Annotated in this window: 43 protein-coding genes, 2 pseudogenes and 2 CRISPR repeat arrays (1 of these 47 running past the window's edge); of the genes and pseudogenes, 10 read left to right on the top strand and 35 right to left on the bottom strand. The window is 68.1% G+C overall.

Translation table 11 applies throughout. From position 1 onward, the window contains the following. Positions 1-1348 precede the first annotated feature (1348 nt). Complete coding sequence (locus P7L68_RS01185) at positions 1349-2500, bottom strand: C45 family autoproteolytic acyltransferase/hydolase (RefSeq protein ID WP_371999163.1); 1152 nt, start codon at positions 2498-2500, stop codon at positions 1349-1351. A 203-nt stretch (positions 2501-2703) separates the two neighbouring features. Between P7L68_RS01185 and P7L68_RS01180 the strand changes: the two genes are divergently transcribed. Next, positions 2704-3654 (top strand): GntR family transcriptional regulator, encoded by a 951-nt coding sequence (locus tag P7L68_RS01180; RefSeq protein ID WP_371999162.1) that lies wholly within the window; start codon positions 2704-2706, stop codon positions 3652-3654. A gap of 253 nt (positions 3655-3907) precedes the next feature. Here P7L68_RS01180 and P7L68_RS01175 read toward each other — a convergent pair whose 3' ends face one another. The 5 genes from P7L68_RS01175 to P7L68_RS01155 all read right to left on the bottom strand — a co-directional run bounded on the left by P7L68_RS01175 (position 3908) and on the right by P7L68_RS01155 (position 9373). Then, complete coding sequence (locus tag P7L68_RS01175) at positions 3908-4543, bottom strand: FMN-binding negative transcriptional regulator (protein ID WP_371999161.1); 636 nt, start codon at positions 4541-4543, stop codon at positions 3908-3910. Between the two features lie 14 nt (positions 4544-4557). Then, on the bottom strand, positions 4558-6012 hold the full coding sequence (locus P7L68_RS01170) for an amidase (RefSeq protein ID WP_371999160.1): 1455 nt from the start codon (positions 6010-6012) through the stop codon (positions 4558-4560). 84 nt (positions 6013-6096) lie between these two features. Further along, a complete protein-coding gene (locus P7L68_RS01165) occupies positions 6097-6993 on the bottom strand; it encodes an efflux RND transporter periplasmic adaptor subunit (protein ID WP_371999159.1) in 897 nt (298 codons plus the stop codon). Continuing rightward, positions 6990-7205 (bottom strand): DUF1656 domain-containing protein, encoded by a 216-nt coding sequence (locus P7L68_RS01160; protein WP_371999158.1) that lies wholly within the window; start codon positions 7203-7205, stop codon positions 6990-6992. The genes P7L68_RS01165 and P7L68_RS01160 overlap by 4 nt, the downstream gene beginning before the upstream one ends. Next, positions 7202-9373 carry an FUSC family protein gene (locus P7L68_RS01155; RefSeq protein WP_371999157.1) on the bottom strand — a complete coding sequence of 724 codons (2172 nt, stop codon included), beginning with the start codon at positions 9371-9373 and terminating at the stop codon, positions 7202-7204. Before P7L68_RS01155 ends, P7L68_RS01160 begins: the two co-directional genes overlap by 4 nt. Before the next feature lie 77 nt (positions 9374-9450). Here P7L68_RS01155 and P7L68_RS01150 point away from each other — a divergent pair, with 77 nt between their 5' ends. Then, the gene (locus tag P7L68_RS01150; RefSeq protein ID WP_371999156.1) at positions 9451-10242 is read left to right on the top strand and encodes a helix-turn-helix transcriptional regulator; all 792 of its coding nucleotides are present in this window, start codon (positions 9451-9453) and stop codon (positions 10240-10242) included. Between the two features lie 39 nt (positions 10243-10281). Here P7L68_RS01150 and P7L68_RS01145 read toward each other — a convergent pair whose 3' ends face one another. The 6 genes from P7L68_RS01145 to P7L68_RS01120 all read right to left on the bottom strand — a co-directional run bounded on the left by P7L68_RS01145 (position 10282) and on the right by P7L68_RS01120 (position 15415). Beyond that, complete coding sequence (locus P7L68_RS01145) at positions 10282-11268, bottom strand: putative 2OG-Fe(II) oxygenase (RefSeq protein WP_371999155.1); 987 nt, start codon at positions 11266-11268, stop codon at positions 10282-10284. Beyond that, complete coding sequence (locus P7L68_RS01140; protein WP_371999154.1) at positions 11265-11549, bottom strand: PqqD family protein; 285 nt, start codon at positions 11547-11549, stop codon at positions 11265-11267. The genes P7L68_RS01145 and P7L68_RS01140 overlap by 4 nt, the downstream gene beginning before the upstream one ends. Next, positions 11546-12580, bottom strand: a complete 1035-nt coding sequence (locus P7L68_RS01135; RefSeq protein WP_371999153.1) for an aspartyl/asparaginyl beta-hydroxylase — start codon at positions 12578-12580, stop codon at positions 11546-11548. The genes P7L68_RS01140 and P7L68_RS01135 overlap by 4 nt, the downstream gene beginning before the upstream one ends. Continuing rightward, positions 12573-14513 (bottom strand): asparagine synthase-related protein, encoded by a 1941-nt coding sequence (locus P7L68_RS01130; RefSeq protein ID WP_371999152.1) that lies wholly within the window; start codon positions 14511-14513, stop codon positions 12573-12575. Before P7L68_RS01130 ends, P7L68_RS01135 begins: the two co-directional genes overlap by 8 nt. Before the next feature lie 12 nt (positions 14514-14525). Continuing rightward, a complete protein-coding gene (locus P7L68_RS01125; RefSeq protein WP_197465060.1) occupies positions 14526-14681 on the bottom strand; it encodes a hypothetical protein in 156 nt (51 codons plus the stop codon). A 254-nt stretch (positions 14682-14935) separates the two neighbouring features. Next, a complete protein-coding gene (locus tag P7L68_RS01120; protein ID WP_014747129.1) occupies positions 14936-15415 on the bottom strand; it encodes an Lrp/AsnC family transcriptional regulator in 480 nt (159 codons plus the stop codon). A 151-nt stretch (positions 15416-15566) separates the two neighbouring features. Between P7L68_RS01120 and P7L68_RS01115 the strand changes: the two genes are divergently transcribed. Next, on the top strand, positions 15567-16352 hold the full coding sequence (locus tag P7L68_RS01115; protein ID WP_371999151.1) for an acetoacetate decarboxylase family protein: 786 nt from the start codon (positions 15567-15569) through the stop codon (positions 16350-16352). 34 nt (positions 16353-16386) lie between these two features. Here the strand turns inward: P7L68_RS01115 and P7L68_RS01110 are convergent, their stop codons facing one another. Together P7L68_RS01110 and P7L68_RS01105 are read right to left on the bottom strand one after the other, a co-directional pair. Next, positions 16387-17523, bottom strand: coding sequence for a CaiB/BaiF CoA transferase family protein (locus P7L68_RS01110; RefSeq protein WP_371999236.1), 1137 nt, complete (start codon positions 17521-17523; stop codon positions 16387-16389). A gap of 156 nt (positions 17524-17679) precedes the next feature. Then, positions 17680-19209: a diguanylate cyclase gene (locus P7L68_RS01105; protein ID WP_371999150.1), complete on the bottom strand. Its 1530-nt coding sequence runs from the start codon at positions 19207-19209 to the stop codon at positions 17680-17682. Positions 19210-19499: 290 nt separating this feature from the next. Here P7L68_RS01105 and P7L68_RS01100 point away from each other — a divergent pair, with 290 nt between their 5' ends. The 4 genes from P7L68_RS01100 to P7L68_RS01085 all read left to right on the top strand — a co-directional run bounded on the left by P7L68_RS01100 (position 19500) and on the right by P7L68_RS01085 (position 26712). Next, entirely contained in the window at positions 19500-21167 is a 1668-nt protein-coding gene (locus tag P7L68_RS01100) for an AMP-binding protein (RefSeq protein WP_371999149.1), read from the top strand. Positions 21168-21170: 3 nt separating this feature from the next. Beyond that, positions 21171-24512, top strand: a complete 3342-nt coding sequence (locus P7L68_RS01095) for a carboxyl transferase domain-containing protein (protein ID WP_371999148.1) — start codon at positions 21171-21173, stop codon at positions 24510-24512. 106 nt (positions 24513-24618) lie between these two features. Beyond that, positions 24619-25833: an ABC transporter substrate-binding protein gene (locus P7L68_RS01090; protein WP_371999147.1), complete on the top strand. Its 1215-nt coding sequence runs from the start codon at positions 24619-24621 to the stop codon at positions 25831-25833. 105 nt (positions 25834-25938) lie between these two features. Continuing rightward, a complete protein-coding gene (locus tag P7L68_RS01085; protein WP_371999146.1) occupies positions 25939-26712 on the top strand; it encodes a TetR/AcrR family transcriptional regulator in 774 nt (257 codons plus the stop codon). A 55-nt stretch (positions 26713-26767) separates the two neighbouring features. Here the strand turns inward: P7L68_RS01085 and P7L68_RS01080 are convergent. From P7L68_RS01080 to cas1, 3 genes and pseudogenes are all read right to left on the bottom strand, one after another. Further along, positions 26768-27007: pseudogene (locus P7L68_RS01080) on the bottom strand (transposase); the annotation flags it as partial. 257 nt (positions 27008-27264) lie between these two features. Next, positions 27265-27552: a CRISPR-associated endonuclease Cas2 gene (gene cas2, locus P7L68_RS01075; RefSeq protein ID WP_371999145.1), complete on the bottom strand. Its 288-nt coding sequence runs from the start codon at positions 27550-27552 to the stop codon at positions 27265-27267. A gap of 30 nt (positions 27553-27582) precedes the next feature. Beyond that, positions 27583-29574: a CRISPR-associated endonuclease Cas1 gene (gene cas1, locus P7L68_RS01070; RefSeq protein ID WP_371999144.1), complete on the bottom strand. Its 1992-nt coding sequence runs from the start codon at positions 29572-29574 to the stop codon at positions 27583-27585. Positions 29575-29725: 151 nt separating this feature from the next. Next, positions 29726-30036: direct repeats of the CRISPR family, unit length 38 nt; unit sequence AGTTTGAAGCCATGACCAATCGCTCCGGTCATGGAAAC. 121 nt (positions 30037-30157) lie between these two features. Between cas1 and P7L68_RS01065 the strand changes: the two genes are divergently transcribed. After that, positions 30158-33790: a hypothetical protein gene (locus tag P7L68_RS01065; protein WP_371999143.1), complete on the top strand. Its 3633-nt coding sequence runs from the start codon at positions 30158-30160 to the stop codon at positions 33788-33790. On the opposite strand, the gene P7L68_RS01060 is transcribed toward P7L68_RS01065, so the two are convergent. Genes P7L68_RS01060 through P7L68_RS01040 form a run of 5 tightly spaced genes read right to left on the bottom strand, consistent with a single transcriptional unit; the run spans position 33771 to position 42299 of the window. Next, positions 33771-34682: a hypothetical protein gene (locus P7L68_RS01060; protein ID WP_371999142.1), complete on the bottom strand. Its 912-nt coding sequence runs from the start codon at positions 34680-34682 to the stop codon at positions 33771-33773. The two genes, P7L68_RS01065 and P7L68_RS01060, sit on opposite strands and share 20 nt — an antisense overlap. A 10-nt stretch (positions 34683-34692) precedes the next feature. Continuing rightward, complete coding sequence (locus P7L68_RS01055) at positions 34693-37092, bottom strand: TIGR03986 family CRISPR-associated RAMP protein (protein ID WP_371999141.1); 2400 nt, start codon at positions 37090-37092, stop codon at positions 34693-34695. 1 nt (position 37093) lies between these two features. Further along, positions 37094-38728 (bottom strand): RAMP superfamily CRISPR-associated protein, encoded by a 1635-nt coding sequence (locus P7L68_RS01050; RefSeq protein ID WP_371999140.1) that lies wholly within the window; start codon positions 38726-38728, stop codon positions 37094-37096. Further along, positions 38725-40659, bottom strand: a complete 1935-nt coding sequence (locus tag P7L68_RS01045; protein ID WP_371999139.1) for an RAMP superfamily CRISPR-associated protein — start codon at positions 40657-40659, stop codon at positions 38725-38727. The genes P7L68_RS01050 and P7L68_RS01045 overlap by 4 nt, the downstream gene beginning before the upstream one ends. Positions 40660-40664: 5 nt before the next feature. Beyond that, a complete protein-coding gene (locus P7L68_RS01040; protein WP_371999235.1) occupies positions 40665-42299 on the bottom strand; it encodes a hypothetical protein in 1635 nt (544 codons plus the stop codon). Positions 42300-42414: 115 nt separating this feature from the next. Here P7L68_RS01040 and P7L68_RS01035 point away from each other — a divergent pair, with 115 nt between their 5' ends. Beyond that, positions 42415-43002: a hypothetical protein gene (locus P7L68_RS01035; RefSeq protein WP_371999138.1), complete on the top strand. Its 588-nt coding sequence runs from the start codon at positions 42415-42417 to the stop codon at positions 43000-43002. On the opposite strand, the gene P7L68_RS01030 is transcribed toward P7L68_RS01035, so the two are convergent. The 3 genes from P7L68_RS01030 to P7L68_RS01020 all read right to left on the bottom strand — a co-directional run bounded on the left by P7L68_RS01030 (position 42992) and on the right by P7L68_RS01020 (position 45357). Then, on the bottom strand, positions 42992-43954 hold the full coding sequence (locus P7L68_RS01030) for a tyrosine-type recombinase/integrase (RefSeq protein ID WP_371999234.1): 963 nt from the start codon (positions 43952-43954) through the stop codon (positions 42992-42994). The two genes, P7L68_RS01035 and P7L68_RS01030, sit on opposite strands and share 11 nt — an antisense overlap. A gap of 71 nt (positions 43955-44025) precedes the next feature. Further along, positions 44026-44643 (bottom strand): RES family NAD+ phosphorylase, encoded by a 618-nt coding sequence (locus tag P7L68_RS01025; protein ID WP_371999137.1) that lies wholly within the window; start codon positions 44641-44643, stop codon positions 44026-44028. After that, entirely contained in the window at positions 44644-45357 is a 714-nt protein-coding gene (locus tag P7L68_RS01020) for an XRE family transcriptional regulator (protein ID WP_371999136.1), read from the bottom strand. Between the two features lie 110 nt (positions 45358-45467). Here P7L68_RS01020 and P7L68_RS01015 point away from each other — a divergent pair, with 110 nt between their 5' ends. Continuing rightward, a complete protein-coding gene (locus P7L68_RS01015; protein WP_371999135.1) occupies positions 45468-45881 on the top strand; it encodes a DUF2442 domain-containing protein in 414 nt (137 codons plus the stop codon). A 253-nt stretch (positions 45882-46134) separates the two neighbouring features. Here the strand turns inward: P7L68_RS01015 and P7L68_RS01010 are convergent. The 10 genes and pseudogenes from P7L68_RS01010 to P7L68_RS00965 all read right to left on the bottom strand — a co-directional run. Beyond that, positions 46135-46898, bottom strand: a pseudogene (locus tag P7L68_RS01010) (IS5 family transposase). 106 nt (positions 46899-47004) lie between these two features. After that, positions 47005-48551: a CRISPR direct-repeat array (repeat unit 29 nt; unit sequence GGGTCTATCCCCGCCCGTGCGGGGGAACC). 50 nt (positions 48552-48601) lie between these two features. Next, the gene (cas2e, locus tag P7L68_RS01005; RefSeq protein WP_062766044.1) at positions 48602-48907 is read right to left on the bottom strand and encodes a type I-E CRISPR-associated endoribonuclease Cas2e; all 306 of its coding nucleotides are present in this window, start codon (positions 48905-48907) and stop codon (positions 48602-48604) included. Further along, positions 48907-49869, bottom strand: coding sequence for a type I-E CRISPR-associated endonuclease Cas1e (gene cas1e / locus P7L68_RS01000; protein ID WP_371999134.1), 963 nt, complete (start codon positions 49867-49869; stop codon positions 48907-48909). The genes cas2e and cas1e overlap by 1 nt, the downstream gene beginning before the upstream one ends. Positions 49870-49873: 4 nt before the next feature. Continuing rightward, positions 49874-50659: a type I-E CRISPR-associated protein Cas6/Cse3/CasE gene (locus tag P7L68_RS00995; protein WP_371999133.1), complete on the bottom strand. Its 786-nt coding sequence runs from the start codon at positions 50657-50659 to the stop codon at positions 49874-49876. After that, positions 50656-51435, bottom strand: a complete 780-nt coding sequence (cas5e, locus tag P7L68_RS00990) for a type I-E CRISPR-associated protein Cas5/CasD (RefSeq protein ID WP_371999132.1) — start codon at positions 51433-51435, stop codon at positions 50656-50658. The genes P7L68_RS00995 and cas5e overlap by 4 nt, the downstream gene beginning before the upstream one ends. Further along, the gene (cas7e, locus tag P7L68_RS00985; RefSeq protein ID WP_371999131.1) at positions 51432-52580 is read right to left on the bottom strand and encodes a type I-E CRISPR-associated protein Cas7/Cse4/CasC; all 1149 of its coding nucleotides are present in this window, start codon (positions 52578-52580) and stop codon (positions 51432-51434) included. The genes cas5e and cas7e overlap by 4 nt, the downstream gene beginning before the upstream one ends. Beyond that, positions 52580-53158, bottom strand: a complete 579-nt coding sequence (locus P7L68_RS00980; protein ID WP_371999130.1) for a hypothetical protein — start codon at positions 53156-53158, stop codon at positions 52580-52582. Before P7L68_RS00980 ends, cas7e begins: the two co-directional genes overlap by 1 nt. Beyond that, on the bottom strand, positions 53145-54752 hold the full coding sequence (locus P7L68_RS00975) for a CRISPR-associated protein Cse1 (RefSeq protein ID WP_371999129.1): 1608 nt from the start codon (positions 54750-54752) through the stop codon (positions 53145-53147). The genes P7L68_RS00980 and P7L68_RS00975 overlap by 14 nt, the downstream gene beginning before the upstream one ends. 155 nt (positions 54753-54907) lie before the next feature. Further along, a complete protein-coding gene (gene cas3, locus P7L68_RS00970; protein ID WP_371999128.1) occupies positions 54908-57544 on the bottom strand; it encodes a CRISPR-associated helicase Cas3' in 2637 nt (878 codons plus the stop codon). An 83-nt stretch (positions 57545-57627) separates the two neighbouring features. Continuing rightward, positions 57628-57671, bottom strand: partial view of a type II toxin-antitoxin system HicB family antitoxin gene (locus tag P7L68_RS00965; protein ID WP_371999127.1) — the 3' portion only. Its footprint extends 388 nt past the window's final position; the window shows 44 of its 432 coding nt (coding positions 389-432); the start codon falls outside the window, past its right edge; it ends in the stop codon at positions 57628-57630.

Below are 57671 nucleotides of genomic sequence, written 5' to 3'. Positions count from 1 at the left end.
GCACAGCCCCTCCACCGTCATCCCCGCGGAGGCGGGGATCCAGGTTTGTCGCCGTGCGAAGAACACCGACAAACCGGGCACCGGCCGGGAGGACGGGAGCGGCAGGGGGCTGACAGGGAGGTGGTCGCGAGCGGTCATCGATCATTCCTGTGGAGGCCTACCTGGATCCCCGCCTTCGCGGGGATGACGGTGTTTCTTTTGTGCGAAGACGGTCGACGACGGTGTCGGACAGGGGCTGCGGTGGTCGGGCGGTGCGGGGATGGTCGACGGCGGTGGCAGACAGCGGCGGTGGTGGTTGCACGGTGCGGACGCGATCGACGGCGGTGTCGGACAGTGGCGGGGTGGCGGGCACGTTCGATCGTTCCCGCAGGGCCCGGCAGTCATGTCCGGCGCCCCCCTGCCCGCCCCGGCACAGCCCCTCCACCGTCATCCCCGCGGAGGCGGGGATCCAGGTTTGTCGCCGTGCGAAGAACACCGACAAACCGGGCACCGGCCGGGAGGACGGGAGCGGCAGGGGGCTGACAGGGAGGTGGTCGCGAGCGGTCATCGATCATTCCTGTGGAGGCCTACCTGGATCCCCGCCTTCGCGGGGATGACGGTGTTTCTTTTGTGCGAAGACGGTCGACGACGGTGTCGGACAGGGGCTGCGGTGGTCGGGCGGTGCGGGGATGGTCGACGGCGGTGGCAGACAGCGGCGGTGGTGGTTGCACGGTGCGGACGCGATCGACGGCGGTGTCGGACAGTGGCGGGGTGGCGGGCACGTTCGATCGTTCCCGCAGGGCCCGGCAGTCATGTCCGGCGCCCCCCTGCCCGCCCCGGCACAGCCCCTCCACCGTCATCCCCGCGAAGGCGGGGATCCAGGTTTGTCGCCGTGCGAAGAACACCGACAAACCGGGCACCGGCCGGGAGGACGGGAGCGGCAGGGGGCTGACAGGGAGGTGGTCGCGAGCGGTCATCGATCATTCCTGTGGAGGCCTACCTGGATCCCCGCCTTCGCGGGGATGACGGTGTTTCTTTTGTGCGAAGACGGTCGACGACGGTGTCGGACAGGGGCTGCGGTGGTCGGGCGGTGCGGGGATGGTCGACGGCGGTGGCAGACAGCGGCGGTGGTGGTTGCACGGTGCGGACGCGATCGACGGCGGTGTCGGACAGTGGCGGGGTGGCGGGCACGTTCGATCGTTCCCGCAGGGCCCGGCAGTCATGTCCGGCGCCCCCCTGCCCGCCCCGGCACAGCCCCTCCACCGTCATCCCCGCAAAGGCGGGGATCCAGGTTTGCCGCCATGTGGAGGACAGCGACATGGCGGGCGCCGGCCGGGAGGACGGCGTGAAGGTCGTACAGAAACGGCGCTCAGCCGCCCGCGCCGTCCATTTCCAGCGTGTAGGTGGTGAAGCGGGTCGACAGGGCCGGCATCGGGCAGACTTCCATCAGCCCCAGTGCCGGCTCCATCACCACCATGGCGACGGTGGAGGAGATGGAGCCACCGGCCCCCGGGCGTGGCGGGCGGCAGACCGAGTAGGGGATGCCGAAATCGTCGAAGAAGGCGGCTTTCAGCACGTCGCGGTCGATCTGCCCGGCCTTCGCCGCCAGCGCCCGGCGGACCCGCCAGTCGCGATAGAAGCTTTCGGGCACGAAGGGAATGCCGGTGTCGCGGATCCTGGTGCGGGCGATGTCGCCGATCCAGTGATTGGCATGCACGATCATGCCGTTCTCGTCCGGCCAGATCGGGAAGGCCTCGTCGGGGGCGCATTCGAAATCAATCGCGAAGCCTTCCGACCAGCTCAGCATCATGTTGTTCGACGCCGATTTGGGCGTGCAGGACACCGTCTTCATCGCCAGCGCCATATGCTGCTGTTCCAGCGCCTTGCGCCGGATCAGCGCCAGCGGCACGCCGACCTGGGCATAGTCGCGATCGCATTCCAGGTAATTGGCGGTGATGGCGATGCCGGCCGAATTCAGGCCGCAGCGCGCCAGCCCGCCGGCCTCGGTCATGGTCAGCAGGTCGGGGCCGTCGTCGCGGCGGATCTTCAGCACCACGGTGGTATGCGCGCATTCCGGCCGCCAGTCCCAGTTCTGGCCGTGGATCAGCCGGCCATGGGCGGTGTGGCTGCCCAGAATCACCGCACCGGTGCAGCCGTCCGGCTCCTCGTCCGGGATGCCGGCGCGCTGGCGGCCGATCTGCAGGATCTCGGTGCGGGCATTGATCAGCAGGATGTGTTCAAGATCGCAGCCCGCCCCCTCGGCGATGCCGCGCATCTCGTCCACATAGGCCGGATCATAGCCTTCCACCAGCGGCAGGAATTCCCGCGCAATGGCGGCGATCGACGACCAGTCGTGGTTCATCGCCCGCAGCTGGGCGGTATAAAGGGCGACACTGCCCAGCACCTGGGATTTGAGCGCCGCGCCATAGGTCCGGCCCCGCTCGACAGGCGTGCCGCGCAGCTCGACCATGGGGAAATCGACGACATCGGCGGCGGATATCGGGGCCACGGGTGGGATCATCGGGGGAGGTTCCTCGGGATAGGGCTGACCCATGTTGCACTGAAGGTGCGAAGAAGACAATTTTTCCGGGCCGACCGGCCGCACGGCGCCACGGATGCAACCCGCGCTTGATCGGCGGCCAAAGCCGTGGTTAACAAGGGATGCACGCGCGCGGGCCGCAGCCGGGGCCGGTCGCGCACCCCACAGATCAGGCTGTCTTTTCGATGGTGACGATGCCCGAGGCCGAGGACGACGACGCACCGCAGGCCGGGCTGTCCGCCCTGCAGATCGAGGTGGCGCGCCGGATTCTGGAGCGCATCCGCGACGGCCGCTGGGCACCGGGAGAGCGTTTTCCGGAGCTGGCCCTGGCCAAGGCGCTGGACGTGTCGCGCACGCCGGTGCGCCGGGCGCTGGAGCTGCTGGAAAGCGAAGGGCTGATCGCCCAGTCGCCCGGCCGCAGCTTCCGGCTGATCGACGATCCGCTGGCCATCGCCGCGGCCGCAGCCCGCGTCGAGGCCCGCCTGCCCGCCTCGGATACCGAGCGGGTCTATCAGATGATCATCGCCGACAAGGCGCAGGGCCGGATCGGCCAGGATGTCTCCGAGGCGGAGCTGCTGCCCCGCTATGGCGTCTCTCACGGCACGCTCCGCCGGGTGCTGATCCGTCTGTCGACCGAAGGGCTGGTGACCCGCCAGCCCGGCCATGGCTGGCGCTTCGTCGACAGCCTGGACGACGACGACGCGGTGACGGAAAGCTACGCCTTCCGCATCGCCATCGAATGCCAGGCCCTGGCCCAGCCCCGCTACCGGGTCGATACCACCCGTTTCGCCGAGCTGCGGGCCGCCCATCTGAAGGTGCTGGCCGCCGATCGCGACACGCTGGACGAGCGCGAATGGTTCCGGGTCAACGCCGCCTTCCACGAGGCGATCGTGGCCGGCGCCGGCAACCGTTTCTTCGATCAGGCGATCGCCCAGCAGAACAATCTGCGCCGCATCCAGGAACGCGACGAGTTCCGCCGGTTGACGCCCGACCGGGTGGTGCAGTCCTGCTGCGAACATCTGGCGATCCTCCAGGCGATCGAGGCGGGCAACCGCCGGCTGGCGGCGGCCCTGCTTCGCCATCATCTGGCCCAGGCGGCCGAATTCCCCGAGGACGAGGGGGAGAGTCTTTTTTAGCCCCTCGCCGGGAGTCTGTATGGCCCTCGCCGGGCGGCCACTGTCGTGGCCTTGGCCGCCGCCTCAATGGCGGCTGGGAAGAGTCTTTTTTAGTCCCTCGCCGGGCGGCCACTGTCGTGGCCTTGGCCGCCGCCTCAATGGCGGCTGGGGAGAGTCTTTTTTAGTCCCTCGCCGGGCGGCCACTGTCGTGGCCTTGGCCGCCGCCTCAATGGCGGCTGGGAGGGTCGTTCAGCCCCTCGTCCGGCGGGGCGGTTCACTGGCGGTAGTGCGCGGCCATTTCGGTGGCGAGGGCACGGTCTTCGTCGCGGGGGCTTTCCGCCAGCGCGCGGATCACCGCGGTGCGGTCGGCTTCGGGGCGTTCCTGGCTGAACTTGGCCAAAGCCTCCACCGTCTGGATGACGATCTCGAAGGCCTGGATGCGCGGCAGCATGGCCTGGATATCGGCCTCGTCCAGCACCTCCAGCGGCCAGGGCTGCGGCTGCTGCGCCTCGAAATGCGCAACCGTGCGGGCCAGCGCCGCGCGGTTGGCCTCCGCACCCGTCAGCAGGCGGATATGGCCGGTGACGTGCAGCGCCGAATAGTTCCAGGTCGGCGCATCCGCCCCCGTCACATACCAGGCCGGCGACACATAGCCGTCGGGGCCGGTGAAGACCGCCAGCACCGGCACGCCGTCGCGAAGCCGCAGCGCCTGCGGGTTGACGCAGGCGATGTGGCCGAGCAGCCGGTCGCCCGGCGCCAGGCCGTCATCCAGCCGGATCAGCGGCAGATGGCTTGCAAGCGGCGCCCCGCCCTGGGGCGGCACATCCACCAGCATGGCGAAGCCGTGGGCATCGACGAAGGCCGCGCGCCGCGCGGCCTCCTCGATCCGATAGCGTGCAGGTGCATACATGGCGACGGGCGCCCTCAGCCGCGCGACGCGTGAACCGGCGGCAGGTGCTGCGCCCAGGGCGCCGCCTCCTCGATCCGGGCCGCCAGGCGGAACAGCGTCGCCTCGTCGCCCGGCCGGGCGATGAACTGCACGCCCACCGGCAGACCGCCTTCGCTGAAACCACCCGGCACCGACATCGCCGGCTGGCCGGTGACATTGGCGATATGGGTGAAGCCCAGATGGCCCATCACCCGGTCCAGATAGAGGTCGAGGTCCAGCCCGTCGCTGTCCAGATAGCCATGGGCCATCGGCGCCTGCGGCAGGGTCGGGGTCATCAGCAGGTCGTAATCGCCGAAGAAGCGGCAGAAGCGCCGCGCCTCCGCCCCCATCCGGCCGCGCGCATCCAGCAGCGCCGGCGCCGGCGTGGCCCGACCGCGGGCCGCCGCGGCCAGAAGCCCGCCCTCGACCGTGCTGCGATCGACCGGCCGGCCCATGACCTTCGAAAGGTCGTCGATCTGCGCCGCATCATAGGCGCAGAGCATCAGTTTCAGCGCCTCGGCCACCGCCTCGCCGTCATAGACCGGCACGGCCTCGACCACCTCGTGGCCCATCTCTTCCAGCAGCTTCGCCATGCGCAGCGTGGCGGCGCGGGCATCCTCGGTCACCTCCACCCGCACCGGCGGGGTCAGGCTGAGGGCGATCTTCAGCCGGCCGGGGGCGGCGGCCAGTTCCTCGATCCACGGCCGGGCCTTGGGCGGTGCGAAATAGGGCGCGCCGACATCGGGACCGTCGGTCAGATCCAGCATCAGCGCGCTGTCGCGGACGCTGCGGGTGACGACATGCTCCGACACCAGGCCGCCCCACAGATCCCACGACACCGGGCCGGCCGGGGTGCGGGCGCGCGAGGGCTTCAGCCCGAACGTGCCGGTCGACGAAGCCGGGCAGCGGATCGAGCCGGCACCGTCATTGGCATAGGCGATCGGCACCATGCCCGCCGCCACCGCCGCCGCCGACCCGCCGCTGGAGCCGCCGACACTGAAGCCATGCTTCCAAGGGTTGTGCGTCGGACCATTCGCGACCGGTTCGGTTGTGGCGTTCGAGCCGTATTCCGGCAGATTGGTCTTGCCGACCACGATCACGCCGGCCTTGCGGTAGCGCGCCATGATCTCGGTGTCGTAATCGCGGGTGAAGCCGGCGGCAAGGCGGCTGGCATTGGCGCTCGGCACCCCGGCATAGGACTGGCAGTCATCCTTGAGCAGCACCGGCACGCCATAGAGCGGCGTGGCTGCGGGATCGAGCCGGTCGAGCGCCGCCAGCTGCTCTTCGGCCTGCGCCTCCATGCGCATGATCACGGCGTTCAGGGCAGGATCGACCCGGTCGATCGCGGCAAAGGCGGCCGCAACGGCCTCGCGCGGGCTCACTTCCTTCGCACGGATACGCGCGGCCAGCGCAACGGCATCATCCGTCGCATAGGTTTCGACGAAGCTCATCAATCTGCCCTCTGTCAGAGCGGGGTGCATGTGTCTGATGAGGTGGACCGTAACAAACTGCGTTCTGAACGTAAATAAGACAGTTTAAAAAAGACTCGGCCGGCCGGGCGCCTCCCCGGCGGGGATGATCTCGACCGCGGCCGTCATGCCGGCGACCAGTTCGACCCCGGGCGGCACTGCGTCGATCCGGATGCGGACGGGGATGCGCCGGGCCAGGCGCACCCAGGCAAAGGTTGCCGCCACATCGGGCAGCCCCAGCTGGCCTGGGGCATCGTTGTCGTTCTCGATGCCGCGGCCGATGCTGTCGACATGGCCCGACAACGGCTGGCCCACCCCCATCAGGCGGATCTGCGCCGGCCGCCCCGGGTGGATGTGCCGGAGCTTCGTCTCTTCGAAATAGCCGGTGACCCGGAAACTGGCCGCATCGACGATCGAGATGCGGCTTTCCCCCGCAATGGCGTAATCGCCGGGCCGGAGCCGGAGGTTGCTGACATAGCCGTCGACCGGAGAACGCACGGTCGTGCGCGCCAGATCGAGCCGCGCAATGTCGAGCCGCGCCCGGGCGGCCCGCCAGTCGGCATCGGCCACCGCGGCCGCCGCCTCCACCTGCTGGAGATCTTCACGCGAGATCGCCTCGCGGAGCTGCCGGCGGCGCGCGGCTGCCGCCCGGCGGACGAGCATGTCCTGACGCCGGGCCTCGACATCGGCTTCGGCCGACATCACCGCCAGCCGATAGCGTTCGGGATCGACGACATAGAGCACGTCGCCCCGATGAACATAGGCATTGTCGCCGACCGATACGGTGGCGATGGTGCCGGATACCTCCGGGGCGAGCCGGACGACATCGGCGCTGACCCGGCCGTCGCGGGTCCAGGGCACCTGCTGGTATCGGTCCCAGACATGCAGGGCGACAAGGCCGGCCGGCACCACCAGGCAGAGGGTGAGCGCATAGCGGCCGAGACGGGAAAAGATCTGGGTCATTGAAGCAATCCGGTCGATGGCAGGTACTGCACGAGCAGACCGTAGATGATGGCGAAGACCGCCAGCTCGACGAACGGCCGGCCGGCGAAACGGCGGCTGAGCCCCGTCGAGACCAGGATCCGGATCACCAGCAGGGTGGCGGCCAGCGCGAGCAGCGCCAGCACCAGCAGGCCGGGGACGAACACGCCCCCCAGATCGGCATCGACGATCATGCGCCGGGCTCCCCGCCGGTCGCGCCCTTGAGCCCGAGCGCGAAGCCGAGATCGATGACGAGGTCGAGCAGACGGGCGCGGTTGTGAAGCGAACTGCCGGCGATCAGCCCGGTCAACGCCCCGATGCGCGCCTCCAGGCCCTCCACCCGGGCGGGATCCGGCCGCCGGGCCCCGACATCCAGGGCGATCGCGGAGAGCAGCCCGCGGACATCGCGGCCGATATGCCCCTCCACCCGGCAGATTTCGTGGCGCAGCAGCCCGGCGGCATGACCGATGCGCAGATGATGCAGCGTGTCGTCGAGAATATCGGGGCGCGGTGCGCCCGACAGCCTGAGCCTTGGCAGCAGAAGCGCCGTCCGGTCGATCATGAGGTTGGTCCAGTACGCCTCGTCGGGGGCGGCCCCCAGGATACGCCGCGTCACGTCCCGGCGGCTGAGCCTGAGCAGCCGGTCGATCGCCGCATGGACCGGTACGGTCTGAAAGATCGTCATGCTCACCACTGCAAAGCCGGTTGCCGCAAAAAGCGCGACCACATTGTTGAGAGCCGCGGCGAAGTCGCCGCCATAGCCGGTATCCAGCCCGCCCAGAATCGGGACCGTGAGCGTGATCCCCAGCGCCAGGAAGGTGGTCGGCGGGCGCGCCTGAAGGGAGCCCGCGAACAGGAAGACCGGGGCGAGGACCACGACCAGAAGGGTGAAATCGGGCACCCGGGGCAGGATGACGAAGCCATAGACCAGGCTGATCACGACCCCGTAGACCGAGCCGCGCATATATGTCCGCAGCGGCGGCGCCGGCGCATCGAGATTGCCGAACAGGGCGCAGCAGACGCCCAGGATCGAGACCGCCATCCCGCCATCCGGCCAGCCCGACCAGATCCAGAACAGGCAGCCGATCGTGACGCCGATGGCGGCGCCGGCCCCCGCCCGCACGGCCATCCATGGGTCGCGGTGATAGACATAGCCCCTGGCGGGCCGTGGCGACGCCGCGCCGGCGCGCGGCCCTGCGCCCCCCGAAACCTCCCGCCAGAGCCGGTCGCAATCGTGGAGCAGGCCGATCATGTCCGCCAGATGACCGGCGAGATTGGCGGCAAGCCGGTCATGCGGCGTTACAGCCCCGGCGGCCAGCCTTGCCCCGAGCGACCGCGCCCGATCGATCAGCCCGGCGGCCGCCTCTTCCCGTGCCGCCACATCACCGGTGGCGATCCAGCTGCGGAGATCGGCCACCAGCCGCGTGATCCCGTCTTCCGGACGATCATTCCCGAGGGCCTCGATCTTCTCAACGAGGCCGAGGGCCTCGATCTTCTCAACGAGGCCGAGGGCCTCGATCTTCTCAACGAGGCCGAGGGCCTCGATCCGATCCTCCACCTCCATCGTCAGCGGCAGCAGGCGGGCAAGCCGGTCGTGGATCATCCGGCGCAGCGCGGCATGCGGCGGCCGGGGGGCCGGATCATAGGGCAGCTGCGTCCCCAGGCCCTGCAGGCCGAGAAGATCGGCCGCGAGCTGCCGGCGATCGTCCTGCATCCGCCGGTCCCCGGCACCGCCCAGGGCATCGCCCGCCAGGCGCCGGGCATCCTGAAGGGTGACCGCAAGCCGGCCGATGAATTGATCGGTCACATGCTTCGGCAGAACAAGGCGATGGACCAGAACGGCGCAGAGGATCCCGATGGAAATCTCCTGAACCCGCACCAGGGCGGTGGTGAAGATCTGGCCCGGATCGAGCACGCCCGGAAAGCCGATCAGGCTGGCGGTATAGCCGGCCAGAACGAAGGCATAGGCGCGGGGCGTGCGATCGAGCGCCGAGAGGGCGAGGCACAGGCCGATCCAGCCGGCGAGCACGATGCTGCACAGGATCGGATCGTTCACGAAGGCCGGAATGATCACCACGGTCGCCGCCGCACCGACCAGCGTTCCGACGAAGCGATAGACGCCCCGCCCTGCCGATGCGCCCGCAGAGGTCTGCGAAACGATATAGACGGTCAGAACCGCCCAATAAGGCCGCGGAAGCCCGATGGACGCCGCGATGTACCAGGCCAGCATCGCCGCGGCGAAGCTTTTCGCCGAAAACAGCAGCGCCTCTGCATCCGCCCTCGTCCCGGGCGCATGGCAGAAGCGCCGGAGGCGACGGCCGGCTGCGGCGAAGACGGGCTGGGGGCGATGATCGGTGCTCATGCGGCGGAGTATCACCGCATCGCCATATCGGTTAAATTCGATATCCGGTCATAAAATCACTGAAAACTGCCAATCCCGTGCCCCCTGCCCGATCCGCCGTATCCGCCTTCGACCCCGATCTCACCGATCGGCCGGCCGTCGCAAGCCAGCTCGATTTCGCAGACCATGCGGAAGAGGTTCCCGTCCATCTTCATCGCAAGGGGCAGCTGATCCTTGCCCGGCGCGGGGCCGTGACCTGCACGGCGGATCATGACATCTGGATCGTCCCGCCCGATTGCGGGGTGTGGATTCCGGGCGGGATGCCCCACAGCGCCCGGGCGACCGCGAATGCCCGCCTCAGCTATCTGTTCGTGGAACCGGGGGCCGCCCTGCTGCCCGACAGCTGCTGCACCCTGTCGCTCTCGCCGCTGGTGCGGGAAATGGTCGACCGGCTGGCGCGGGAACCGGCCGATTATCCGGCCGACAGCCATGCCGCCCGGCTGGCGCGCGTCACGCTCGACGAGCTGGCCGTGATGCCGCGGGAGCGTTTCAACCTGCCGATCTCGGGCCACCCCAAGATCCGCGCGATCGCAGACGCCCTGACCGTCGATCCCACCGACCGCAGCACGCTCCGCGACTGGGCAAAGCGCGTGGCCATGAGCGAACGCTCGCTCGCCCGGCTGATGATCCGGGAAACCGGCCTGACCTTCGGCCGCTGGCGGCAGCAGCTGCACCTGATCGTCGCCCTGCGCGGGCTGGCCGGGGGCATGGCGGTGCAGAACGTGGCCGCAGAACTTGGCTATGAGTCGGTCAATGCCTTCATCGCCATGTTCAAAAAGGCCATGGGCAGCACGCCGGCGCAGTATTTCGCGGCGCGGCAGCGGGGATGAGGGGGGATCGGGATCCGGCGCCGGGCCACCGCGGCGGTCTCAGGGCCGGTGGCCGGCCTGATCGGCCGCAGCCGGATGAAGTTCGAACGCGACGCAGATCCGCCGCTGATCGCAGCCGAGCGGCACGGTTTCATGGGTGAAATGGCTGGGCATCAGCACCACGAGGCCGGGCTCGGGGCGGATCCAGCGCTCAGCCCAGCCGACCCGGTCGGCCCCACCCTCCGGCCCGTCCCCGTCACCGGCGGCCGCAAAGCCGCGGCCGGCCGCCGGGCCGACGCGCAGCCAGCCGGGCCGGCCTGCCACGTCCGCCACAACCGGCGCATCCGCCACCACCGGCGGCACCTCGGCGTAATAGACGCCGTTCACCCAGCTGGTTGCATGCAGATGGGGCAGATGATGGGTCTTCGCCCCCGACACCACACTCCAGGCCTTGAGAACAAGCCCGGCCGGCCGGGCGCGCAGGAAAGGATTGTCCGGATCCGCCGGCAGACGGTCGACGTAAGCGCAGGCCACCCGCCATAGCCGGTCGAGCAGGCGGCGCAGCACCGGGCTGTCCGACCGTTCCAGATGGTTGCGGCGCGATCCCATGCGGATGGAGCGGTCGCCGGGCCGATCGTAATGCTCCAGCCCGCTCGCCAGCTCGGCCACCAGCGGCGCCAGATCGGGATCGTCGGGGCCGTGCAGGCGGGTGATCGACAGGAACCGCTCGGGGCTGGTCAGCTCTCGGGCGGCTGGGATATTGCCGGCCCAGATCGCCGTGGCGGCCAGCAGGTCGAAGCTGCGCGGATTGGCAAAGCCCGCATCGACCAGCGCCCGGACCAGGGGATAGAGCCGCTCGCGCGGGCGGGCCCAGGTCAGCAGATCGGTGAAGGCCCCGAAGGTTTCGAGATTGGGGTCGATCGCCTGGATGCGGCCGCAGAGCGCCGCGGCCGCATCGGCCCGGCCCTGCAGAAGCAGAAAAGCCGCCTGGCGCGCCATGGAGGCCAGATCCGGATCGGCGGCCTGAAGAGCGGAAGCCTCTCTCACGGCACCTCCTTCCGCACCAGCCCGTGGGTCAGCATGTCAGAGAGCAGCGCCGCGACATCGCGCCGGATGATGTCGAGCGGCGCGTCATAGCGGGCATGCAGCGCACCGCACAGATCCTGGAACCGCGTCGGGGTCTCCAGCTGCCCCCAGATGGCGGTGCCGATGCTGTCCAGGTTGAAATAGGCGCTGCTCGACAGATCCATCATCACCACCTCGCCATCGATCTCGGTGGTGAGCGGCTCGGGAGAACGGATAAAGACGGTCTCAGGGGGGAAGATCATGACGGGGACTGCCTTGCTGCCTGATCGAGGTTGCACATTCCGGAACCGCCATGGGCGACGGCCGCCAGCCGCTGCCAGGGCGCGCGCAGGAAACGGTCGCAGAGGTCGTGCATCTCCGGGGTGGCGGCCGCCTGCTTCTGCGCCCGATCGTCGCTGAAGGGCCGGCGGCCCCGGCGGCCCCAGGCCTGAAGCCGGGTCGCATCGGCCATCGCCGCCGCCTCGGCCGGTGTGGGCGTGATGCCCAGGCGCGGCAGCAGGCGGGTGATCACCGCATCCGGCAGTTCCGCATAATCCAGGATCAGCCAGCCCGCCGGGTCCGCCTCCACCATCGCCGCCATGGCGGCGAAGGCGCGGCCCAGGCAGCGGGCGATGAATTCGGCATCGCTCAACTCCCGCTGCCGGGCGAGCGCCACCCCCGAGAGCAGCGGCGACCAAACCGCATCGCGCAACTTCAACCAGCCCGGCGGCCCTGTCAGGTTCGACACCAGGATTTCCAGCGGATCGCGGATGATCAGCACCCGATGCATATCGGGGTGGAGCTGCGCGAACAGATCCTGATCCCGCCAGCTGCGCAGCGACTGCTTCACAACCAGGTGCCGTGCCCCGGGCCTGACCCGCTGGCCCAGCGCCCGCAGCGCCGCATCCAGCGCCGCCAGCCGGTCGGCGATGGGCACCAGCCCCCAGAAGGCGCCGCAGATATCGACCACGGCCCCCGGCTCGTCCATCACCTGCAGGGCATCGATGCAGGACAGCATGCGGGCGGTGAGCGTCGAGCCGCAGCGCGTCAGATGCCAGATCGCAAGCAGCGGCGGCAACACCGGCGCCGTCGGCGCATGGTCGCGGATCAGCGCAGAGCGCAGCCCCGCCGCGGCCGGATGATCGGCGGCCGGACTGCCATGCAGGCCGAACAGCACCTCCTCGACCGGGGCATCGGCCGCAATCGGCCGCAGCAGGAAGCTGCCGCCGCCGGCCGAAGGCACGGCGCGGACGGGCATCCAGATCGGGCCGGTTTCAGCGAGACCTTCAGCCATTGCGGCCTTCCTGCATCAGGATGAACTGCCCCACCCGCAGCGCCTCGCCCAGCCCCTTGCGCAGACGGTGAGAGGTGGGGAAGCGCCCGGCCTCTTCAGGGGTGGCCGGCCAGGCGTCCAGAATGGCCCGCATGTGCTGCGTATCCAGAAGGGAGCAGGCCAGGGGCGATTGTTCGATCCGGTCGATCTCTGCCGCCATCCAGTCGCGCCGCCGCCCCATCCAGCCGAACCAGTCGGCATGCTGCAGGCCGATCCGACGTTCATCCAGAATGGGTTGCGGCACGCGATCGGCCAGGGTCCGGCGGGCCAGCAGGCGCGGCACCCCGTTGCGGCGGAACTGGTCGCGCGGCAGCGACAGGCAGAACTCAACCAGGCCCAGATCGCAATACGGATCGCGCCAGGACCAGGCCGTCCCTTGAAAGAGATGGGCGTATTGGGCGTTTTTCTGGCGGAAATGTTCCAGCAGCCGGATATGGTTGTCGAGATCGGGCGAGCCCGTGCGCATGGATGGCTGGTCGTGTTCCGTCAGCTGCAACCGTTCCGCGACCTCGGGCCGGATGCTGCTCCATTCCTGCCACCAATAGTCCTGGCCGCCGCGCAACCGCCGCGTCAGGCGGCGAAGGCCGGGGCCGGCCAGGGGCGCCACCGCCTGGCCCCAAAGCGCCCGGGGGCCCCAGAACAGCCGTGGCCGGCCCCGCAATTCCGGGCGATAGGGAACGAGGTTGCGCCAGGCCGCCAGCGCCCGTCCGCGCAGCAACTGATCGGCGGCCACCCGGCCGCCGGTATAGCTGAGCGTGACATTGCCCGCATCGCCGCTCAGGACCACGCCGATGCCCTGTTCGCGCACAATGCGCGCCATGGGCATCAGCATCCAGGACAGTTGATCAGGCCTCTTCACCGGCCAGTCGCGGCTCTGCAGCGGCCCGCCGGCATATTCCATCGACAGGTCGGGTTGCCAGGCATCGACCAGATGTGGCCTCAACCCGGGATAGCGGGCCAGGAAAGGCTGCAAACGCTCCCACTCGTCGGCGAAATGACCGGCATCCGGGGGCAGCTGGGGAACATCGGGATCGGCGCGGATGGTGAGGGTATGGACGGGCGCGTCATGGCGGCGGGACGCGGTCGCGGCGATGCCGGGCGAATCCAGCCCCGCCGACAGCAGGCACAGAACAGGCGTGCCACCGGGGCAGCGCGCGGCGACCGCGCGGTCCAGATGTTCGCGCGCGGCCTCCACATATTCCGCATCCCGGCGCAGGCGCAATCTGCGCCGCGGCACCGGCGACCAGAAGGGCGCCGTCCGCATGGATCCGTCCTGCCATTCCAGATACCAGCCCGGTTGCAGGCGCCGGATATGACGCCAGGGGGTCCGGTCGCCGATCCGGCTTTCCATTTTGACCAGCGGGTAGACAAGCACATCGGGATCCGGTTCCGGATCGACCTCCGGCACGGCCAGCAGCCAGCTGGGCCGGCTGGCCGCAACGATGCCGTCGGGCATGGCGGCATGGCACAGGCTGTCCCGCCCCATCGGGCAGGCGGCGAGCAGCAGCGCGTGATTGGCGGGCGACCAGCGCACCAGGGTGTAGTCGCCATCCAGCCGGGCAAGCCCGTCGACGCCCCACCGGTCCAGAAGGGCGTCGACCAGCCGCACCGGCGTCAGCGGCATCGTCCGGTCCAGCGCCAGCTCTCGGGCCAGATCGGCGAGATTGTAGATCTCTCCGTTGACCAGCGTCACGGCGCCGGACAGGCCCGGCGCGATCGGCCGGGGTGCGGGGCGCCGCAGCCGGCCCGCCGGGTTATCGCGGCCCAGCCCGACGACGATACCGCCGTCGCTCTGATGCACCCGATCGACGCGGAATTCCGACGGGCAGCGGCGGGCCAGATCGCGCACCGCCCCGCCGGTGCCGGCCAGAAACCCGGCGCCGCCCTGCAACATCCTGGTGGCAGGTCAGGAATGGGTGTTGATAAAGCCGTCTGACGACTGATCGCCGCCCCCCTGGGTCAGAGGCGCGGCGTTGTAGACGCCCAGCACCGGCGCAGCCCAGGGCAGCAGGTTCACATTCCGCGCCGGGGCGGGAGAGGCAGTCGTTTCAGGCTCGTTCATATCCACACCAGCACATAACGGGTTCAGTGGCACAAGGCGGCTCAATTTGCACAGGGCGGTTCCGGCACCCGGCCGATCTTGTCTTCGAAGCACTCTGCAGGAAAACGTGGGGATTTTCAAACATATTTTCTGAACGAACTCTTGGGGCCATGGCTTCAGGCGTCGCCTGGCAAAGTCGTTCCAACGTTGTTTACTTTCGCGTAAAGATGATACGTGTCCCCGGCACGGAACCGGCGCCAACGGTCCGGGGCCGGTCACCCCGCCCGCGGCAGCGGCAGGGTGCCGGGCGTCTTGATTTCGCGCAGGACCAGGCTGGAATGCATTTCGCGGATGCCGGGCAGGCGGCGGACCACGGTCATGGCGAAGCTGCCGAAGGCATCCAGATCGGCGGCGACGACCTGGAGCAGGAAATCGGCTTCGCCCGTGATCGCCCAGCAGGCCGTCACCTCGTCCAGGCGCATCACTTCGGCCTCGAACAGCCGGGCCTCGGCTTCGGAATGCACGCCGATGCGGGCGCGGACGAAGGCCTGCACGCCGAGGCCCAGCCTCCGGCGATCGAGCTGCACGCCATAGCCGCGGATCACGCCCAGCTCCTCCAGCCGCCGCACACGTCGCCAGCAGGGCGAGGGGGACAGGCCCACCGCCTGGGCCAGATCCTGATTGCTCATCCGGCCATCGCCCTGAAGGGTGCGCATGATCCGGATGTCGGCGGCATCGAAGCTGATCTCGGGCATGATCCGTCCACAGGATAAGGAGATGGCGGCAGGATCTTGCGGGATCGATGACTTCAGGGGCAAGCCTGGCACACAGCTTTCCGGCAAAACGCGTTACACTGTGCGCATCCGGTGATTGTTGCCGGGGATCATTGCCTGAAAGTTGCCCGCCATGCTCCGTGGCTTCACGCCCCCGTATACTCCCGACGGCCGTTCCTCGCTGGTGCCGGCCCCGCCCTGGCATTATGCCGGTACGGTGCTCTCCATGGCCTGCCCTGCCGACCCGGCCATGACGGCGCGCTTCCTGCCCGACGGTTTCGGCCGCGCGACCGGGCGGATCATCGCCCATGTCTGCGAATGGCAGGCGACCACCGACGGCTGGGAACTGCTCGACCCGGTCAATGCCCAGTACCGGGAATTCATCCTGCTGGTCGAGGCGGAGCGCGACGGCGCCCTGGTCAATTTCTGCCCGATGATCTGGGTGGATCAGGACATCTCGCTGATCCGCGGCTGGCTTCAGGGCTGGCCCAAGAAACTGGGCCAGGTGTGGATGACGCGCTCTTACGGGCTGGACCATCCGGCCGCCGCCCCGCTGCGCGCCGGCACGCGGCTGGGGGCGAGCCTGGCGGTCAAGGACCGGCGGCTGGCCGAAGCCGCGGTGACGCTGGATGGCGGCGAAGGCCAGGCGCTGGGCTTTCTGGCCGGCCCGACCTATGGGCTGGTGGGGGCGCCGTCGATCATCGGCGAACCGACGGCCGGCGCGCTCCGCCTGGTGTTGCCGGGCATCACCGGCCGCGTCGCCGGGCCGATGGCATCGGGCACGGCGGAGCTGCGCTTTTTCGACGCGCCCCGCGACGAACTGGCCGCCCTCCGCCCCACCGGGCCGGCGGTGGCGGCGATCGGCAATGTCGCGATCACCGTGACCGGGGCGACAGAGGTGGGCGTGGTGGCGGGCTGAACCGCCACATGCCCCCCCGCCACCAGCTCATCCTTCAGGCGGCCGCGCCGGATGCCTTCAGCGCCGCGATCTCGTCGGCTGAAAACCCCCAATCGGCCAGGCCCTGATCGGTATGGGCGCCGGGGGCCGGCGGCGGGGTCGGCCGGCCGGGGGCCGTGCGGCTGAAGCGCGGCGCCGGCCCCGGCTGAACCACGCCGTCCACCTCGATGAAGGTGCCGCGTTCGCGGTTATGCGGGTGCTCCGGCGCCTCGAACATCGACAGCACCGGCGCGAAGCAGACATCGCTGCCTTCCATCAGCGCACACCATTCATCACGGGTCTTCGTCCTGAACACCTCGACCAGCCGGGCCTTCATCCGCGGCCATTCCGCCTTGTCGTTCTGGGCGGCGAATTCGGCCGGGTCGAGCCCGGCCAGGCGGATCAGCTCGGCATAAAACTGCGGCTCGATCGAGCCGATCGAGACATGCCTGCCGTCGGCGGTTTCATAGGTGTCGTAGAAATGGGCGCCGCCATCGACCAGATTGGTGTAGCGGCGATCATCCCAACTGCCGGCGGCGGCCATGCCGTACATCATGGTCATCAGGCTGGCGGCGCCGTCGATCATGGTGGCGTCGACCACCTGGCCCTGGCCGCTGCGCCCGGCTTCGATCAGCGCCGCCATCAGCCCGAAGGCCAGATAGAGCGCACCGCCGCCGAAATCGCCGACCAGATTGAGCGGCGGCACCGGCTTGTCCGGCCCGCCGATCGCATGCAGCGCCCCCGACATGGCGATGTAGTTGATGTCGTGGCCGGCCACCTTCGCCAGCGGCCCGGTCTGGCCGAAACCGGTCATGCGGCCATAGACGAGCTTCGGGTTGCGCGCCAGGCAGATATCGGGGCCGAGGCCAAGCCGCTCCATCACGCCGGGGCGGAAGCCTTCGGTCAGGATATCGGCGCTTTCCACCAGCTTCAGCACCGCGGCGACGCCTTCGGGCTTCTTCAGGTCCAGCACCACCGAGCGCTTGCCGCGGTTGGAGAGATCGAATTTCGGGTCGAACAAACCGCTGCCGGTCGCCCGCTCGATCCGCAGCACATCGGCGCCCAGATCGGCCAGCAGCATGGCGCAGAACGGCCCCGGGCCGAGGCCCGCGATCTCGATGACCCTGATCCCCTGAAGCGGACCCATTCCCAGCCTCCCTGTCGGTTGCGGCGCGTTGCCTGCTCGTGATCTTCGGCCCTGCGCCCTGTCTTGTGGCCGTATGCCTGCCTTGCGGCCGTATGATTGAAGTGAACCGCCCGGCTCCGCAACCGTTTTCATCGACCCGTGGGTTTCTTCCCGTCCCGCGGGTCAGGATCCTGCCACCACCACGCGGTCGCGCCCGGTGCGCTTGGCCTCGTAGAGCATGTCGTCGGCGAGCCGGAGAACGGTGCCGGCATCGGCGCCGTCGTCGGGCAGGGCCGCAATGCCGGCCGAGATGGTGACATGGCCGATCGGCTCGATCCGTTCGGTCGCCACCGCCTTGCGCAGGCGTTCGGCCACCGCCAGTGCAGCCGCCGGCGACCGGTCGGGCAGCAGCAGCAGGAATTCCTCGCCGCCGGTCCGGCAGACGAGATCGGTCTCGCGCGCCGTCTGGCGCAGGATCTGGCCCAGCCGTCGCAGCACGGTATCGCCGATCTCGTGCCCCCAGCTGTCGTTGATGCGTTTGAAATGGTCGATATCGATCGCGATGGCCGCGAAAGGCCGGGCCTCGGCGCGCCACAGCTCCAGCACCTCGCCCAGACCGCGGCGATTGACCAGCCCGGTCAGGGGGTCGGTGCGGGCGTCGCGGTCCAGCCGGCCGATCCGGGCCTGGAGCAGGCCGATGCCGATCAGCATCGCCCGCTTGATCTGCCGCGCCTCCACATACCACGACCGCACGCGCTGGATGCGGTCGGCGGTGCCGGGGGCATCCATCTGGCGGGCGCCGTCGGCCAGCTGGCCCAGCGGCCGCGAAATCGCCCGGGCAAACCACCAGATCGCGATCAGGGTGATGACGGCGACCGGGGCGGTTTTGACCGCCACCCGCCACATCAGCTCGTCGAGCGGGGTCAGCGTCACATCGACCGGCCGCTGGGCGACGATGCCCCAGCCGGCCGCCGGCACCGGCGCATAACCGGCCAGCATCGGAACGTTCCGGCTGTTCACGACCTCCATCCGCCCGGCATCGCCGGCGATGGCCGCCTCGATCACGGGGTTGCCCGCCACCCGCTCGCCGATCCGGTCCTCCTCGGGATGGTAGAGCAGCGTCCGGTCCTGATCGACGACATAGAGATACGACCCGTCCTGGTAATGATGTTCGCCCAGAAGCCGGTTGAGCACATTCCGTTCACGCAGATAGATCGTGCCGCCGACATAGCCCAGATAGCGATCATCCGGTGCAAAAACCGGATGGGATATGACCACCAGCATATTGCCGGTGATCGCGGTATAGGGCTGGCTGACCAGCGGCCGGCGCTGTTCCAGCGCCTCGCGCGCCGCGGCCGACTGAAGCTGACGGCCCTTGATCTGAAGCGCTTCCGGCGAGGTCGCCCGGACGATGGCCGCGGTATCGACGATGGCGACGGAGTTGAAACTATGGCTCTGAAGACGCAACCGTTCGGCTTCCTGAAGAAGCCGGGCCTCGTCGTCGGCATGGCGGGCGATGATGCCCGCCGCATAGGCCAGCTGCTCCTGGGCCTCTTCGATGAAGTTCTGGGTCGTGTCGGCCAGTTTCGCGGCATAGGCGCGGTTGGCCTCCAGCGTGGCATCGATCAGCACCTGCCGCTGGACCAGATAGCTGGAATAGAAACCGTTCACCAGCACCACCGCGGCCGATGCCACGGCGAGCGCCACGATCATGCGTTGAAGATCGACTCGGATCAGGAAACGGAACAGGGGTCTCCGCAGGAGGGAGGATCCGCGCTGCGACATCAGGGCCGGGCCTCGTTCTTGTCTGCCTGGGGGTCTTCTCGGCGGCCGGCATCCGGCCGCGGCCAGTGTACATGCCACCCCTGCCGGCTCCCGAGCAATTTTCGCAAGGCGCACCCCCGACGCCGGCAATTCCCGATTCTCTTATTGAATAGATCTATTGATTTATGCACCATCTCCCCCCGACGGCACCGTTCAAGAGCTGCCGCACGGGAGGAAACATGCCGGACCACACGCGCCTTCAGGGCCGCGCAGACTGCGTGCTGCCCGATCTCTTGGATCGTCGCGCCGCGGACACGCCCGATGCCGCCTTCGTCGCCTTTCCCGATCGCCGGGGCGGGGGCGACAGCCAGGTCTGGAGCTACGCGGAGATGCGCGCGCGGGTGCGCGTCATGGCCGCAGCCCTTCAGGCGCTGGGGGTGAAGCCCCGCGACCGGGTGGTGGTCTGGCTGCCCAATGGCGGCCTGTGTCTCACCGCCTGGTTCGCGATCAACTATGCCGGCGCGGTCTATGTGCCGATCAACACCGCCTATAAGGGCAGCATTCTGGAGCATGTGATCCGGGTGTCTGAGGCGCGGCTGGTGATCACCATCGCGGCGCTGGCGGATCGCCTGGCCGGGATCGACACCAGCGTCGTCGACCGGGTGATCGTGGCCGATGCCGCCGATGCATCCGCCGCCGCGGCCCGGCTGCCCGCCGCCCGGGGGATCACCTGGCTGGGGGCGGATGCGCTGGAGAGCACGGCCTCCCCTGCCCCGCTCGCCGAGCCGGTCGAGCCCTGGGACACCCAGTCGATCATCTACACCTCGGGCACCACCGGGCCGTCCAAGGGCGTGCTGTCGAGCTATGCCCATCTGCATGCGATGGGCACGGCGCTCGCCGCCGATCCGCGGCGGGTGCCGTTCCTGGGCGCCGGCGACCGGTTCATGGTCAATCTGCCGCTGTTCCATGTCGGCGGCACGGCGCCGGTCTATGCCATGCTGGCGCTCGGCGGCTCCATCGCCCTGGTCGAGGGCTTCGACACGAAGAGCTTCTGGCCGGCGGTCCGGCAGAGCGGCACCACCTGCGTCATCCTGCTGGGGGTGATGGCGGCCTTCCTGCTGAAGGACCGGGACGAGGGCGCGGCCCGGGGCAGCCCCCTCGCCCATGTCATCGCCATCCCGCTGACCGAAGAGGGCATCGCCTTCCGCAGGCGCTTCGGCGTGACGCTGCATACCCTGTTCAACATGAGCGAAGTCTCCTGCCCGCTGATCGCCGAAGACAATCCCGAGGTGGTGGCAAGCTGCGGCCGGCCCCGTGACGGGGTCGAGGTCCGGCTGGTCGATGCCCATGACCGGGCGGTGGCGCCGGGCGAGGTGGGCGAACTGGTGATCCGCACCGATCTGCCCTGGCAGATGAACCACGGCTATTCCGGCAATCCGGAAGCGACCGCCGCCGCCTGGCGCAATGGCTGGTTCCACACCGGCGATGCCTTCCGGGTGGATGATCAGGGCAACTGGTTCTTCGTCGACCGCTTCAAGGATTCGATCCGCCGCCGGGGCGAGAACGTCTCGTCTTTTGAGGTCGAGGCCGAAATCTGCGCCCATCCCGCCGTGCGCGAGGCGGCCGTGGTCGCCGTGCAGGCGGCCGACAGCGAAGACGAGATCCTGGTGGCGCTGTCGCTGGCCGAGGGTGCCAGCCTGGATCCGGCGGCACTGATCGAGCATCTGCGCCCCCGCATGGCGCACTTCATGATCCCCCGTTATGTCCGTATGCTTGCGGACCTGCCCAAGACGCCCACGAACAAGGTCGAGAAGTACCTGATCCGCAAGGCGGGCGTCACGGCAGACACCTGGGACCGCGAGGCCGCCGGCATCGTGGTGAAACGCGACAAGATCGGGCCGTTCTGACAGATGACCTCCCCCTCCTCCCCCAATTCTCCCTCGTCTCCCCTCTTCCGCCGCATCCTGATCGCCAATCGCGGCGAGATCGCGATCCGCATCGCGCGCGCCGCCGCCGAGCTGGGCATTCCGACCGTGGCCGTCGCCCCCAAGGATGATGCCCGGTCGCTGCACACGCGCCGCGCCGATCAGGCGGTGGAACTGCCGGGCGTCGGCGCCGCCGCCTATCTGGACGGCCAGGCGGTGATCCGTGCGGCGCTGGAAACCGGCGCCGACGCCATCCATCCGGGCTATGGCTTCCTGGCCGAAAACGCCGGCTTCGCGCGGGCCTGCGCCGAAGCCGGGCTGACCTTCATCGGCCCGAAGCCCGAAGCGCTCGACCTGTTCGGCGACAAGGGCGCCGCGCGCCGGCTGGCGGCGGAAGCCGGCGCGCCGCTGGCCCGCGGCACGGCCCATGCCACCACCGAAGACGAAGCCCGGCGCTTCCTGGAGAGCCTGGGCGACGGCGGCGCGATCATGATCAAGGCCGTGGCCGGCGGCGGCGGCCGCGGCATGCGGGTGGTGCGCGCGGCATCGGAACTGGCCGAGGCCTGGACCCGGGCGGGTGCCGAGGCGCTGGGCGCCTTCGGATCGGATGCGCTTTACGTGGAAGAGCTGATCCAGCCGGCGCGGCATCTGGAAATCCAGGTGCTGGGCGATCGGACCGGCCGGGTGATCCATCTGCACGAGCGCGAATGCAGCCTGCAGCGCCGGCATCAGAAGCTGGTGGAGATCGCGCCGCTGCCCGGGCTCGACCCGGCGCTGAAGGCGCGGATCGCCGGGACCGCGGTGGCGCTGGCCAGGGCCGGCGGCATCCACACGCTGTGCACCTTCGAATTCCTGATCGACGGCCGCGACCCCGACGGGCAGCGCTTCGTGTTCATGGAAGCCAATCCGCGGCTGCAGGTGGAACACACCGTCACCGAAGAGGTGACCGGCGTCGATCTGGTCCAGACCCAGATCGGGCTGGCCGCCGGGTTGAGCCTGGCCGAGCTGGGCCTGGGCGAGGGCCGGCTGCCCGAGCCCGAGGGCGTTGCGGTGCAGCTGCGGATCAATATGGAGAAGATCGGCGCCGATGCCGTCGCCGTGCCCGCGGGCGGGGTGATTTCGGCCTTCGAAGTGCCGGGCGGACGCGGTGTGCGGGTCGAGACCTTCGGTTATGCCGGCTATGCGACCTCGCCCCATTACGACTCGCTGCTGGCCAAGCTGATCGTGCATGTGCCGGGTAACCGGCTGGATCTGGCGCTGGACCGGGCCCGCCGGGCGCTGGCCGAATTCCGCATCGAAGGGGTGGCGACCAATATCGGCTTCCTGCAAAGCCTGATCGCCGACGAGGCGGTGCGCGCCGGGCGTTTCGATACCGGCTATATCGGCGCCCACGCCGCACGGCTGGCCGAAACCGCCGACAGCCATCCGAAGCTCTGGGTGGAAAGCGGCGGCGGCGGGGCGACCAGGGCGGCGACCGGCCCGGTCGCGCCCGAGGGCACCGAGGCGGTGGCCGCCCCGATGACCGGCCGGGTGGTCGCGATCGAGGTGGCGCCCGGCGATGTCGTCCGCCCCGGCACGGTGGTGGCGATCATCGAGGCGATGAAGATGGAGCATACCATCACCGCGGGCCGGGCCGGCATCGTGCGCGCGCTGGCCGTGGCGGTGGACGAGACCGTCTATGGCGACCAGCCGGTGCTGTTCATCGAGCCGGGTGAATTCGAGGGCGCCGCGGAAGAGGAGACGGTCGAGGTCGATCTGGACCATATCCGCCCGGATCTGGCCGCGATCCTGGAACTGCATGACGAGTTGACCGATGCCCGCCGGCCCGATGCGGTGGCGCGGCGGCGCAGGACCGGCCAGCGCACCGCGCGCGAGAATATCGAGGATCTGGCCGATCCCGGCAGCTTCATGGAATACGGCGCGCTGGCGCTCGCCGCCCAGCGCAGCCGCCATGATTACGAGACGCTGAAGAAGATGAGCCCGGCCGACGGGCTGGTGGCGGGTGTGGGCTCGGTGAATGCCGGGCTGTTCGGGGCGGAGCGGGCGCGCTGCATGCTGCTCTCGTACGACTACACCGTGCTGGCCGGCACCCAGGGCTTCATGAACCACAAGAAGATGGACCGCATGTTCCATCTGGCCAATGACTGGGCGATGCCGCTGGTGGTCTTCGCCGAGGGCGGCGGCGGCCGGCCGGGCGATACCGACCATGTCGGCGTGGCGGGGCTGGACGTGCCGACCTTCAAGCTGCTGGCGCAGATGAGCGGCAAGGCCCCGACGGTGGCCGTGGTTTCGGGCCGCTGCTTCGCCGGCAATGCGGCGATCGCGGGCGTCTGCGACGTGATCATCGCCACCCGCAACGCCAATCTGGGCATGGGCGGGCCGGCCATGATCGAAGGCGGGGGCCTGGGTGTCTACAAGCCCGAAGAGGTCGGGCCGATGGATGTTCAGGTGCCGAACGGCGTGGTCGACATCCTGGTCGAAGACGAGGCCGAGGCGGTCGCGGTCACGAAAAAATACCTGTCCTATTTCCAGGGGCCGGTGGCCGACTGGACGGCCGCCGATCAGCGGCTGCTGCGCAATGCCATCCCCGAGAACCGGCTGCGCGCCTATGATGTGCGCAAGGTGGTCGAGCTGGTCGCGGACACGGGTTCGGTGCTGGAACTGCGGCCCGATTACGGCATCGGCATCATCACCGCGCTGATCCGGATCGAGGGCCGGCCGATGGGGCTGTTCGCCAACAATCCCCGCCATCTGGGCGGTGCGATCGATGGCGAGGGCGCCGAGAAGGCGGCGCGCTTCCTGGATCTCTGCGAGGCGCACGGCCTGCCGGTGCTGTCGCTCTGCGACACGCCGGGTTTCATGGTCGGCCCCGATGCCGAGAAGACCGCGCTGGTCCGGCGGGTGTCGCGCATGTTCGTGGGCGGCGCCAATATGACCGTGCCGATGTTCACCATCGTGCTGCGCAAGGGCTATGGCCTGGGCGCCCAGGCGATGGCCGGCGGCAACATGCTCTCCCCCGCCTTCACCGTGTCGTGGCCGACCGGCGAATTCGGCGGCATGGGGCTGGAAGGGGCCGTGCGCCTGGGCTATCGCCGCGATCTGGAAGCCATCGCCGACCCGGCCGAGCGTGAGGCGCTCTACCGCAAGCTGGTCGATGCGCTCTATGCCAAGGGCAAGGCGTCGAACATGGCGGCCTTCCTTGAAATCGACGGCGTGATCGACCCCGCGGCGACCCGCGACTGGGTGCGGCGCGGCCTCGACGGCTTCCCGGTGCCGCCGGCACCGGCGGCGGGCGCGAAGCGGCGGCCCTTCATCGCCACACGCTGAGCCGAAAGACTCCCGGCCGGCGATGCCCGCAAAGACGGGCACACCGGCCCTCCCCCCCCAACGACCATACCCGGGCGCAAAGACCGGGATCGGGAGGAAAGATCACATGCGCAGGATATCGAAACCCGCCGCGGGGCTCGCGGCGGCACTGGCGGTGCTGTGCCAGATGGCGGCTGTCGAGGCGGCGGATGCCGTCAAGATCGGCGTGCTGACCGACATGTCCTCGGTCTATTCGGATTTCGGCGGCCAGGGATCGGTGATCGCGGCCGAACTCGCGATCGAGGATGCCGGCGGCAAGGTGTTGGGCCAACCGGTCGGGCTGGTTTCGGCCGATCATCAGAACAAGGCCGATATCGGCGTCACCGCGGCGCTGAAATGGTTCGACGACGAGGGCGTGCAGGCGCTGTTCGACGTGTCGAATTCCGGCATCTCGCTGGCGCTTCAGGACGTGATCATGAAGCGCGACAAAATCGCCGTGTTCTCGGGCGCCAACAACAAGAGCCTGACCGGCGACAAATGCACCACCAACGGCCTGATCTGGGGCTATGACGGCTATGCGCTGGCCAAGGGCAATGTCGAGGGCATCTTCAAGAGCAACCCCGGCAGTTCCTGGTTCTTCCTGACCGTCGATTATGCCTCGGGCCATGGGCTTGAAGGCGACACGATCAGCGTGATCGAGAAGATGGGCGGCACGGTGAAGGGTGCCGTGCGCTTTCCGCTCGGCACCAATGATTTCAGCTCTTTCCTGCTGCAGGCACAAGGGTCCGGCGCCGATGTGATCGCGCTGGTGGCCGGCGGGTCGGATGTCCGCAACATGATCAAGCAGGCGGATGAATTCGGCATCGCCCAGGCCGGCCAGCGGATCGCGCCTTTGTTCTTCACCGTCAACGACATCCAGGGTCTGGGGCTGGAAGCCACCCGGGGCATGCCGGTGGTCGCCGATTTCTACTGGGACCAGACCGACGGCACCCGCGCCTTCGCCGAACGCTTCAAGGCCCGCCACGGCAAGGTGCCGACGGATGTGCAGGCAACCGTCTACAGCTCGGTTCTGCACTATCTGAAAGCGGTGGAAGCGGCCGGCAGCACCGACACCCAGGCGGTGCTGGCGAAGATGAAGGCGATGCCGGTTCAAGACTTCATGACCGATGGCGCCACCATCCGTGCCGACGGCCGGCTGATGCGCGACATGTATTACTTCGAGGTCAAGAGCCCGGCGGAGTCGAAATACGAGCTGGACTATCTGGCCCAGAAGACCACCATCCCCGGCGCCGAGGCCTATCGCCCGGCGGCGGAAAGCGACTGCCCGCTGCTGAAGCGGTAAGGGGACCGACGCGCCGGTCCGGCCCGGTGATTTCGGGCTGGGCCGGCACGGCGACGGCGGTTATGGTCCGGTCGCAGACACCTGTTCAAACGCGGTAAGAGGGTGATGGCGATCCAGGACGACGACAACCCAAAATCGGCAACAAAGCCTGCGCGCACCCGCAAAGCGAGCGCCGCCGCCCCGCGCCGCCGCCGCCAGGGCCGCCCGCCGCTGGCCGATGCCGGGCCGGATGCCACCCGCAACGCGCTGCTGGATGCCGCCACGAAACTGTTTGCGCGCCTGGGCTACGAGCCGGTAACCACCGGCGCGATCGCGGCCGAGGCCGGGGTGACGCAGTCGATCGTGCATTACCATTTCGGCTCGAAGCAGAAGATCTGGGAGGCGGCGATCGACCGGCTGATGGCCGAACGCATCGCCTTCTATGAAAACCTCGCCGAAAAACCCGGCGGGGTGGACCCGCTGACCCGGCTGAAACTGCTGACCAAGGGCCTGGTTTATGCCAACGCCCACAACCCCGATTTCGCCCGGGTGACGGTACACGAGGGCTCGGTGCCGGGCGATCGCATGCACTGGCTGGTGGAAAGCTACATGAAGACCGCCTTCGACAAGTTCGAAGGCGCGATCCGCGAAGCCATGGCGGCCGGTGCCATCCGCCAGATGCCCCTGCGCGACGTGACCCTGATCATCATCTTCGGCGCCTCGCTGATCTTCACCTTCTCTGGCATGATCGAGCGGCTGTACGGCACGCCGCTGACCGATCCCGAAGCCGCGACCTCCTATGCCGACAGCTTCATCGACATCGTGTTCAACGGGCTGAAACCGGACGGCGCACCGGGGGCGGCGCCGCTGCCCTTCCGGGTGCCGGGGGTGTCCGGCTGAACGGCGCCACCACGGATTGACAACCCGGGCCGGCCATCAGACCATCCGGGCGTAAGGCCATGGAGGTGGCGATGAAAGCCGAGACGACGCGGCAGCGCTGCCAGGTGGCGTTCAGCACCTTGGCGATGGCCGCTTTCAACCCTTCGTGGGCGTCGGAGACCACCAGCTTGACGCCGCGCAGGCCCCGCCGCGCCAGCTTGCGCAGGAAGTCGGTCCAGAAGGTCTCGGCCTCGCTGGGGCCGATGGCCAGCCGCTCGGTGGCAAAACCGATCATCTCGCGCAGCAGATCGGCATCAGCGCTCTATTCCAGCAGGCCACGAAGGCTCATCATTTCATCGGTCATCGTCTTGATCCTTGGTTCGGTTGGGGGTTGCAACCAAACCCTACCGAAGATCGACGATGACCACCCCGATTTCGGGGGCGCCTGGGGATGATGCCTCCGGGCGCTCCGCGCCCTGCGCCATCATCCCCAGGCAAACGCAGTTACATCACATGGCGGGGCGTGACCGAAACCCGGGTTCCCGCGCTTTCCGGCGTCACATCGGGTGAGGCTTACAGCAACCAGTAATCCGCGGGTTCCGGAAGCGGCGGCCCGCCGACAACGCGGCTGTGATCAAGACCGGTGGCCCCCAGGGCATAGACCCTGAGCTTGTCGCCGGGGGCAAGGTGCGGGGTCAGGCGGGCGATGAGCCGGTCGGCCTCCTCCCGGGTCTGGCGAATTTCAAACAGGCTGCGCTGCACGCGCACGGCCACATCTTCCAGGATGCCGGCGATCCGGTCGCGGTCACGGTCGGCGACGATGTCATAGGCATAGACCATCACGAAGCGGGTCTCGGACATGAGGGCGGCTTTCTGCTGGCAGGCGGGCATTCAGTAGTCCAGGTGATAGGGGACGAAGGGTGCGTCGTCCTCGATATGCCGGCACCAGGCGGCAAGCTGGGCGTCGATCAGGCCGCGCCAGGCCCGCCGCCGCCCATCCGGGCCGGTGACCGGCCGGTCGAGCCAGCCTTCCCAGGTGCGGATCACCCGCCGCCCCGCTTCCGGCAGCACCCGCCAGCCGCCATCCGGCTGGCCGGAAACACCCGCCCGATCGGGGGCATCCGGCGGCGGCGGATAGCGGATGATGTCATCGGGCCCCAGGATCCGGTTGTTGAACAGATAGACCGCGCAGGCTTCGGCCAGCGGCGCACGGAAGATTTCGATCAGGTCCGAGACCAGCGCATCATGGCCGTCGCGCACCTCGTGAAGCACACCGAGACCCGGATCCAGAGCGTGGCGGGTGGCAAGGGCCTTAATCTCGCGGGCCAGCAATGCCGCCAGCCAGTCCAGGATCAGGTTCACCGGATCGGCCGCACCGCGCCGCAATCTGCGGCGGAAGACCCAGCCATGGTCGATCAGGGCTCCAAGGGCCGGCCAGTAGATCGCAGCGGCCTCGCCCTCATGCCCCATCAGCTGCGGGATATCGTCGGCCAGCGGCAGTTTCCGCCGGATCCGCTTCAGCCGGTCGGCAGCCGCATCGACGGTTGCCAGACGCTTGCGTCGGTTCAGACGCTTGAGCAGGGCCTGGGTGGTCTGAAGCCGGGCATCCACCAGCAGCCGGGCCAGGGTGAGCCGGCTGTCGGGGTTCAGGATATGGCGCGCCTGGGCCAGATGGCGCTGCCCCCGGGCACCGCCATCGGGTTCAAGCCAGGCCTCGACACCGCCCAGGCCATCGAGCAGGGCCACGGGAATACGGGATGCCGCCGCATGACGCAGGGCCCGGGCATCGGCGGCAACCCGATGACCGAGGTCGATGCGCCCGACACGTGCCGCCGGCAGCGCGATCAGCTCCCGCCCCGTCTCGATCTCTTCCACCGTGAAGGCCTGATTGCGGACGCTGAGCCGGCGCCCGGGCTCGACGACATAGAGTGGCCGCAGGATCGGCGAGGCTTCCGGATCTCCCGGCGTCATCGCGATCGGGTCAGACGCCGGGGGTGCTGTCGCCGGACGAACCACCGCCTTCGGCGTTGGATCGTCATCGGGCCGGGGCAGCACCAGCGCGCGGACGAAGAGCTTGCCCAGAAAGGCGAACCCCTGATCGAAACTGACCACCCTGGTCTTGTCCGGATGAAGGTGCAGGCCGTGATCGGCAAGCAGGGCGGCGACATGGGCGCGCGCGCCTTCCGCCGCCGCCTCGTCTGCGGCCAGGATCACGAAATCATCGGCAAACCGCACCAGATGAAGCCCGGCGGCCGCGATGCGTTCATCGACCGTGTCCAGATAGAGATTGGCCAGCAGCGGCGAGATCGGGGCGCCTTGCGGCAAACCGAGCCCGCCCCCCCGGCCGGCCTCACCCGTCGGATCATAGCCATCCAGCCAGAGGCCGACGAGGTCGACCAGACGGGCGTCCCCGGTCGCCTCTCTCAGACGATCGAGCAGACGGTCATGGGGCACGCGATCGAAAAATCTGGTGATGTCGGCATCCAGCACCCAGTGGAAACCCTGATCCCTCAGGCTCTCGACCCGGGCAATGGCGGTGCGAACCCCGCGGCCCGGGCGGTAGCCATGGCTTGACGGTTCGAAGGTGGCATCGAGCATCGGCCCCATGACCAGGGCTGCGGATGTCATCAACACCCGATCCGCGACACAGGGAATGGCCAGCCGGCGGGTGCCGCCATCATCCTTCGGAACATCGAGCAGACGATACGGCCCTGGCCGCCAGGTTCCGCCCCGCACATCCGCCGCCAGCCGGGCAAGCCGGGTCTCGACACCGATACGGAAGGCATCCAGACTTTCACCATCGCCACCGGGACCGCCACGGTTGCGCAACACCTTGAACCAGGCTTCCCAGAGCCGATCGGGAGCAAGCAGACGGTCGAACATGGCGAAAGACCCAGTGGAATTCATAATTATCTGATATTATTATAGAAACCGGGATGCCTTCAAGGAGCGAATACCCGTGCATGAAATGACCTCGATCCCGACGGAAAATGGGCCAAAACAGGATATCTTGACAATGGCCTGGAAGAGGGGGAGTTTGAAGCCATGACCAATCGCTCCGGTCATGGAAACGGGGTTCTCCTTGAGTTGGGGGTCGTATTCGGGTTTGAAGCCATGACCAATCGCTCCGGTCATGGAAACTGGCTCGCCCAGCAGAATGATGGGCACGTCCAGTTTGAAGCCATGACCAATCGCTCCGGTCATGGAAACCCGCCACACGCGGCGCACGCCCAGTAATCAGTTTGAAGCCATGACCAATCGCTCCGGTCATGGAAACGGGGCGCCGCGGGTTTTCACGTCGTAAAGGAGTTTAAGGCCATGACCAATCGCCCCGGTCATACGCTTTCCTGTGTCTTGCCCTCTCCCTTTTCAAAAGCGCGCCCTCCGATCCTGTGACCCTTCACTCTTCCCGCTCACCCGTCCGGATGATAGCCTCGTCCCAGGGTTGATCGGATTGGGGGGCGCCATGCGGCTGGTCGTGGTGGTGGTGCGGGATCTGGTGACCGCCCGGGTGGCGGAGGTCCTGGGGGCAGAGAGCGGGCGCGGGACTGAAACGCTCGCGGTCGCGGGGTCCTGGCGGCAGTCGGGTGGAATGCCGGCCGATCTGCTGGACCGGGTGATGACCCGGCTGGCGGCGCCCGAGACAGTCGCCACGCCGCGCCTGCGCGAGGTGGTGCTGGCGGGGATCGACGATGCCGACGCTGCCGCGGTGATTGCGGCAACCGGGGTCAGGCTGCGCTGCCATCCGGGCCATGTGGTGGTGGATGACGGACCGGGCACCGGCGCTGCGGCGGCGGGGTTTGCCGCCGCGCCGCAACGGCCGGTGTCGCTTCTGGAACAATTCGGCGGCCATGACCGGGATCAGATCCCCGTGCTGGACCGGCTGATCATCGCCAATGATCTGGGCGGCATGGCCGGGTTGACCGGCGCGCTGGAGGCGATGGTCTGCCGCAAGGCCGCTGCATCGGCCGCCGCCTGCGAAGCGCTCTCGCAGCTCGTCGGTGTCGACATCAGCCCCTGCGACCAGGTCGACTGGGGCGCGGCCAGCCGCCACCTGCCGGCCGAGGCCTGGAACCTGCCCTGTCTGGATGCCGCAGCCCCGCCGACGGATGGCGCGGCGCAGGAGAGAGGGGGTGAGACGCGCGCCCCCACGGTGCTGGCGGGAGAGGTGCTGATCCGGATCATGCTTCGGATCCGCGCCTGGGATGCGGTGATCGCCCAGGAGATGCGCGACCACCATGAACGCCGGGGCATGGCCCCCGTCAATGCCGGGGCGATCCTGTCCCGGATCTGTCGCGCACCAGCGGCGAAGGTCAGGGACTGGCTGGACCGGGTGGACCGGGTCGCGCAGGAACCGCTCCTGCTGCGGGCATTTACCCCGGGCGCCGACCGGGTATCGGGCGGGGAGCGGCTGATTCTGGCCGAGATGCCCGAGACCGATCGCGACATCGCCGCCGAGGCGATCCTGCTCGGGATGTGGCAGACCGGCGGCGGACGGCCCGATGCCGAGACCGATCTGCTGATCCTGGTCACCCGGCGGCCCGAAACCGGGGATGCCGCGGACGAGGCGCCGGCGCCCCGGACCATCGCCCTGGAACATTACGGCGCCCGCCGCAATGCCGGGCTGATGCGCGACTGGTTCCGGCCCGATCTGCGGGCCGCCTGGGGGACCGGACGGCTCCATTATTACGGCGGCGGCGGCGAATGCCTGTTCTTCGGCGCCGAGGACCGCACCGGCACCGATGCGGCGGCGCTGGATGCCCTTGCCGACAGGATCCTGGCCAATCTGCTGAACGGCAACCGGCCGGTGGCGGGCTGGCGGCTGTCCTTCAGCCAGATCCTGGGCCTGAAGGAGGAGCTGACGGCAGACGACATCCAGGCGCTCTGTGCCGCGACCCGCGACCCGAACCGCCCGGTTCACCTTCTGCAGGCCACCGACGAGGAACGGATCTATCTGGCCGATCAGGTGCGCGACATCTTCGCCCCCGCCGTTTCCGCCGGTCAGACCGGGTCGGCCGACGGCTGCACGGCGCTTGCCGACGCGCTGAACCATGGTCATGCCCTGATCAGCCTGTTGATCGATGTCGGCGCGGGCGGCCGGCTCAACGGGCAGCCGACAGGTCCGCTGTCGCTCCGCTATGTCCACAACAGCCGCGCCTCGGCCCGCTGCGCGCCGGTGGTGGGTTTGCGCCTGCATCTGGCCTTCCGCTCGGTGCTGATCCTGGAGGTCATTCTGGGCGACCTGCTGAACCCCGCCCCCTCGGGCGAGGAACATCTGAGCCTGGCCGCGCAGATGCAGCCCTGGAAGGCCGCGGACAATAAGGTTCGCCAGGACTGGCGGGCGCTTCTGACCCCGCCCGCCGGCCCGGTTTGCACCGTCGCCGATGCGCTGGACTGGGCGGCCCTTGGCCGCTTCACCCATTCAGGCTTCGCAGAGGCCGGGCTGCCCGAGAAGCCGACCGACGGCCATGTCGCGATCAGCCTTCATGGCCCGTCCGGGATGCTGGGGCATATGATCCGCGGCCATGCCGTGACGCCGGATGATCAGCGGCTGACCGGCTGGTTCGGCGCGTTGATCGACATCGCCTTCGCGGCGCTGGGCTGGGACCGGGCAAGGCTGGCGCCGCGGCTGCTGACCGATGATCGCGCCCATGTCGTCCACTCCCTGGTGACGCTCGGGCAGATGCCCGATCAGGCCGAGGCGGTCGAGCGCCGGCTCTGGCTGCGCGGCCGGCTCGCCACCGTCGATCGCTATGACAGCGGCCCCGCCTATGACCCCGGGGCCACCCGGGCCGAGATCGCCGCCGCCGCCTATGGCCGCTTCGATGCCGATGGCTCGTGGTTTGCCGCCACCAGCCATTCCTTCGTTATGTGGGGCAGCGGCTGGTTCGCGCGCAATGTGATCCATGCGGTGCAGATGCCGACCATGTATCGCCGGCTGTTCCTGATCACCCAGATCCAGGCCGGCGTGCTGATGCAGTTCACCGCCGAGGTGATCCGCCGCCTGCCGCAACTGGTGGAGGGCGATGCCGATCCGGTCAACGATCAGCGCGCGCAGTTCCGGGATCTGCGCCGGCGGCTGATCCGTTTCAATGACGGCTTGTGGTATGGCGATGTCACCACCCAGGTGCAGGGGCGGGAGCTGTTCGAGCTGATGCGCCGTCAGGCGCGGCTCGATGCCGAATACCGGCTGATCGACGACAAGATCACCCGCACCGAAAGCTGGCTCGCCAGCCTGACCGAAGAAGCCGCCGCAATGATCGAACGCCGCGGCGCCCGGGTCCAGGCGGTGCTGTTCGGCCTGGGCCTGCCGGTAGTGATCGCGATCGGCCTTTTGGGGCTGAAGGAATTCGTCGCCGGCAACGACGCCAAGGGCGAGGCGCCGATCTGGGATCTGCTGTCCGGGGCCTCGGCCATGGTTCATCTGCCGGTCTGGGCTGCGGCCTATGTCGTCGGCTGCATCCTTTCGGTGGCGCTGTACTGGCGGGAGCTGAGCTGCACCGCCGACCCGGCCAAGCCCCTGCCCTCCACTGCGTCGCCCCGGCCGGCGCGCGGCCTCGACGCCGGCTGCCGCTGGCTGCGCAGGCGCATCGCCTGCTGCACCACCTATCTCCGCCCCGGCCGCGACCCCGACCGCGTAACGTTGCGCGTGATCGCCCTCATCCATGGCGCCCTTCTGGTGGTCGCCCTGGTTGTGGGCCGCTGCACCTATACCCCCCCTGCGGCCCCGAAGCCCCCCGCTGAGGGCCGGATACCCGGTGGATATCATTATCCCATTGAAATAAAATACAGAATTCCGAATTCATCGGAGAACTTCACGCCATCGTATGAAATATCAAGCATGCCGACGGAAAATGGCGTCTTCAGAGGCCGCTTGACAAGCGGGTTGGAAGGAGGAGAGTTTGAAGTCATGACCAATGGCTCCGGTCATGGAAACTTCATAATAAATGGCTCGGCCTCTGGCCATCTTCCTCTGAAGCCCTGGCCAAAGGCTCCAACGCCCCTCCGACATCCGTCACCCCCGAGGTCCGGAGGCCACGCCTCCGGGCGGGTCCGGGCGGCAGCCCGGTCTTCCGTCGTCAGTCTTCCGAGACGCTGAACCAGCCGAGACCGGCCGTGGCGCCCTGCCCCAGATGGGCATCGGCGGCGATGGCGAGCGGCAGGGCGAAGGCCGGGTCCAGATCCTGCAGGATCAGGCGGCCGCGGAAGCCGGCCATGGGGATGATGCGGCCGGCGCGGCGGCCGGAGCGGCGTTCCCAGCGGTCGGGGATCAGGCCGTCGGCCTGGATGCGCAGCCTGCGTGAGGCGGTGCGCAGAGCGCTGAAATCGGCGGTGATGGCGATGTCGTGCCAGCGGGCCAGGCCGCTGGCGCGGTCGGCGAGCATCATCGGCAGGTTGTCGAGATGCCCGGCCAGCGCGCCGCCGGCCTTGAGAGCGAGCGGGGTTTCGATATCCAGCACCAGCGGGCGCGAGGTGTCGGGCAGTCGGCTGTCGGGCAATGTGGGCAGGCCGGTGATCCGGCGGATCTCCAGCGCCTCGACCGGCCAGGGCACGCGCATCCGGCCAAGGGCGCGCAGCGACACGCCGGCTGCCAGCGCCTCGACCAGGGCATCGGCGACGGCGGGCGCCCAATAGCCGGCGAAGCCGTAGAGCGCGATCTCGATGGTGAGGCTGCGACCGCGCCGCTGCACCCGCAACCGCCAGGGCCGCGGCACTTCCAGCCGGCGGGTGAGCATGGCCTGGGTCTGGAACAGGATCGCGAAGGCCGAGGGCCGGTTGAACGGATCCCGCCGACCGCCCGCCCCTCCATTTGCCGCCCGCTCTTCCAGCACCCGCCCCAGCGCGCCCCGCACGGCCGCCCCCATCCACGGCCCATCCTCCAGCCCGGCCGGGGCCGCACAGCGGAGGTGGATCACCTCTCGCGTGAAGACCGGGCCGAGCAGGTCGAACCCGCCGGTCAGGGCGGGGGTGGTGAGGCGGGTGGGGATCATTTGGGTGGGGTTAGCGGCCGAGAAGCTTTCGGCGCAGTTCCAGGGCTGTTGGCTTGCGCTCAGGAGCAGGGTCTGGAGGTGAACGATCGCGCGACCGCTGTGGATTCTGAGGGCCGCGAGGGCCAGGCTGGTCGCGAGGGCGCAGAGGTGGTGGATCCGGCAACAGGGTACGCAGCGCGCCCCCGGTTACCGGCCCCAGAACCTGACGCCGACCGCTGTTGCTCTTTTTGTTGTCAGCCGACCACTTAAAGGTCTCCTCCTCACCATGGACGGGCTGAGCGGATGTCCGGGGAGACATGACCATGAGCCCGCCGGAAGGTGGTTTTCCAAGAGCCTCCAGCGCCTTGGCGGTCTCGGGAAGATGACGCTGAAACCTGTCACGCCAGGCTTTGGCGAGGTTATCCGGCGCAAGCTCGTCCTGTGCGTCTGCCGCAATGGCACGGCTCTGGTGGTCGGTGAACGGGTCGGTGTAACGGCCGATGCGATCGATCAGCACCAGCTCAAGCGGCTCGACCTCGACGGTCCCCAGGCCGATGCCCCGTCCGAGGCCAAGCTTGTGTCTGAATGATGCGTTGGGGCGCAGCGCATAGGCCAGAAGCTCCAGCTCATGCCGGTCCAGATTGTCGAATCGGACCCGGAAGGTGAAACGGGTTTCCGGCGTGATGGGGGTGACCCTCAGCTTCTGCTCACGGGCATCATCGGCGGCGGCGTCCTGCTGCCCGCTGTGCCAGCGACCGGGTGTCCGGCGGCGCCCCAGGGCATCGGTTTGCGACGGCTTGCGATCGACGGCGCGGTCATGAACATAGCGCTTGATACCGTTCGGTCGGTGGCTGCTGGTGGCAAGCGCCGCGTCGGTGATCCGCCCGCCCGCCTCGTGGAAGTAGAGTTCGGACGAGGGCAGTTTCGGGCTGGACAGGATGCGCAGCACAACCGGCGCTTCCAGAACCGCATCGCCTGCCCCGGCATCTTCAAGCCTTGCGAAATCAACGGCGACCCGGCCGGCATAGGCCCTGCCACGGCCGTCACCCCCGGCCTCGGGCATCGGCTGCTCGCGGTCGGCATCGGCCACGAAGCCGAACAGGGCTTCCGCCCGGCTGATGCGCGCATCGGCCGTGGCAGGGGAAAGCGGCCGCAGCCGCCGGCCGGCGCGACGCTCTGCCTGCTCGAAGAAGTGATGAACATCGGCAAACTGGTGGCTGCCCGCATCATCCGCGTCATGGCGTGCCGCACGCCGCCAGGCGCTGCTGTAGGTGATCTCCTGCACCCGTCTGCCATCCGGGCTCATGTCGAAGAACACCAGATCGCCGGGGCGCGGCCGGAAATCGGGATCGTCGCGATTGGCATTGCGCGGATGAACCCCCTCGGATGCCTGCCAGGCCTCGCGGGCAAGCTCTTTGAAATCACGGAGCACATCATCGTCGAGCGGCAGGGCCGGCGTTTCCGGAGTGGCCGCATCGACAAAGAGATCATGCGTCTTGCTCTTGGGCGTATCCTCACCGCGTTCCAGCAACCGGACCCAGCCGGGCCGCGCCGATTGGGAGCCCGCGGGCCGCGGGAGTTCCGGGCGCCCCGTGCGCCGGTCATCCGGCGGCCACAGCCCCAGGACAAAGCCGCCGCGGTTGCCCTTAGACAGCTTGACCTTGATCCGCATCCGGCCCGCGGGGGTCTCCATCCATATCTTATCGTCTCTGTCCGCTGTGATCGTCGGCGGGCGGTCGAAGGATGGAGGCGTAAACCGGTTGCTCAGCTCGAAAGATGTCGTGGCTGTCCGATCGGTATACTGGTCGCGGAGGCGCCCATAAGCGCGATCGCCGTCACCATCCCCGAAATAGGTCTTGAGACGCCAGCTATTGAAGGCGCGTTCCCATTTGCGCCGGAAGGCGGCCCAGCCCTGGATCTCGAAGTTGGTATCGATCGCAAAGGTCGGCAGGGCAAGCGGCCGCAGGACCAGAGACTGGTTCGGTCCCGCCTCGATCCGCCCGACCGCGGAAAGCGCATCGCGCAGCGGCACGCGATAGGACAGGAGTTCGCGCCGGTCCAGGATGCGCGGCGCAGATCCGCTGGCGATCTCGGCGACGGCGGAGATCATGCCCCGCAGGCTGCTGCCGGGAAGCGCGATCTCCCCATGCAGGCGAAACGGCGCAACCGTCGCATAGTCGCCACGATCCGGGCGGGTCTGCTCGCCCCCCAGCACGAGCGGGGTTTCAACCGTCAGGCGGCAGTCGATATATCCGGACAGGCGGCCGGTCACCCAGCGATCATGTGTCAGGCCGCCGATATCGGCGCCGGCAGCTGCGATCTGGTTGGCGGTCGGGTATGTGCCGAGAAGGTCGCGGGCATCGCCCCGCGGCGCTTCGGCCGGATCAACGAACTGATAATTGTTGATGAAAGGGGCCTTGGGGTCGGTCATATCATGCCCCTTTCACGACGGGTGCGGATCGGTCTCCACCACTTGCCCGCAGGGCAGGCAGAGCCTGTCGGGTGACGAACAGACGGAACATCTCGGCGGTGAACGGGTCGCGGGCGGCCCCGTCCGTCAGGGCAAGATCCTGCCAGCCATCCTCAGCCGCAAGGGAGCCGCCGATCCGCAGGCCCCGCAGACTTCCGCCGGTCCGGCCATAGCCATGGGCGGTGCCATGACCGACGGACATATCGCCGTCGATCAGGTCCTTCAGCACCAGGACGACGAGGGCAAAGGCGGCATCCCGGCGTGTCGGCGAGAGTCCGTCCAGATCGAGGATGAGCGGGACATCCCAGCCCGGGGCTTCCGCAGCCCGACTGCGGAATTTCCGGCCGGTGGCCCCCCCGCCCGAGAAGCGGTCGAGCGCGATGAATTCCTGGATGGCAAAAACCGGCTCGGCCGTCGGCCGCATCGGGCCGATGCGCAGACGACTGCGTCGCCCGGTTGAGCCGAACACGTCCTTTGCCACTTGTGCCGCGCCATCGGGCAGGCGATGGCTGGTGTGATCACCGGCAAAGAGCGTGGTTAGAATCCGCATGGCCCGGGCTCTGAGCGCGCCTTTGAGGGATGTTGCCAGCAGCACCGGCCGCCCCTCCGGGTCGCGTCGGGTCTCGCGGGTCAAGGGACCCTCCTCTTCGCCCCGGGCGCGACGTTCCGCCTGCAGTCTCGTCGCTTCCGGATCTGTCGCCATCAAGCGGGTCGTAACCTGAAGGTCCAGATCGATGATCACCGACCAGGGGGTTGTCGCCAGATCGCTTACCGGCACCCAGCTTGCGGCTTCATGATCGAGTTGCGCTGCCGCGCTCCGGCGTGCCGCTGTTGCGGCCACATCCGACCGATCCCAGCTTTCGGTGGCGCCTGCCGCGATCCAGGCTCTGACCACCTCCGCATCATAACACCGCACCTCCCCCAGCTCGAACACCGCCGCCCCCTTGCCCATACCCTTGTCGGCGCCCAGCCGGATGCGGGTCTCTTCGGGGCCGGTGTCGAAGCCGTTGAAGGCGGTCAGCAGGGCCTGGGCGATTTCGGCTGAGGGCACGAGCTGGCGCCCGTCCTCCGCAGGCGGCGTCTCGATCACCACGCGGATATTGAAAACCGTGCCCGGCGGCAGGGTCTGCTGGTGGAACAGGCGGCGGCCGTCGACGGTGCGGGTGCGCGGGTCGATGGCGATGCGGGCCTCGCGGGCGGGTTGGATCGTCTGCGTGGCGCTGACTTCGGCATCGCCGATGATCACCCGGCCGCCCAGGCCGTCATCTTCCTCCCCGGACCGATCGCTGCGGGTGGTGACATGGCCGAAAACGTCCTTCTGCCAGTCGTCAGTGATCAGGCCGTCGGGTGCCAGCTGCGCCAGATGCCGATTGATCCAGGCCCTGAGCGCACCTTTGAGCGAGGTGCCGGGGATGTAAGGACGCCCGGTGTCGCTGCCGGCGACCAGCGCGATGTCGGGGGTCTCGTCCTCAGTCATGCGGGGGCCGCGCAGGGCATCGTCGGGCCGGCTTTCGCCGGTGCCCAGATGCAGCTCCGAGGTGAGCCGGAGCCGGCCGGTGATCAGCCAGCGCGGCCCGAAGGCGGGTTTTGTGGTCATGCGTCACCTCCCGCAGAGGTCCGTGCCGGATCGGGGTCGGGCATCTCCCAAAGGCCGTCGGGCAGGTGGATCGGGGTCAGACGTGTCCGGTCCTGCAGATGGCCTTCGGGGCGCGGCGGGTCGAAGACCACCGCGCCATGGCCGTTTTCCGGCAACCAGGGGCAATGGTTCCACAGCTGATCGGCCGCAATCCCGTCCAGCTCATAGTCCTTGAGCACCGATGGCGGCACCGGCAGGCCGATGCGGCTCCAGCGCGTCAGCACCGGGGTGGCGTCGCCCGTGCCGGTCGGCTCGATCACGAACAGGCTGCCGGGCTGGGTTACGCCCCAGGGCCGATACTGCGTTTTTGGCGGGCGCTTGCGGGCATGGAAGGCACCGCCGCGCATCGCCTCGGTCGTGAAGGCCCGGTGCAGGCGCAGCGTGCCGCCCGACAGCTCGTCGATCACGCGGGCATAGGCGGCACGCAACTCGGCCAGCCCCTGATGCCGGCCCAGCACATCCGGTGGACAGAGCAGGGTTTCGGTCACGATCAGCATCCGGATCGGGCGGCCGACCTCTGGAACCGGCACCGCGGGCAGGCTCTCCGGGACCACCCGGATCAGCGCCGTGGCATCGGTCTTGCCGATGCCGACCAGCCCGGTCCGGGCAAGATTGGCAAGGGCCGCCCGCACATGGCCGCGCTCATCCTGATCCAGGCCGTAGAGGTCGATATGGCCCAGCCAGACATGATCCTCCACCCGGCAGCATTCCTGGCCGAAAAGCTGGCTGCGCGCCGCCCGGCGCCGCTCGGGCGAAATCGCGGTGCGCACCCGCATCACCCGGCCCACCGCCTTCCCGCCCGCCGACCCGAGATCGGCACCATTGCGCATCATCGCCCTGACGGCGTCGGGCGTGGTCTTCCAGTCGGTCGGGTGGGATGGCGCCATGCTGTCGATCAGAACCGGCTCGGTCTCTTCGGCCAGATCGACCACCACCTCGTCGCCCGCCGTCGCCAGCGATTCCGGGCAGGGCAGCGGCCGCCGGCCCGAAAGGCCGTCGGCCGCTTCAAGCCGTTCTTTCGCGGTGGTACCGGGGCAGTACACCGGCTCGGCCTGGCCGATATGCAGCCGGGTCAGGATCGGCGGCGTCACGGGCGCCATCACGCCGCTCTCGGGATGGGTGTGAGAGATCAGCCGGGCCAGCACGCCCTTGATCACCCGCCCCGCCACATGATCCACCGAATGGAACATGTTGCCATAGACCGGCCGCTCCGAAATGCAGAACGGGGTCTCGAAGGCCAGAACCAACCGCAGGCGGTCGGCATCTTCCGGCAGGGCGCCCTGCCCTTTGCCGTTCGCCTCCTTCAGTTCCGCCGTCAGCACACGGCCAAAGCCGGCGCCGCGCAACCCGCCCAGCTGCAGGATCCAGTTGAGGCAGATCCGCAGCCGGTCGGCGATCTCTGCCGCATAGGGCGCTTCGTCGGAATTACCCAGAATGATCAGCGCGCCGGTGAAGGTGACCTTGTCACCGGGGGCATAGGGGGCTTCCAGGACCTGAAGCGCCCCGCGCTCGACCGTCCCGGTCTCGTCACTGATCTTGACCCGGGTCCGGCGCCCGTCCGGACGGCCGGCATGGTCCGCCACCAGATCGCCGGGCAGGATCACCCGCTTGCGCTGCCCGGCCGGCCCCTCCACGGCCGCGTCGGGCGAGAAGCCCGGGGCCCCGAACAGCGTGTCGATATCGGTAAACTGATCCGGAGCAATCTCCGCCAGCTGGGCCCAGGCCTCGCGCAGCTTGCCGGCGACATGGCTGCCGGGAATGACCGGCAGGCCGTCCAGCCGGTCGCCCTGGCGCAGGATCGGCGTGTGGATACCCGGCCGGCCGATGGCGGTGGCGCGGGGCAGAACCGGTCCGGCGACCGTCAGGCTCAACTCGTAACGGCTGATCTCCATGGCCCTCAGACCTCCGCCATGTCCTGTACGTCCGGGGCCAGATAGTCCCAGAGCATGTCGAGATGCAGCCAGAGCCGGGCGTCTTTTCCCTGCGCATCGAACCCCCAGCACCTCCCCAGCGTCTCCGCAGCCTCGCGGATCGCCGCCTCGGCCGGTGCATCCAGATCGCGCCAGAACCGACCCCAGGCCCGGTCGGTCTCCGGCGTCACCGGCCCGTGATGAAGCAGGGCATCGGCCAGGGCATGCAGCCGGCGACGGGGCAGATGTTTCTTCATCGCCGCCACGGCGCACGGCACGTCGTTCCAGCTTGCCCCCTGCGGGGCCGTCAGGCACATGGCGGTCGGCGTGATGCCCGCCGTTCCATAGGTCCGGGTCAGATGCGCCTCCAGGTCCTGGCCGACGGCATCGAAGGATTCGAGCACCATGACCGCCAGACGGGTGCTTGTCCGTTCTGCCTTCGCGACATCGTCGGCCAGCTTTTTCGCCAGCTTGCGGATGCCGTTGATCGGCGCATCATAGTGGCAGAACACCATGCCCAGACCATGGGACATGTCCATCGACCAGCCATCCTTCTCCGGCACGTCCATCGACCTGCCCTTCCCCTCCACCGCCCTGTTGCGGATATGCTCGGCAAAGAGCGCAGCCACCTCCCACCCCCGCCAGGCCGGCAGCACCCAGATCAGCTCATCCCCGCCCCAGAGCAGGGTTTCGATCCGCCTGAGGGGATAGGTCGGGTCATCCTGCCTGATCAGCTTGACCACCTTCTTCAACAGGTCACGGCGCCAGCCCTGAAGCGCCTTGTCGATCGCCTTCTGGGTCTCGATCGGGGTATCGCTTGCCTTCACAAGGTCGCGGATCTGTTTGCTGAACCGGTTGCCGTCGGCATAGAGCACGGCCATTTTGCCATCGAGGGCCTCGTCGGGCCGGCGGGCCAGATCGGCGAGTTCGTCGGCATATTTGGGCCGCCCGAAGCGAGAGCCGCCGTCCTTCAGATAGGATGTGCCGTGGATCACCCGATCATAAAGCGTCTGCTTATAATGACGGCCATAGGCATGGCGGTCGCGCACGCTCCGGCTCGCCGGATATGGGCCGGAGCCCTCGTCCTTGCGCCGGAAGATCCAGGTATCCGCAAGCCGGGTATGATCGTTCGGGCAGATCAGCTTTGTCTTGTCCCAGCTGGTCCCCGCCGCAGGCAGGACCAGCGAGGGGGCCTGCTGCTGCTGCCAACGGATCAGCGCCAGCAGGGTTTCCATATCGGCCCGGAAGTCCGCCGTGTCGGCACAGGCGGCCGTCAGGATGCTCAGATGGTCCAGGACCCGGAGAAGCTCGTCTTCATCGATGGCGCCCGGAAGCGGCCTGGCTGGCTCACTCTCCTCATCGTTGGATGCCGCGGGGGCATGGGCCGTCAGCCGCGCCCGCAGATTGCGGGCGACCGTCCAGGCATCGGCCTCATCCGCCGCGCTCACCCGGAACACCCCCACCGATGCACCGGTCGTCACCTGCTCGACCGCGCCCCGGGTCAGCTCCTTCAGGGCCTTGGCCGCGTATTCGATGGCATGAAGCATGGCGAGGCCGCTGCCGCGGATGGTGCTCAGATCCTCGGTATCCGAAAGGACCGCGCTGAAATTCACGCACTCCATCCGGATGTAGTAGGCTTGGCCGGGCCCGGGGCCCTCCGGGGATGTCGCCATGGCGGTGGTCCACGTATGATTGCATTATCGTCACATCATGCCGCGCATATGAATGAGATGCCACATGTTTACGCCTGATGCGCGAGCTGCGCAGCGTCGCATCTTCGCTGTAGATGCGGAAACCAACGGGCTTTATGGCGCGCCTTTTGCCATCGCGGCGGTGGCGCGTGGCGGCGGCGCTACGCCCGCCGTCTTTCTGGGCCGGTGCCCGTTGATCGGGCCGGTCGATCCCTGGGTAGACCGCGAGGTCATCCCGGTGATGACCGATATTCCCTGCACCCATGACGGGCTGGATGCGCTGCTCGACGACTTTTGGTTGTTTTATCGGGCAGAGGTCGGGGCGGCCGGCGACGAGGATCTGGTCTGCATCGCCCATTGCGCCGCACCGGTCGAAGCCGGGCTGTTCCGCCGCTGTGTCGAGCGCGATCTGGCAACCCGCGAATTTCAGGCCCCCTTCCCGCTTCACGATCTGGCAACGCTGCTGCTGGCAGCGGGGGAGGATCCGCGTGCGGCCCGGTCCTACCTGCAAAAGGCCGGCCTGAAACTGCCGGTCGAGGATCGCCCCCACGACCCGCTCGCCGACGCCTGGTGTTGCCTGATCGCGGCCGAAAGCCTGCTGTCCGAGGCCCGGGCAGCAGCGGTCAGAGCATGACCCGCTCCACCTCATCCAGCGTCACCTCATCCAGCCGCCGGTCATAAAGCTGGGTGGTGCGGGTGGAGGCATGGTTGGCCATGGTCGCCGCCTTTTCCAGCGTGCCGCCGTTCTTGAGATAGGCGGTGATCCCCGTGGCCCGGAAGCTGTGATTGCCGATCGGCGTCTCGATCCCGGCCGCAGCGGCCCGGCGCCGGATCATCGCATAGGCATCGGCCTGCTGCATCGCCCGGTCGCTCAGCCGGCCGGTGCCACGGGCGATGGTCCGGAACAGGGCACTCCGCCGGTCACCCGCCAGCGCACAACCCTCCATATAGTCGTGCAGCCAGGCATCGAGATTGTGGTGACAGGGCATGTCGTGACGCTTGCCCCCCTTCTCGTGCAGCCGCACCCAGAGGCGCCGGTTCTGGACATAGACGTCCTCCACCCGTATGGCCAGGGCCGCACCGATCCGGGCGAAGCTGTAGACCATCAGCCCGATCAGGGCGCGGTCGCGCAGCCCGATCGGGGTTGAGACGTCGATCGCCTCCAGAATCCGCCGCGCCTCGGCCGCCTCCAGAACCGGGGTCTTGCCCCGTTTGACCCGATGCACCGGGCCGCGCACCGCCGCGGCCGGGTTGGCGGGCAGAATCTGGCCGGTCACCAGCCAGTCGAACAGATGCTTCAGCCCGGCCAGGCGCTGCTTGACGGTCGGCGCGGCGAAGTGCCGGCCCTGAAGCTCGCCCCAGGCCGCGACATGCAGCGGCTGAACCTGACCGATCGCGGTCAGCCCGATGCCGCTGCACCAGGTGAGGAAGTCTTCGGCCGCCCGGCCATAGGCACGCCGGGTGTGCGGGTTGCGGATCCGGGCGACGAAGAATTCGAGGAAGCGCAGCCGGGCCGGATCGCCGGCGGCGGCGATGAGGGGGGGAGTGGCGGGCAGGCCGGGTGGGGTGGAGGGGCGGGAGAAGATCGACCGAACAGAAACGCTGATGAGGGGCCCGACCCCGGCCGCCAGTGGGGCGTGCGATCGCGGCTCGGCTGTCAGGAATCAACGAGAGCGACTTTCAAATCATCCAGCACACTCGCCAGCCCCGGCGCACCGATCAGCTGCATCTTCTGCCTGACCCGGAGCTTCCTTATGGCACGGTCAAACACAGCCAGGCTGGTATGGCCGTTAAGCCGCGAGGGATAAGTAATCCCGTCTGGTTCGTCCTTATGGTCGTAGAACGCCAGGGACCAAGCCCGGGCGAGCGTCTGAGTTGACGCCTTTGCAACATCAGTCGGCACACCCATGACAATGGCGCCGTCATCACGCAGGTCGACCATTGCGAGTGGGTTCGCAATTTCGATTTCCGCATAATGGCGGTCATATAATTCAGACATTCCGCTCGGCTGATCGCCGATCGTGCCGTCGCGTTGATCTCGGAGGACCGCTTCAAGGAAGCATACCTTCACGGTCTCGCCGAGATACAGCACACCAAACCGGTTGGCGGGTTTACGCCGCCGCCGTGGGTCACTGAAGCGGTTCGGTGTCTTGCCGTAACCGAGTGGTTCGGGATAGCGCCCCAGATAGATACGACCAGATACCTGACCAGACGGCACTTCATAGATACGAAGGGGCGCCTCCGCAAAGCCTTTCGGTGGGGGAGTCTTCGCCATTTAGCGGAAATCTCTCCCGACACTCTCGGCCGCCGCCAGCACCGCATCCCCCTCCCCACGCTCCAGGGCCTCACGCCCGGTCAACCCGTCAAGTTCCCCATGCGGCTGCATCAAGAAGCGGTAGATCGCCCAAGGGCTGCCGAGCAGATCATGCAGTGCGGCCAGTTCAGCATAAGGCTTACCCTCCGCATCCAGCTGCCAGACAGGAAATCGAAAGCCGCGCTTGGTACCGTCAAGGCCGAGGATCTGGCCATTCTGGCGTTTTGTATTCACCGTCACCCGGGTTGTTCCGAGTATTTTGGCGAATGCATCCGCGTTCAACATATCCTCGCCCCTCAGGATTTCAGCCGCACGCAGTCGCCCACGTTCCCGCGCCGCAGCCAGGGCCGCTTCGAGATCCCCGGCCGGTGCTGCGGCACTTTCCCTCGCGACTTCCGACCCAGTGGTCGTGTCTTCGACCGGGGTCACAACGGTCTTACCTTCGGGGTCGACATCGACACGAAAACTCACGGGCCGGCCGGCCCGACGGCTCCGCGCGATAGCGTCCCCATAGACTTGAAGGAGTGCCTTCATCTGCTTGGGAGCACTGGTAAACTGCTTGGATGCCGCGGCAGGAAACTGCAGCTTGAAGCCGGCAGTTCCCTTTGGCGATTCTCCGGCCAGCCGTCGGCCCGCGCCATTGCGCGTACCCGTTTTTGATTTAGGAGCTGCCATGATCCAACCTCCGTTGGATCTTATATGGATAACTTCGATAAATTCGTCAAGTTCGTAAAGGTCTGAAACTTCTGCATAAACTCAACATATATGTGATGTGATATTCGGAGATGCAGAAATTCGCTCAAGCCGTGGCAAACGTGAAACTTCGATGGACATTGCCTGACATGACCCTTTCGGAGGAAGCATTCCCCCAAGCCGAGATCCGCACCCAGGAGCATCGTCAGGCGGGCTATGCCGTGGCCGCCCGCTACGATCGGCGCACGGGGCGTGTGGTGGTCAAGCTCAACACTGAGGTGCAGATCAGCTTTCCGCCGCGCCTGGCTGAGGGCCTGGCCGGCGCCGCGCCGGAAGACCTCGCCGTCATCGAAATCACCCCTTCGGGTCTGGGCCTTCACTGGCCGCGGCTCGATGCAGACCTCTATGTGTCCGGCCTCATGGCTGGTCAGCTCGGATCCAAGCGCTGGATGGCCGCTCAGCTCGGCGCGGCCGGAGGCCGCGTACGTAGAGCCCCGCGAAGGTAGCCAGCGCTCGTGAAAATGGCCGCAAAGGCGGCCGCCCCCCAAAGTATCACCCTCCCCGGCTTAAGCCCGGGGCGAGGGCAGAGTCTCGCCTTTCAACGGCAGTCTCTTCCAGCACTCCCCGCGGTTCATATATTCCTCAAAACACAAAGTATGGCTTAGCGAATCTTGGAAAATCCGAACGCGACATCGGTTTAAAAATGTCACAAAATACTAAGTATGAATATGCATTCTGGCAAAAAACTAGGGCGTAGACTCATAAGCTCAGGCACCAGATCCTCGCGGCCACGAGCTTGACGGCGGCGAGATAGTTCTCCGGTCGCTTGTCGTAGCGAGTGGCGATACCGCGGAACTGCTTGATCCGGTTGAAGAACCGTTCGACGAGGTTCCGCTGCCGATAGACCCAGCGGGAGAAAGCGAAGCTACCCTTGCGGTTGGTCTTCGGCGGAATGTTGGCCCAGGCCTTCCGCTCGGCAGCCTTGGCGCGAATGGCGTTGCTGTCGTAGCCCTTGTCGGCCAGCAGGATATCGCCTTCGCGAAGGTTGTCGATCAGCACTTCGGCCTCGGTGCAGTCGGCCACCTGACCGGCGGTCAGGTGGAGGGTGACAGGACGGCCTTCGGCATCGACGAGCGCGTGGATCTTGCTGGTGAGCCCGCCACGGGAACGTCCCATGCCGCCATCGTCTCCATCCCCCTTTTTCCCGTGGCCGCGTGCTGGTGAACGCGAACACAGGTCGAGTCGATCATGACGATATCGCCGTCGTAAGCCTTGGAAACCGCTTCGAGAAATCGATCCCAGACACCGGCCTTCCGCCAGCGGACGAAGCGATTGTAGCAGGTGGTCGATGGGCCATAGCGTTCTGGAACTTCCGCCCAGGGGGAACCCGTTCTGAAGCGCCAGAGAATGCCGTTCAGAACGCGACGATCATCAACCCGAGGAACACCGCGCGGCTTGTTTGGCAGTAGCGGCGAGATGATCGACCATTCGTGGTCGGTGAGTTCATAGCGGCGGCGCGTCATTCAAAGCTCCCTCATTCGGAAGCCTTGAATCACAGCTGCCAAAAAACGCCAAGCGAATTTATGAGTTTACCGCCTGGGTCGCAGCCGACGGGGCGTACCAGTCCCAGGGTCTATCCCCGCCCGTGCGGGGGAACCCCTAGCTGCTTGAGGCGCCGCAGGCGGCTCCGGGGTCTATCCCCGCCCGTGCGGGGGAACCTGGTTCGCTCTTGCCAGTCAGTTCAGCCCATAGGGTCTATCCCCGCCCGCGCGGGGGAACCACTGTGCGGGAGACGATCGTATGCGGCTCCATGGGTCTATCCCCGCCCGCGCGGGGGAACCACGGCATCTGACGGAGTACGCACAATGCCGCAGGGTCTATCCCCGCCCGCGCGGGGGAACCGCCAGCCGCGGCCGGCCACCGCCACATCAAAAGGGTCTATCCCCGCCCGCGCGGGGGAACCAGGCAACACGGGCACGGTCCAGCTGCACGGTATGGTCTATCCCCGCCCGCGCGGGGGAACCACCACATAGGCCCGCGCAGCCGCATCGTCAGAGGGTCTATCCCCGCCCGCGCGGGGGAACCCGGAGCCGGCCGGCCATGTAAGAGCTGCGGATGGGTCTATCCCCGCCCGCGCGGGGGAACCGCGGTATAGCCGGTCGGGTCGAGCAGCGCCGGGGGTCTATCCCCGCCCGCGCGGGGGAACCATCGCCATGCCGGACGTCCCGGACAGCGGGGCGGGTCTATCCCCGCCCGCGCGGGGGAACCGGCGCCGCACGCACGGCTGCGCCATAGGCGAGGGGTCTATCCCCGCCCGTGCGGGGGAACCGGCGTGCGGACAACGTCCTGGACCCGCGAACTAGGTCTATCCCCGCCCGTGCGGGGGAACCCGGCCCCCGAAGGCCCTCTTGCGCTGCAAATGCGGTCTATCCCCGCCCGTGCGGGGGAACCTGATCTTCTCTGCGCCCCATGGCATCTGCGACGGGTCTATCCCCGCCCGTGCGGGGGAACCACGTTTTCAGCGATGATTGTGCGCTCGTCGAAGGGTCTATCCCCGCCCGTGCGGGGGAACCTGTAATCTTACCCTCAAGCATTGCGGGGTCTATCCCCGCCCGTGCGGGGGAACCCTGGAGCGACCGCGAGGACTGACCCCCCGGACGGGTCTATCCCCGCCCGTGCGGGGGAACCCTGCCGGTATGGCAGGTCGTGCTTGAGCGTCCGGGTCTATCCCCGCCCGTGCGGGGGAACCCTGGACCAGGGCGAGTATCGCAAGGCGGCGCAGGGTCTATCCCCGCCCGTGCGGGGGAACCGGACAGCGGCGATGTCGTGTAGGCCTGGGCGACGGTCTATCCCCGCCCGTGCGGGGGAACCATCGAGAGCCGCACCCTTGGCAGCCTCAAGGCGGGTCTATCCCCGCCCGTGCGGGGGAACCGTCTTGCGGGTCTCGTAGCAGATCCCCAACACGGGTCTATCCCCGCCCGTGCGGGGGAACCACATAGCTGGCCGGGGCCGGATCGGCGTCCGCGGGTCTATCCCCGCCCGTGCGGGGGAACCTGCGCCACCGGTACTCTTCAATGCCGGCTTCGGGGTCTATCCCCGCCCGTGCGGGGGAACCCGTCTGAGTGGCCATATGGGCGAGATGGCGCCGGGTCTATCCCCGCCCGTGCGGGGGAACCCCTGACCCTCAATTCCTTGAAATCATTCACTTCATCAAAAGAGCTGGCGATCACCCCTTCCGCAAGAGGCGCCGGACCAGGAGCATCCCATCATGCGATACGATGTCCTTTGGCGGCTCCCCGAGGGCGCTGAGGCCCAGGCCGCCATGGGCGGCGCTGTCGGCCCAGGTCATGACGATACTGCCCCGCTGGAGATGGCCGTACCACTCTTCGAGCACAGACCAGATCCGCTGCCGGACGCCGGCATTCATGCGCGGATGAGCATAAACCCCCGGTGACAGTTCGAGCATCACGGAGCCGAGAAATCCCCGGTATCGGCCCTCCACATCGCGGGTGACCACCACGACCATGGGCATCAGCCGTCATCCTCTACGCGGAGGTCATCCTTCACACGTTCATCATCTTTCGCCTGAGCATCTTTCGCCTGATCATCTTTAGCCTGGGCATCTTTCCCTTGGGCATCGACCGCGAGCAGGCTCTTGATGCGGTCGATCATCAGCGGGATCACCGATTTCTGCCGAAAGAGCTGTGCGGCCCGCCGGCGAACGATCCGCTCGATCGGATCATGGGTCTTGAGCGCATCCCGGGCGGCCCCGAAGGCAATCTCCAGCACAAGATCGTGACGATGGAGATCCGCGATATCGAGGACGAAGGACTGCCCTGAATCCTCGTGAATGAACCCCAGCTGCGGAATTGCGCCGACGGCCGCCACAGCAACGGCGGCGGCTGAACTCATCGCCGTTGCGGCATGGTTGATCGCCTGGTTGGGGAGGTCTCCCGCCTCGGGATTGGCACGGTCGTAGCGGCGCCCGTGCCATGATACCCCGAAGCGCTGTGCGGCCAGCGCATAGCTCTGCTTGATCCGCGCGCCCTCCTGCCCCCGCAGGACATCGATGTCGCGGGTCCGCACGATCTCGCCGAAGCGCAGCGCATACATCGCCCGCGCAACCTCCATCCGGCGCGCGGGATCGGCCCAGGCCGCGACCTGGGCACGGGCGACGGCGGAGCTGTCGGGCAGAAGCGGCGGCGCTGTATAGAAGCGCACGGCCCCCTCGCCAATAGCTGCAAGCGCGCAGCCATGGCGGGCGAGGAGGCGGAGGGCATCATGGGTGACGCTGGAGCCAGGCCCCAGCAGCACGATAGAGATCGCCTGATGGGGAATCTGGTAATCCCCCGCCGCAAGCTCACCGCCGCCGGCGGTCACGAAGCGCAGACAGCCATCCTCCACCTCCAGACGCCCACGATCGAGCCAGACCAGGCCGTGCCGGTCCAGATGCGGAATGCGGGCCTTCTCCAGCCCCAGACGACCGCTGAGCATAAGATCACCCGTCCCGGCCCGGCGGCCTGAGCAGAAGCATGCCGTAACCATAGGCCCGATGCCGGCCGAGGCCGCGGGCGAGCAGTGCGGCGAAGGCTTCGGGATCGGTGATCACGAGCGTGCCATGGAGGATCGCATCCGGCCCCTCCGGCGCCCGGCCGGTCCTGGCCAGGCGGCGGCGTTCGAAGCCGGCGAGCCGGGTTCCCGCCTCCAGCTGCGCCGCAGTGCCGATCTGTTCAGCCAGCCAGTCGGCATAGACCGCCTCCCGGCTGCGCCCGGCCCGGAGCATGGCCTCGTCCCGGGCGCCTTCCGGAAAGCGGCGCAGGGCCTCGACCAGGAAGGCATCGAGTTCGGCACCGGGTGCGAAGGCATCGCCATCGGCGCGCGGCAGCGGCCGGGAAATCCGACGCACCGGCCGGACCCTGACATCGAAGCCGAACCGACGTCCGGCTGTCCAGTGGCCGGGCATCGGCTTGCCCTGGATCCGGTCGAGATCCACCACCGCTTCGATCTCGGGCATGGCGCAGGCCCTGGCCGTCTCGGTCAGGGCCGCGGCATCGGTCGTGGCATAGGCATAGAGACTGCCCCGCTCTCCGCCGGCCATCGGAAACAGGCGGAACGGCTGAAGAACCCCCTGGCCGAAGGTCTCGGCCAGCAGATGGTGCAGGGCACGCCCTTCATCGAAGGTCTGGCGCACGCCCCGGCCGGCCCAGCCGCGATCGCGCCCGGCTGCCCAGCGGCCGAGTTCATCGAGATGCAGCGTGAGCCGGATGAAGTGGAGATCGGTCATGGCGCGCCCCCCTGCTGCACGGCGGCCGGCGCCATCTGTGCCGTCACCCGGCCTTCCACGACCATCCGGGTGCCGCCATGCAGGCCGGTCAGCCAGTTGCGCAGATCGGCGAGCGCCACCACACGGTCGGCATCCGGCCGGTCGGACGGGCCGTCACCCACCGGCCAGAGCGCCCGGCAGTCCCCGGAGGTGTACACCGCCGGCACGCATCCCAGGGCAGCATGGGCCGTGGCGGCCTTGACCCGCCCCTGCGCGATCGGCCCGACCGGCAGGCAGGGCTTGCGGCCGATGAACAGCGGCCGGGCCGGCCGGTGGAAGGCCGCCTCGATCTCCTCGATGTGAAGACTGTCCGCCCCCGGCCCCCGATCCTCCGGACGATCCGCAAGCCGGAGGACGACGGTGACGCAGAGATCGGCCAGATAGTCGCGCTGGCGACGATGGGGGGCCGCATAGCTGGCCCCGTCACGGCCTTCCGGCTGGCCCCATGTGGTCCAGCCGCGATCGGTTTTGCCGAGCTGGGCATTCTGCATGTCGGTGAGCCGCGCCGGCACCGGTTCCGCATCGCGCCGGGCCGCGAAGATCAGCCGGTCCTGCAGGTTCTGGTGCCGGGCCGTATCGGTCCGGTGCCAGCCCAGGGCATTGCCGATCAGACCGGTGAGCATCGAGGCTGCCGGGAAGTCACGGGTGACACCGACCTGGTCGATTGCCACCCCACCGAACGCCACCATCGGCGCTTCCAGCCGCAGCACCAGCCAGTCATGGCCGGCCGGCGTCATGCCGCAGCCTCCGGTGCTGCATCCACGACCCGCTCCCCGGCCCAGGAAGCGATCGTCCTGAGCGAGCCCTGCTCGCCGCCCGCCGCCAAAGCCACGCCGAGGGAAAGATGGCACCGCGCCTCCCCCGTCTCATAGGCCCGATCCATACGGCCCAGCTCGTCATCGAGGGCGGTGATGGCCTGGTCGAGATCCGACCCGGACAGCGCCGTCCGGAAGGCCCCGGCCAGGCTGCGCGGCTGGCGGTCACCGGCCTCGATCAGCATCAGCCCCGCGCGGCCATAGGGCGCGGTCGAGCCCAGCTTGGCCCCCGGCGACACTTCGGCCACCAGATGCACCAGATGCTCGACTACACGGCCGGCCAGGGCCGCATCATCGCCGCAATTTTTGATCAGCAGGGGCAGATCGACCACGACATAGCCGTAGAACAGGCCCGAGGTCAGCTCGGTTTCCTGGATGGTGTCGGCGCCATGATCCTGGCCCGGCTCCCAAAGATCGTCGACGGCGGTGAAATAGTCGCTCTCGGTCTCTTCACCATGGACGGTGAAGGCATGGGCGACATGGATCGGGGCGTCGAGATTGGCGGCCGGGTCGGAGGTGACCATCCGCCCGAACAGAGCCGCTGCGAGCCCGCCCGGCAGCGCGGTCTGCTCGCGCAGCACCTTCAGATTGTCCTTCACCGATTTCGCCCACTCGGTCACCACGGCCTTGGCCTCGGCCGGATCACCTGCCGCAGCCTCGGCCAGCCGGACGGCCTCTGCCGCCAGCCAGTCGATCTCGGGCGCACCCAGCAGCAGCGTCTGACGGTTCTTTCGGTCGGCGCCCTTGTCGCCATAGACCGCCTTCTGGATTTCGGCCTCAAGGGCCTTCACGACCTCGGCCGGAAACCGTCCGTCGAGCGGCCGCAGGACCTTCTTGGTCACCAGCTCGCGGGAGCGGAACGAGTCGACGAAGCCGTCGAGCTTCGCCAGCGCATGGGGGTCGCTTTCCTCGATCCGCCAGTGCCGCTTCAGGCACTGCGAGGAAACCCGGGTCCGCATCACACCCCCATAGGGCAGACGCTTGGCGAGGCCGCTGTCATCGCGATTGAGCAGGACCGCGGTATAGGCATGAAGGCTGTGGATCTGAATGAAACGGGGCGCGGACATCAGGCAGTCGCTTTCTGCTGTGCTGAACGGGTGGCCTGGTCGAGACGGCGGTAATAGTCGCGGGCGATGTCGTTGAGCCGGGCGGTGTCGTCGGGACGCAGGGCAAGCATGAGCAGCTCGCCGCAATCGATGCCGAGAGCGGGGCTGCGCCTGCGAGCGATGCCGCGCAACATCCGGTCGAGCGCATCGCCCCGTCCGCGCGCCGGCATCGCCAGGAACCGGGCCAGACGGTCTTCCGATATCACCGGTTGGGGGGCGCCGCCTCTGGAGGCCCATTCACCGTCACCGCCATCGCAGAGCACGGCGCCCAGAGGACGATCCGTCTTGTGGAGGGTGACCTTGTCGGTCTCTCCCGCCGGCACCAGCAGGGCCATCTGCCGCACGACACGGCGCAGAACCGCCTGTTTCTCCTCGGACCAGTGGATGAAACCCGCGACCGTCACCAGCCGCCAATAGGCCGGGGGGGCCGGCGTGTCCGGCTCCATGCGGCGGAGGGCGGCCCGGTCGCCGCCGTCGAATTTCAGGAGCTGAGCGGACAGCGTCGCGACCTGCGCCGCGAAAGTGTCAGGCTGCGACATCATCGTCATCCCTGGGGCTGGGGCTGGTGGAGATGAAGGGGAAACGTTTGCGCATCCCGGCACTGAACAGCTCCCGCGCCCTGGCTTCCGCCCGTGGTCGCCGGATCGACGGGCACGGGATCTCCGGCAATGCCGCCTCGAAGATCCGGACCGCGTGATCATGAAGCGCCGTCACGAAGGCCTGCCGGGCGGCCTCCGCTGCGGCATCGCCGTCGGCTTTGCCGCCGGCATCGGTTCTGGCTTCGAACCGTTTCCAGAGGTGCTCGAAGAACAGCCCGTCTGCAACGTCACGCAGCGCCGCCCGCGCCGGTGTGGTGTATTCGTAGGTTTCCTTCTTGATCCGCTCGTGATCACCGCCCGCCGCCACCAGGACCAGGGCGTTGCGGAGCGCCTGGCTCATATCGTCGATGTCCTTGACCTGGGCCCGGGAAAGGACGACCAGATCCTCATGCGCCGGCCCACGCCCGAATGCCCGTGCCACCTTGCCGCTGAGCGGGATGATCCGCGACTTGAAGCCTTCGGTCTTGCTGTTGCCACGCGACAGCGCCTGCGCGATCACAGCCATGGTCTGCTTCTTCTCGGCCTCGGAGGGACGTGCCAGGAGCGGGAGCTGCCACTCCTGCGAGGTCTCCGGCAGCAGCAGTTTAACCAGCGTCTCGTAGTCGAAATTTCCACTGGAAAGAGTGAAGCTCTTCTGCTCGACCACATGCACCGGTGCCCAGGGGTCACCAAGCATGCCCTTCATGTGCTTGCCGTCGATACGGGGCGCCTTGGACGTGCCCTTGCGGGCGCGAAACCCGTCGCCGGCCGGCTCCAGCCGGATACGCCGGCACGCCTCGACGAACCAGATATCGAGGCGGTCGAGCGCAAGCTGCCGGCCTTCCGGCCAGGGGGCCGTCCAGGTGAGACCCAGCCCGCCCGATGCCGGATAGAGCACGCCGATCTCGGGCGCCTGATCGCGCGTCGCCAGCAGGCGTTCGACATCCCGCCGGAACCGGGCCCCCAGCCGCGGCCAGCGCGCGGCATGCCCGTCGGGCAAGGGGGCCAGTCCGAGCATCGGGCGCGAGGACGACCCGCCATTCATCCGGACGATGCCGTGATTGCCGGCCCCGCCATAACCTTCCGAGGTCTGGACCGAGATCAGCGCATAGGCCCAGTCCTCCGCCGCATGGCGCCGGGCGACAGCCTGTTTCAGATCGTGATTGCGCGAGGTGATCAGCAGATCGATCCCGTCGGGCGTCGGAACCTCGTTCTTCAGCACCAGCCCGTCCGGCACCGGCGGCTGAAAGAAAGCGGGCTTCGCCGGGTCGGCCACCACCAGACACCAGGGGGCATCGTCCGGATGCTCGGGCGTCAGGCCACGCAGCACGACCCGCCAGCCCTCTTCATCCGCCGGCAGCGTCGTCAACCCCGCCTGATGCAGGCCAAGAGCCGCGATCTGCACCAGCGTCATGTGCAGGGCCGGTTCCTGATGTGGCCGGAGCGCCGGCAGATCGTCCACCTCGTCGGCTCCAAGTGCCGCGAGCAGACCCGGCAGGGTGCAGGGGCCGAGGGGATTGACGGTAAAGACTTCGTTTTCAAGGAGATTTGGCATGAGCGTAAGGCTCCGAATGGTGTGCCCCACCGAGGCGGGGAAACCGTTCGATCAAAGAGAAATAAGGGCTATCCCGCAGAAGCGGGGAACCGATCGGCGTGACAGGTTCATATTCTGTCACGATCCTATTCATGCATATATGATCTAATCAATAACTATTTTTCTTTATAAACGCCGCGCCTGTCATAAAGCAGCGCCGCGTCACCCGTTCTGATGCGCAGACCGGTCGGTTCGATATCGATCATGGGAGTCTGTAGCAGATCCGGCCCATGCCAATGCGCCGGCAGCACCACCTCCGACACCAGCGCCCCGAACGGCCCGGGAGCCGGCTCCGGAAACACGATCCGGGCGCCTTCCTCGCCGAGGCGGGTGCGGATGCGCTCTTCATCCTTGGCCGGGAAAGGATCCAGATCCAGCCAGTCCTGATCGGTCCGGATCGTCACCATGCCGGCGCCGAGCGTCTTCGCGATGTCTGCGCCGGTCACCCTATTGCGATACCGCGCCCAGCGGTCATCATTTCCCTCGCCGTGGAGGCGGTCGATACGATCGGGATGGGTCGCCTGTTCCACCAGATAGCGGTTCATCGCCGGGATTTCCCAGACCGGATGATCGAGGATCAGACGGCGGGTCAGCTCCAGGATCGACAGGTCGCGATAGATCCCCTGAAGAACACCATCCTTCACCCAGCCGCCGAGACCGTTCTCGAAAGCCGGCGCCAGCAGAGGGGAGAGGCCGTCCGCTGGAACCATCACCCGGCAGCGGGGCCGTTCGAACCCCGCCGGCCGCCACAGCAGATGGCGATGCAGCCGGCCGAGACGCTGCAACAGCACGTCGATCGGGCACAGATCGGTCAGCAGCAGATCGGCATCGATATCCAGGCTCTGTTCCAATGTCTGGGTGCCGATGACGATCACGCCCCCCGGGCGGCGGTCATCGGGGGAGAGGGCGGCTTCGACCGCCTGATCGAGCAGAACCCGATCCTCGGCCGCAAAGCGGCCATGATGAAGGGCCGGGCCGCCGGCAAGCTGCATGAGCAGGTCGGGGGTCTCCTGGTCGGGGGTCTCCTGGTCTTCGGCCCCACGGTCTGCATCCTGGGCGTCACGGATCGCCGTCCAGCAATCGACGGCGGCATCCACCGTGTTGCGGATGACCAGCACCCGTGCGCCGGCGCGGGCGGCGGCAAGCGCTTCCGCCGCAACCGCCGCCGCCTCCATGCCCGGCATCAGGCTGATCGAGACCTGCTTGGGCCGACCATCGGCCGGGACGGCTTCGGGCGCCTGGATGGTGTTGCGCCAGACGGCCGGATAGGGAGCCTCCACTGCCTGGTCGAGGTCCGGCAGGCGCCGTTTCAGCCATTGGCTGCGGGCCACGGCACCAAGCGTTGCCGACATCAGCAGGGCATGGCCGCCGCGCTCCAGATGATGATCGAGCAGACGCGTCTGGATCCCGGTCATATAGGCGTCGCTGGCATGCACTTCGTCGATCACCAGCAGGCTGCGGGCCAGGGCAGCGCCGCGCAGATGGGCATGCTTGACCTTGAGCGCCGCCATCATCGCCTGATCGACGGTACCGACCGCGACCATGGCGGCAAGATACCGGCGGCCGCTCTCCGCCGCCCAGCGGGCGAGCAGCCGCCCTTCATCGGCATCCTGTTCATCATCCCAGCGGACGCGCCAGTCGGGCAGCGCCATGCCGGTGGCGGTGCCCGAGCGCATATAGCCCGGCACGGCCAGCACGGCCTCGGGCGCCGCCGCCCCGAACACCCGGTCCAGCGCCTTCTGAACGCGGCGATGGAGCTGGACGGCCGCAGCACGGGTCGGCAGGGCGAAATAGAGGCTGTCGACCGCGCCGCGTTCAAACAGCCGGATGAACCGCCAGAGGGCGGCCTCGGTCTTGCCCGACCCGGTCTCCGCCTCCAGGATCACCAGCCGCTCATCGCCGTCGATCCGGGCCGCGGCCGCCTGGGCCGGGCGCGGCAGATCGAAGCCGGTCAGATGCGTGAAGCTGGTCCGGTCGCTGACCAGCGGCTGCAAACCCTGCACATCGAGACCGATCCGCCCCATGGCATCGGCGGCCACATGCCGGGCCCGCGCGGCATAGGCCGGGTCCAGCGCGTCCACAAAGGGAAAGAGGCGCCGGTCCGACCCGATCCAATCGGCCAGGGCGACCAGGCCGGCATAGAAATGTTGAAAGGCCGGCCGGTCGGGCAGATCCTCCCCACCCTCGGGCCAGGCCAGCGGAAACCAGCGCCGGAGCATCGCCCCGATCTCCCGGGCCGATTGCAGCGGATCATAGATGCCCTGCGCGGTCTTCACGGGCGGCCAGGGGGTGTCCCAGCTCTCCGGCGGCCGGAACGGGCGGCCGTGATGAGAGATGGAGGCCAGGAGCAGCGCCTCGGTACTCTCCCCCCACGAGGCCAGCAGATCCGCCATCAATTCGGTCCCCGCCGGTTCAAGCGGGCCGCGGCTGAAGATTCCGGCGCCTTCGAAAACATGCCCGCCCCGCGGCACGGGCCAGGTCAGATCGGGCCAGCCCTTGCCCTGAAATCCCGGGCTCAACTTGCCGGCGTCATGCAGGAAGCAAAGCACCGCCAGCCTGGCCATCACGATCGGGGAGAGCCGCCACCCGGCTGCGGCATCGAGCCGTGCCTTGAGGACGGGCAGAGCGGTCATGGCCTCGAAACAGGCCGCGACATCCATGCAGTGATGGGCGAGATGATGGCGCACGCCCTCTCTGGTATCCGCCTTCCCCCAGGGGGCGAGCTGCGTCGATGTCATATCCGACCTGAACATGTAAGGCATCCGCCACCAGTTTACGCGAAATGCCCGACCTGTCGTCTGACTTTCAGAGCACCTGCCGCCCGATAACCGGGGCGTCAGACGGCAATGATATGCAGTTGTATGCGCAACCCGACCACGC

It is taken from the genome of Tistrella mobilis (assembly GCF_041468085.1).
Lineage (GTDB): Bacteria > Pseudomonadota > Alphaproteobacteria > Tistrellales > Tistrellaceae > Tistrella > Tistrella mobilis_A.
The sequence above is the reverse complement of the archived record's forward strand: the minus strand, read 5'-3'. Positions and strand labels throughout refer to the sequence as shown.

Coding starts and splice junctions, on each gene's coding strand:
- P7L68_RS01140 (WP_371999154.1), bottom strand. CDS start 11,549: ATGATCTTCCCCCCTGAGACCGTCTTTATCCGTTCTCCCGAGCCGCTC.
- P7L68_RS01040 (WP_371999235.1), bottom strand. CDS start 42,299: ATGGAGTGCGTGAATTTCAGCGCGGTCCTTTCGGATACCGAGGATCTG.
- P7L68_RS01105 (WP_371999150.1), bottom strand. CDS start 19,209: ATGATCGTGGCGCTCGCCGTGGCATCGGCCGCGGTGGTGCTGGTGAAC.
- cas5e (WP_371999132.1), bottom strand. CDS start 51,435: ATGACGCCGGCCGGCCATGACTGGCTGGTGCTGCGGCTGGAAGCGCCG.
- P7L68_RS01035 (WP_371999138.1), top strand. CDS start 42,415: ATGTTTACGCCTGATGCGCGAGCTGCGCAGCGTCGCATCTTCGCTGTA.
- cas7e (WP_371999131.1), bottom strand. CDS start 52,580: ATGTCCGCGCCCCGTTTCATTCAGATCCACAGCCTTCATGCCTATACC.
- P7L68_RS01100 (WP_371999149.1), top strand. CDS start 19,500: ATGCCGGACCACACGCGCCTTCAGGGCCGCGCAGACTGCGTGCTGCCC.
- P7L68_RS01120 (WP_014747129.1), bottom strand. CDS start 15,415: ATGCCCGAGATCAGCTTCGATGCCGCCGACATCCGGATCATGCGCACC.
- P7L68_RS01015 (WP_371999135.1), top strand. CDS start 45,468: ATGCAGAAATTCGCTCAAGCCGTGGCAAACGTGAAACTTCGATGGACA.
- P7L68_RS01060 (WP_371999142.1), bottom strand. CDS start 34,682: ATGATCCCCACCCGCCTCACCACCCCCGCCCTGACCGGCGGGTTCGAC.
- P7L68_RS01065 (WP_371999143.1), top strand. CDS start 30,158: ATGCGGCTGGTCGTGGTGGTGGTGCGGGATCTGGTGACCGCCCGGGTG.
- cas3 (WP_371999128.1), bottom strand. CDS start 57,544: ATGTTCAGGTCGGATATGACATCGACGCAGCTCGCCCCCTGGGGGAAG.
- cas2 (WP_371999145.1), bottom strand. CDS start 27,552: ATGTCCGAGACCCGCTTCGTGATGGTCTATGCCTATGACATCGTCGCC.
- P7L68_RS00995 (WP_371999133.1), bottom strand. CDS start 50,659: ATGACCGATCTCCACTTCATCCGGCTCACGCTGCATCTCGATGAACTC.
- P7L68_RS01020 (WP_371999136.1), bottom strand. CDS start 45,357: ATGGCAGCTCCTAAATCAAAAACGGGTACGCGCAATGGCGCGGGCCGA.
- P7L68_RS01085 (WP_371999146.1), top strand. CDS start 25,939: ATGGCGATCCAGGACGACGACAACCCAAAATCGGCAACAAAGCCTGCG.
- P7L68_RS01185 (WP_371999163.1), bottom strand. CDS start 2,500: ATGATCCCACCCGTGGCCCCGATATCCGCCGCCGATGTCGTCGATTTC.
- P7L68_RS00975 (WP_371999129.1), bottom strand. CDS start 54,752: ATGCCAAATCTCCTTGAAAACGAAGTCTTTACCGTCAATCCCCTCGGC.
- P7L68_RS01170 (WP_371999160.1), bottom strand. CDS start 6,012: ATGAGCTTCGTCGAAACCTATGCGACGGATGATGCCGTTGCGCTGGCC.
- P7L68_RS01155 (WP_371999157.1), bottom strand. CDS start 9,373: ATGAGCACCGATCATCGCCCCCAGCCCGTCTTCGCCGCAGCCGGCCGT.
- P7L68_RS01045 (WP_371999139.1), bottom strand. CDS start 40,659: ATGGAGATCAGCCGTTACGAGTTGAGCCTGACGGTCGCCGGACCGGTT.
- P7L68_RS01165 (WP_371999159.1), bottom strand. CDS start 6,993: ATGACCCAGATCTTTTCCCGTCTCGGCCGCTATGCGCTCACCCTCTGC.
- P7L68_RS01130 (WP_371999152.1), bottom strand. CDS start 14,513: ATGTTGCAGGGCGGCGCCGGGTTTCTGGCCGGCACCGGCGGGGCGGTG.
- P7L68_RS01135 (WP_371999153.1), bottom strand. CDS start 12,580: ATGGCTGAAGGTCTCGCTGAAACCGGCCCGATCTGGATGCCCGTCCGC.
- P7L68_RS01025 (WP_371999137.1), bottom strand. CDS start 44,643: ATGGCGAAGACTCCCCCACCGAAAGGCTTTGCGGAGGCGCCCCTTCGT.
- P7L68_RS01160 (WP_371999158.1), bottom strand. CDS start 7,205: ATGATCGTCGATGCCGATCTGGGGGGCGTGTTCGTCCCCGGCCTGCTG.
- P7L68_RS01115 (WP_371999151.1), top strand. CDS start 15,567: ATGCTCCGTGGCTTCACGCCCCCGTATACTCCCGACGGCCGTTCCTCG.
- P7L68_RS01095 (WP_371999148.1), top strand. CDS start 21,171: ATGACCTCCCCCTCCTCCCCCAATTCTCCCTCGTCTCCCCTCTTCCGC.
- P7L68_RS01125 (WP_197465060.1), bottom strand. CDS start 14,681: ATGAACGAGCCTGAAACGACTGCCTCTCCCGCCCCGGCGCGGAATGTG.
- P7L68_RS01175 (WP_371999161.1), bottom strand. CDS start 4,543: ATGTATGCACCTGCACGCTATCGGATCGAGGAGGCCGCGCGGCGCGCG.
- cas1e (WP_371999134.1), bottom strand. CDS start 49,869: ATGCTCAGCGGTCGTCTGGGGCTGGAGAAGGCCCGCATTCCGCATCTG.
- cas1 (WP_371999144.1), bottom strand. CDS start 29,574: ATGTTCGACCGTCTGCTTGCTCCCGATCGGCTCTGGGAAGCCTGGTTC.
- P7L68_RS01090 (WP_371999147.1), top strand. CDS start 24,619: ATGCGCAGGATATCGAAACCCGCCGCGGGGCTCGCGGCGGCACTGGCG.
- P7L68_RS01055 (WP_371999141.1), bottom strand. CDS start 37,092: ATGACCGACCCCAAGGCCCCTTTCATCAACAATTATCAGTTCGTTGAT.
- cas2e (WP_062766044.1), bottom strand. CDS start 48,907: ATGCCCATGGTCGTGGTGGTCACCCGCGATGTGGAGGGCCGATACCGG.
- P7L68_RS00980 (WP_371999130.1), bottom strand. CDS start 53,158: ATGTCGCAGCCTGACACTTTCGCGGCGCAGGTCGCGACGCTGTCCGCT.
- P7L68_RS01050 (WP_371999140.1), bottom strand. CDS start 38,728: ATGACCACAAAACCCGCCTTCGGGCCGCGCTGGCTGATCACCGGCCGG.
- P7L68_RS01180 (WP_371999162.1), top strand. CDS start 2,704: ATGGTGACGATGCCCGAGGCCGAGGACGACGACGCACCGCAGGCCGGG.